This is a genomic window from Psychrobacter sp. UBA6291 (genome assembly GCF_002439405.1).
Lineage (GTDB): Bacteria > Pseudomonadota > Gammaproteobacteria > Pseudomonadales > Moraxellaceae > Psychrobacter > Psychrobacter faecalis.
In genome coordinates this window covers 1-50,149 of record NZ_DJUD01000050.1, presented here as the reverse complement: position 1 = coordinate 50,149, position 50,149 = coordinate 1, and the positions used below count along the sequence as shown (strand labels likewise).

The 50,149-nt window shown below is 42.8% G+C and carries 40 protein-coding genes, 1 tRNA gene and 2 pseudogenes; 30 read left to right on the top strand and 13 right to left on the bottom strand.

Annotation, left to right across the window (positions count from 1 at the left end):
* Window positions 1–35 precede the first annotated feature (35 nt).
* Window positions 36–1,280, top strand: coding sequence for a toxic anion resistance protein (locus B3R91_RS08970; protein WP_068408298.1), 1,245 nt, complete (start codon window positions 36–38; stop codon window positions 1,278–1,280).
* Window positions 1,281–1,429: 149 nt separating this feature from the next.
* On the top strand, window positions 1,430–3,739 hold the full coding sequence (rnr, locus tag B3R91_RS08965) for a ribonuclease R (RefSeq protein WP_286797288.1): 2,310 nt from the start codon (window positions 1,430–1,432) through the stop codon (window positions 3,737–3,739).
* A gap of 154 nt (window positions 3,740–3,893) precedes the next feature.
* Here the strand turns inward: rnr and B3R91_RS08960 are convergent, their stop codons facing one another.
* The 3 genes from B3R91_RS08960 to hisA form a co-directional block, all read right to left on the bottom strand.
* Complete coding sequence (locus B3R91_RS08960; protein ID WP_191692432.1) at window positions 3,894–4,178, bottom strand: hypothetical protein; 285 nt, start codon at window positions 4,176–4,178, stop codon at window positions 3,894–3,896.
* Between the two features lie 119 nt (window positions 4,179–4,297).
* The gene (locus B3R91_RS08955) at window positions 4,298–5,935 is read right to left on the bottom strand and encodes a mechanosensitive ion channel domain-containing protein (RefSeq protein WP_286797286.1); all 1,638 of its coding nucleotides are present in this window, start codon (window positions 5,933–5,935) and stop codon (window positions 4,298–4,300) included.
* Between the two features lie 202 nt (window positions 5,936–6,137).
* Complete coding sequence (gene hisA / locus B3R91_RS08950) at window positions 6,138–6,878, bottom strand: 1-(5-phosphoribosyl)-5-[(5-phosphoribosylamino)methylideneamino]imidazole-4-carboxamide isomerase (RefSeq protein ID WP_286797284.1); 741 nt, start codon at window positions 6,876–6,878, stop codon at window positions 6,138–6,140.
* 964 nt (window positions 6,879–7,842) lie between these two features.
* Between hisA and B3R91_RS08945 the strand changes: the two genes are divergently transcribed.
* The 13 genes from B3R91_RS08945 to B3R91_RS08885 all read left to right on the top strand — a co-directional run bounded on the left by B3R91_RS08945 (window position 7,843) and on the right by B3R91_RS08885 (window position 22,479).
* Window positions 7,843–9,195 (top strand): Na(+)-translocating NADH-quinone reductase subunit A, encoded by a 1,353-nt coding sequence (locus B3R91_RS08945; RefSeq protein ID WP_286797282.1) that lies wholly within the window; start codon window positions 7,843–7,845, stop codon window positions 9,193–9,195.
* A 5-nt stretch (window positions 9,196–9,200) separates the two neighbouring features.
* Window positions 9,201–10,436, top strand: coding sequence for an NADH:ubiquinone reductase (Na(+)-transporting) subunit B (locus B3R91_RS08940; RefSeq protein WP_191692430.1), 1,236 nt, complete (start codon window positions 9,201–9,203; stop codon window positions 10,434–10,436).
* A complete protein-coding gene (locus tag B3R91_RS08935) occupies window positions 10,417–11,349 on the top strand; it encodes a Na(+)-translocating NADH-quinone reductase subunit C (RefSeq protein ID WP_286797281.1) in 933 nt (310 codons plus the stop codon). Before B3R91_RS08940 ends, B3R91_RS08935 begins: the two co-directional genes overlap by 20 nt.
* A gap of 1 nt (window position 11,350) precedes the next feature.
* Window positions 11,351–12,022, top strand: coding sequence for an NADH:ubiquinone reductase (Na(+)-transporting) subunit D (locus B3R91_RS08930; RefSeq protein WP_286797280.1), 672 nt, complete (start codon window positions 11,351–11,353; stop codon window positions 12,020–12,022).
* Window positions 12,022–12,630, top strand: a complete 609-nt coding sequence (nqrE, locus tag B3R91_RS08925; protein ID WP_068404382.1) for an NADH:ubiquinone reductase (Na(+)-transporting) subunit E — start codon at window positions 12,022–12,024, stop codon at window positions 12,628–12,630. The genes B3R91_RS08930 and nqrE overlap by 1 nt, the downstream gene beginning before the upstream one ends.
* Before the next feature lie 120 nt (window positions 12,631–12,750).
* Complete coding sequence (gene nqrF, locus B3R91_RS08920; RefSeq protein WP_144297945.1) at window positions 12,751–13,986, top strand: NADH:ubiquinone reductase (Na(+)-transporting) subunit F; 1,236 nt, start codon at window positions 12,751–12,753, stop codon at window positions 13,984–13,986.
* A gap of 140 nt (window positions 13,987–14,126) precedes the next feature.
* Window positions 14,127–14,927, top strand: a complete 801-nt coding sequence (locus B3R91_RS08915; RefSeq protein WP_286797278.1) for an SDR family NAD(P)-dependent oxidoreductase — start codon at window positions 14,127–14,129, stop codon at window positions 14,925–14,927.
* Window positions 14,928–15,107: 180 nt separating this feature from the next.
* Window positions 15,108–16,238 (top strand): FAD:protein FMN transferase, encoded by a 1,131-nt coding sequence (locus B3R91_RS08910; protein ID WP_286797277.1) that lies wholly within the window; start codon window positions 15,108–15,110, stop codon window positions 16,236–16,238.
* Between the two features lie 121 nt (window positions 16,239–16,359).
* Window positions 16,360–16,605 (top strand): (Na+)-NQR maturation NqrM, encoded by a 246-nt coding sequence (gene nqrM, locus B3R91_RS08905; protein WP_068404374.1) that lies wholly within the window; start codon window positions 16,360–16,362, stop codon window positions 16,603–16,605.
* Between the two features lie 336 nt (window positions 16,606–16,941).
* The gene (locus B3R91_RS08900; RefSeq protein ID WP_414707540.1) at window positions 16,942–18,252 is read left to right on the top strand and encodes a CynX/NimT family MFS transporter; all 1,311 of its coding nucleotides are present in this window, start codon (window positions 16,942–16,944) and stop codon (window positions 18,250–18,252) included.
* Window positions 18,253–18,363: 111 nt separating this feature from the next.
* Window positions 18,364–19,185: an arylesterase gene (locus B3R91_RS08895; protein WP_286797275.1), complete on the top strand. Its 822-nt coding sequence runs from the start codon at window positions 18,364–18,366 to the stop codon at window positions 19,183–19,185.
* Window positions 19,182–19,880 carry an ABC transporter ATP-binding protein gene (locus B3R91_RS08890; protein WP_286797274.1) on the top strand — a complete coding sequence of 233 codons (699 nt, stop codon included), beginning with the start codon at window positions 19,182–19,184 and terminating at the stop codon, window positions 19,878–19,880. Before B3R91_RS08895 ends, B3R91_RS08890 begins: the two co-directional genes overlap by 4 nt.
* Window positions 19,858–22,479, top strand: a complete 2,622-nt coding sequence (locus B3R91_RS08885; RefSeq protein ID WP_286797273.1) for an ABC transporter permease — start codon at window positions 19,858–19,860, stop codon at window positions 22,477–22,479. Before B3R91_RS08890 ends, B3R91_RS08885 begins: the two co-directional genes overlap by 23 nt.
* A gap of 93 nt (window positions 22,480–22,572) precedes the next feature.
* Here the strand turns inward: B3R91_RS08885 and B3R91_RS08880 are convergent, their stop codons facing one another.
* Both B3R91_RS08880 and B3R91_RS08875 read right to left on the bottom strand, forming a co-directional pair.
* Entirely contained in the window at window positions 22,573–22,797 is a 225-nt protein-coding gene (locus tag B3R91_RS08880; RefSeq protein ID WP_286797272.1) for a hypothetical protein, read from the bottom strand.
* 3 nt (window positions 22,798–22,800) lie between these two features.
* The gene (locus tag B3R91_RS08875; protein WP_286797271.1) at window positions 22,801–24,123 is read right to left on the bottom strand and encodes a hypothetical protein; all 1,323 of its coding nucleotides are present in this window, start codon (window positions 24,121–24,123) and stop codon (window positions 22,801–22,803) included.
* Window positions 24,124–24,658: 535 nt separating this feature from the next.
* On the opposite strand from B3R91_RS08875, the gene B3R91_RS08870 reads away from it, so the two are divergent.
* Window positions 24,659–25,990, top strand: a complete 1,332-nt coding sequence (locus B3R91_RS08870; protein ID WP_286797270.1) for a valine--pyruvate transaminase — start codon at window positions 24,659–24,661, stop codon at window positions 25,988–25,990.
* 90 nt (window positions 25,991–26,080) lie between these two features.
* Here B3R91_RS08870 and B3R91_RS08865 read toward each other — a convergent pair whose 3' ends face one another.
* From B3R91_RS08865 to hisB, 4 genes are all read right to left on the bottom strand, one after another.
* Window positions 26,081–27,043 carry a DJ-1/PfpI family protein gene (locus B3R91_RS08865; RefSeq protein ID WP_286797269.1) on the bottom strand — a complete coding sequence of 321 codons (963 nt, stop codon included), beginning with the start codon at window positions 27,041–27,043 and terminating at the stop codon, window positions 26,081–26,083.
* 249 nt (window positions 27,044–27,292) lie between these two features.
* Window positions 27,293–27,685: a hypothetical protein gene (locus tag B3R91_RS08860; RefSeq protein ID WP_286797268.1), complete on the bottom strand. Its 393-nt coding sequence runs from the start codon at window positions 27,683–27,685 to the stop codon at window positions 27,293–27,295.
* 138 nt (window positions 27,686–27,823) lie between these two features.
* Window positions 27,824–28,468 carry an imidazole glycerol phosphate synthase subunit HisH gene (gene hisH / locus B3R91_RS08855; protein ID WP_286797267.1) on the bottom strand — a complete coding sequence of 215 codons (645 nt, stop codon included), beginning with the start codon at window positions 28,466–28,468 and terminating at the stop codon, window positions 27,824–27,826.
* Window positions 28,469–29,116, bottom strand: a complete 648-nt coding sequence (hisB, locus tag B3R91_RS08850; RefSeq protein WP_068404355.1) for an imidazoleglycerol-phosphate dehydratase HisB — start codon at window positions 29,114–29,116, stop codon at window positions 28,469–28,471.
* Window positions 29,117–29,476: 360 nt separating this feature from the next.
* Here hisB and B3R91_RS08845 point away from each other — a divergent pair, with 360 nt between their 5' ends.
* From B3R91_RS08845 to B3R91_RS08830, 4 genes are all read left to right on the top strand, one after another.
* Window positions 29,477–29,899 (top strand): hypothetical protein, encoded by a 423-nt coding sequence (locus B3R91_RS08845; protein WP_144298073.1) that lies wholly within the window; start codon window positions 29,477–29,479, stop codon window positions 29,897–29,899.
* Window positions 29,900–30,021: 122 nt separating this feature from the next.
* Window positions 30,022–30,097: transfer RNA gene (locus B3R91_RS08840), tRNA-Phe, on the top strand.
* A gap of 195 nt (window positions 30,098–30,292) precedes the next feature.
* On the top strand, window positions 30,293–30,793 hold the full coding sequence (locus tag B3R91_RS08835) for a DUF4385 domain-containing protein (protein ID WP_286797266.1): 501 nt from the start codon (window positions 30,293–30,295) through the stop codon (window positions 30,791–30,793).
* A gap of 92 nt (window positions 30,794–30,885) precedes the next feature.
* The gene (locus tag B3R91_RS08830; protein ID WP_286797292.1) at window positions 30,886–31,605 is read left to right on the top strand and encodes a phosphoglycolate phosphatase; all 720 of its coding nucleotides are present in this window, start codon (window positions 30,886–30,888) and stop codon (window positions 31,603–31,605) included.
* A gap of 109 nt (window positions 31,606–31,714) precedes the next feature.
* Here B3R91_RS08830 and B3R91_RS08825 read toward each other — a convergent pair whose 3' ends face one another.
* Window positions 31,715–32,806: an NnrS family protein gene (locus tag B3R91_RS08825; protein ID WP_286797290.1), complete on the bottom strand. Its 1,092-nt coding sequence runs from the start codon at window positions 32,804–32,806 to the stop codon at window positions 31,715–31,717.
* Window positions 32,807–33,016: 210 nt separating this feature from the next.
* On the opposite strand from B3R91_RS08825, the gene ilvD reads away from it, so the two are divergent.
* Window positions 33,017–34,699 carry a dihydroxy-acid dehydratase gene (gene ilvD, locus B3R91_RS08820; RefSeq protein ID WP_286797265.1) on the top strand — a complete coding sequence of 561 codons (1,683 nt, stop codon included), beginning with the start codon at window positions 33,017–33,019 and terminating at the stop codon, window positions 34,697–34,699.
* Window positions 34,700–34,707: 8 nt separating this feature from the next.
* Here ilvD and B3R91_RS08815 read toward each other — a convergent pair.
* Window positions 34,708–35,361, bottom strand: a pseudogene (locus B3R91_RS08815) (ATP-binding protein); the annotation flags it as partial.
* Between the two features lie 130 nt (window positions 35,362–35,491).
* Here B3R91_RS08815 and B3R91_RS08810 point away from each other — a divergent pair.
* From B3R91_RS08810 to B3R91_RS08770, 9 genes are all read left to right on the top strand, one after another.
* Window positions 35,492–36,145, top strand: a complete 654-nt coding sequence (locus B3R91_RS08810) for a Tn7 transposase TnsA N-terminal domain-containing protein (protein WP_286797264.1) — start codon at window positions 35,492–35,494, stop codon at window positions 36,143–36,145.
* The gene (locus B3R91_RS08805; RefSeq protein WP_286797263.1) at window positions 36,138–38,117 is read left to right on the top strand and encodes a Mu transposase C-terminal domain-containing protein; all 1,980 of its coding nucleotides are present in this window, start codon (window positions 36,138–36,140) and stop codon (window positions 38,115–38,117) included. The genes B3R91_RS08810 and B3R91_RS08805 overlap by 8 nt, the downstream gene beginning before the upstream one ends.
* The gene (locus tag B3R91_RS08800; RefSeq protein ID WP_286797262.1) at window positions 38,117–39,010 is read left to right on the top strand and encodes a TniB family NTP-binding protein; all 894 of its coding nucleotides are present in this window, start codon (window positions 38,117–38,119) and stop codon (window positions 39,008–39,010) included. Before B3R91_RS08805 ends, B3R91_RS08800 begins: the two co-directional genes overlap by 1 nt.
* The gene (locus B3R91_RS08795) at window positions 38,974–40,146 is read left to right on the top strand and encodes a TniQ family protein (RefSeq protein ID WP_286797261.1); all 1,173 of its coding nucleotides are present in this window, start codon (window positions 38,974–38,976) and stop codon (window positions 40,144–40,146) included. The genes B3R91_RS08800 and B3R91_RS08795 overlap by 37 nt, the downstream gene beginning before the upstream one ends.
* A gap of 2 nt (window positions 40,147–40,148) precedes the next feature.
* Window positions 40,149–40,565 carry a hypothetical protein gene (locus B3R91_RS08790; protein WP_286797260.1) on the top strand — a complete coding sequence of 139 codons (417 nt, stop codon included), beginning with the start codon at window positions 40,149–40,151 and terminating at the stop codon, window positions 40,563–40,565.
* A 77-nt stretch (window positions 40,566–40,642) separates the two neighbouring features.
* Window positions 40,643–41,551 carry a hypothetical protein gene (locus B3R91_RS08785; RefSeq protein WP_286797259.1) on the top strand — a complete coding sequence of 303 codons (909 nt, stop codon included), beginning with the start codon at window positions 40,643–40,645 and terminating at the stop codon, window positions 41,549–41,551.
* Between the two features lie 197 nt (window positions 41,552–41,748).
* Window positions 41,749–42,723: a restriction endonuclease gene (locus B3R91_RS08780; protein ID WP_286797258.1), complete on the top strand. Its 975-nt coding sequence runs from the start codon at window positions 41,749–41,751 to the stop codon at window positions 42,721–42,723.
* A gap of 2 nt (window positions 42,724–42,725) precedes the next feature.
* Complete coding sequence (locus B3R91_RS08775; protein WP_286797257.1) at window positions 42,726–45,977, top strand: DEAD/DEAH box helicase family protein; 3,252 nt, start codon at window positions 42,726–42,728, stop codon at window positions 45,975–45,977.
* Complete coding sequence (locus tag B3R91_RS08770; RefSeq protein WP_286797256.1) at window positions 45,977–46,996, top strand: Eco57I restriction-modification methylase domain-containing protein; 1,020 nt, start codon at window positions 45,977–45,979, stop codon at window positions 46,994–46,996. The genes B3R91_RS08775 and B3R91_RS08770 overlap by 1 nt, the downstream gene beginning before the upstream one ends.
* Window positions 46,997–47,189: 193 nt before the next feature.
* Here the strand turns inward: B3R91_RS08770 and B3R91_RS08765 are convergent, their stop codons facing one another.
* Together B3R91_RS08765 and B3R91_RS08760 are read right to left on the bottom strand one after the other, a co-directional pair.
* Window positions 47,190–48,956: a hypothetical protein gene (locus tag B3R91_RS08765; protein WP_286797255.1), complete on the bottom strand. Its 1,767-nt coding sequence runs from the start codon at window positions 48,954–48,956 to the stop codon at window positions 47,190–47,192.
* A 128-nt stretch (window positions 48,957–49,084) separates the two neighbouring features.
* Window positions 49,085–49,984 (bottom strand): annotated as a pseudogene (locus B3R91_RS08760) (YifB family Mg chelatase-like AAA ATPase); the annotation flags it as partial.
* Window positions 49,985–50,149 lie beyond the last annotated feature (165 nt).

The following is a 50,149-nucleotide window of genomic DNA, read 5'->3' as shown; positions in this document are numbered from 1 at the left end:
CGAAGTTGAGAGTGGGGTATATTATAGGAAATTTTATGCAAGAATTGACCCCACCTGAAAACGCCTCAACGCCTAGCATCACCTTAACTGCTCCTGAACCGGTGAAAGAGATTCAAAAAAGCGAAGCGGATCAAATGGTGAAACTGGATGAAAGCCAGATTCCTGAACTTGATGCTAAGGTCGATGCCTTTGTCGATCACGTGATTAACAACTCAGTACACAGCGCTGAGTTTCAACAAAACGTGCAATCTATTCACAATTTGGGCAATAAAGAAATTCGTGAGTCGGCGCAAGTGTCGAACCGTATGCTCGATTTGCCAGCAAAAAGTCTCAATGACAGTTTGTTTGATAACTCACCTATTGCCAAATCATTGACTGAGCTGCGCGGTATTGTTGAAGATTTGGATCCGAGCAAAAAAGAGCTGACCAGCTCACGTAAGCTCTTCGGTCTGATTCCATTTGGTAACAAAGTGCAAGATTATTTCCGTCAATACGAGTCAGCGCAATCACATATCAACGCTGTAGTGACCAGCCTCTATAACGGTAAAGACGAGCTGCTCAAAGACAATGCTATGATTGAGCAAGAAAAAGTCAATATGTGGGAGCTGATGCAATCGATTCGCCAATATATTTATGTGGGTAAAAAAATCGATGAGCAGCTTGAACAAAAGGTTTATGCCGTTGAAGCTACTGACCCCGAAAAAGCGCGTATTATTAAAGAAGAAATGCTGTTTTATGTACGGCAAAAAAATACTGACTTTTTAACGCAATTGGCGGTAAACGTACAAGGCTACTTGGCTCTTGATACCATTCGCAAAAACAACCTAGAGCTGATTAAAGGTGTGGATCGCGCGACGACGACGACTATCTCGGCGTTACGTACCGCAGTGGTGGTTGCTCAGGCGATGACCAATCAAAAACTGGTACTCGATCAAATCACCGCGTTAAATAAAACCACCAGCAGCTTGATTGAATCGACCTCTGCGATGCTCAAACGTCAGTCACTTGAAATTCACGAGCAGGCAACCAGTAGCACGATTGAGCTTGATAAACTCCAAAACGCCTTCAATAACGTCTATGAGACGATGGATATGATTAGTAATTATAAAATCGAGGCGCTAGAGAATATGAAACAAACGGTCAATACTCTGACAGCCGAGGTTGATAAAGCGCAGAAATATCTCGATAAATCGAATCAAACGACTGTCCTTGAAGTGTCGAAAGAGTTAAATACTAAAAAGATAACCAATCAATCAAATACGGTCGATATTGATATTTGATTGAGCTCGCATGTCGAAGGCTCTTATCGATACAAGCTAGCAGCTACTTGCTATCTGATACACATAAGACAATTGACCGAAGATATTGCAGCGTCGTTCGTGTTAAGATAGCACTTATTAATAATTTTAAAAAATAGATACGGTAATTTATGAGTTGGAATGATCCAAACGCCTCGAGTGAGGCACAAAAATACGTCAATCCTATTCCTAGTCGCGAACTGATACTCAGTACGATTAATGAATACGGTGAAGTCACGCATCAACAATTGGCAAAAGCCTTTAATATTGATGACCCTGACCAATTTGACGCTTTAGGCAATCGTCTAAAGGCAATGGCGCGCGATGGGCAAGTAAACCGCGACGGGCGTCCTTATCGCTATCGTACTGTAACCGAACACGATATCGTCACTGGCACCGTGTCAGCTCACCCTAAAGGCTTTGGCTTCGTAATATTGAGTGATATGCCTGATTTGTTCTTGCATGAAAAGCAAATGCGCTGGGTATTTAATGGCGATACCGTACAAGCGGTTGGTACCTCTACAGATAATCGTGGTCGTACCGAAGGGCGTATTGTCGATATCGTTGAGCGTCGTCAAAACAACTTTATTGGTACATTGGCGCACGATGAAGAAGGTTATTGCGTTGAGCTTGGTAGCCCAAATAACCATCAGCCGATTACCGTCACTGAAGAAAACGTGCAAGCGTTAGATGCCAAACAAGGTGCGCCAGTCAAAGTCGATATTATCGATTGGCCAAACCAACACGAATTTGCCACTGGTAAAATCACTGAAGTGCTATCTGATGATAATGACCGTGAATTGATTATTGAGACGACTCTACTCAACTATGATATCCCGTCAGACTTTAGCGAAGCCGCGCTACAGCAGGCCAATAGCTATCAAGAGCCGACTGAAAAAGACTTGAAAGGTCGGACAGACTTACGTGATTTACCCTTAATTACTATTGATGGTGAAGACGCACGCGACTTTGATGATGCCGTATTCGCCGAAAAACGCTCGGGCGGTAACTATCGGGTGCTGGTGGCGATTGCTGATGTAAGCTATTACGTCACACCAAACTCGCCACTTGATAAAGATGCTTACGAGCGCGGTACGTCAGTGTATTTCCCGCATCGCGTGATTCCGATGCTGCCAGAAGTCCTGTCTAATGGTCTATGCTCATTGAATCCTAACCTTGACCGTCTCTGTATGGTTGCCGATATCAAGATATCGCGTGCTGGTAAAGTCACAGGCTACGAGTTTTATCCGGGTGTGATGCACTCGCAAGCGCGTCTGACCTATAATCAAGTGAATGCTTACCTTGCCAATCCAAAAGATAAGAGCGTTCCTGAATCATTAACGGGCAATAAAGACGTTAAAAAATCGGTCGATACCTTACATCAATTATATGAGCTGCTGCTAAAAAAACGTGAAGAGCGCCATGCCATGGAGTTTGAAACGGTTGAAACGTATATTAAGTTTAATGAAAAAGGTGGCATCGAAGCGATTTTACCGCGTACGCGCGGCGATGCACAAAAGCTTATCGAAGAGTGCATGCTGCTTGCCAATACCTGTGCAGCAAACTTTGCCCTAAAACATGAGTTGCCTGTCTTATATCGTAACCACGATAAGCCTGATAGCGAAAAGTCAATGCGCATTCATGAATATGCCAAAAACTTTGGCTTAAGCTTTCCAGAAGAAAGCCCAACGCAAGCAGATTATCAGCGGATTATCGAAGCGACTAAAGACCGTCCTGACGCGATTAGCATCCACAGCATGCTGCTACGCTCGATGATGCAAGCGAACTATGCACCTGACAACATCGGGCACTTTGGTTTGGCTTATGATGAATATAGCCACTTTACCTCGCCGATTCGCCGCTATCCTGATTTAATGCTGCATCGCGCGATTAAAGCGAAAGTGACTAATAGCCAGCAGCCAGTAATGGATTTCTCGCTTGAAGAGGCTGGCATGCAAACTTCAGATACCGAGCGCCGCGCCGAAAAAGCATCGCGTTACGTGGAATCTTGGCTCAAATGTCATTATATGAAAGATCATGTCGGCGAAGAGTTCGATGGCGTGGTAACGACTGTGACGAGCTTCGGTTTATTTGTGACTTTGACTGACTTATATATTGATGGTCTCGTGCATATCTCAAACGTTGGTGACGATTTCTTTGTCTATGATGAGCAGCAACAGCAGCTTATCGGTAAAGACAGAGGCACAGTGTTTGGGCTTGGCGATTTGGTGCGCGTAAAAGTAGCAGGCGTTAATATGGACCTGCTACAAATCGACTTTGATCTTAAAGCTAAGCTACAAGCAAGCCAAATGAATCAAACCAAACGAGATCAGCCAAAGAACAATTCGGCCAGCAAGAGTTCTGCTAACAAAACTTCGCCGAATAAAACTACTTCTAAAAGAAGCAGCAGCCGTGTTAAAGGCACCAGCAAAAAAAGCTAACGCTGCCTAAATGTTAAGATTAAAAAAAAAGACTAACGCTATCGTTAGTCTTTTTTTTGCTCATTAAAGGGTGATTAATTAGATGCTGTTATTAATATGCTGCTTATTTCAGCCTTAAAATTCTAAACAATAATAACTCCAAGGTTTAAAGCTCCTATTGCGTATTAGCGATTTGCTCACTACGTTGTTGACTGACCTGCTCCGCTTGTTCTATCTGCGTGCTTGCTTTATCAAGAATAGCTTTTGGCTGCTGCCCTAATGGCTGACTTACGATATCTGATGTCTTGCTGTCAGTTATAACTATGTCTGTGTTTTCTGTTTCACTGCTAGCGGCTAACGCTTCTCTATTTTTTTCACGTTGACTGCCGCTGATCATATTAAACCCTGCTAGAATAACGATACCAGCCAAAGCAAAAATAATCAGATGTTTGATTTGCATAAAAAATATCTCGTCTATGTCGATAAAAGGTAGATAGACATTTCATTGCATTTTTTATGCCGACTTTTATAGTTAGTAATCACCTTTTAATAGGTAATCTTCAACGCCACTCTTGTGGGCTATTCTTGCGGACTATTGTTACTTAGTAAGTCGGTTTCATCTGAATTTTCGGCAATTTCTTGCTCAACTTTTTCCATTAGTTTCTGGTCAGGACGCGCATCGAGTACTTCGTCGGCATTGCGACCTTGTAAGATATGCTTGGCTCGCGCCTTTGCTTGTTTCTTATCTTTATTTTCAATGCTAGTGCCAGTGGGAGAAGATTCATCAGACGCTTTATCAGTTGCAGAAATGTGCGGCATTACCGTCGTTTCCGCTGGGGATTTATCGTTCGTTTGACTGCTTTGGAAATGCTCAAAGGCTTTTTCTAGCTTATGGTTAAAGCGCAACTGATAAATGGGCTCGGGTAAAGTAAAACCTTCATCTTCTAAGGCATGCTTAGTTTCGCGAATGGCGATACTGCGGGCTTTGGAGAAATCTGCCTCCAATTGATTGAACCATACTTGGAACTGTAAAACGATGTTTGATTCACCGACTTCTTTGATAACCGCCGTGACTTTTGGCTTATCTAAGGCAAATCCCAACTGACAGATGGCATCGATACCTACCTTGATCGCAGCAAGCGGATCGTCGTTGGCATCAACCCCGAGCTCAAAGGTAAAACGGCGCTCGGGGTTTTTGGTGTAATTTAAAATCGTCGCTTTAAAGACTTCGGCGTTAGGAATACGTAACTGATTGCCGTCTAAGGTCATTAAAATCGTGGCGCGTGAGGTTAGGCGCACCACGATGCCTTCTTGATTGTTAATCAAAATATGGTCGCGGGCGCGAAACGGTTGGCGGATACTGAGCATGAGCGAGGCAATATAGTTCTCAATGGTGTCTTTGACGGCAAAACCAACGGCGATACCAATAACACCTGCCCCACCAAGCAGCGTGCCCAAGATAGTCTCAGCACCAATCAAACTTAACGCTAAGATAAGACCGAAAATGATAAAGATGACTTTAACGGTTTGGGCAAGTAACTCTGCGACAAAGGGATTTGGCGTAAGACGTTGCCACATTTTTTGTCGATTGGATAACCAACTGCCAAACCACGTCACTAAGGCAAATAAAACAATCCCTACGAGTAGTAGCGGCAACGCTTTGACTAGGTTTTTGGTTTGCGCTTTGAGACTCTGATAAACAGTCGAGACATTATCCTGCACATCAAGGGTGCGATTGATTCTATCTTCTACCGTCACCACGTCGGTTAAGCGATTGGTCAGATTAATCGCTTGCTGGGCTTTTTTCTCGTTAGGCGTCTCACCGGTTAAGGTTACAACCCCTTGGTTGACGCTGACACTTACTGCTTGCAAGCCGTCAATTTCTGAAAAAATGCCACTGATACGTTGCTGGATATCATTGTCTTTTAACGGCGTTGGCGTGGTTTCGATTTGGGCATTATTGGTGCTTTCACCGCTGATAACTGGCGGTTTTTCAACTGGCGCGGGCGCAGTGTCAGAAGTACTTGGCGTAGCAGGGGTAATAGTGATGGCACTATTTAGACTATTATTTGGCTCATTGGCAGGTGGGGCGTTTATAGCTGGGGCGTTAGCCGTCTGAGCGCTGGTCCCACTGTCAGCTGTACTATCTTCAGTAGCCTCATTATTGAGTATAATACTCTCACTTGTGCTGCTGTCTGTAGCCGCATAAGTTGGCATGCTTAAAAGAACGCTTAAAAAGATACTTAATAGCAATAACAGCTGAGCGTAGACGTTTATCGTTATACGCGACTGGCGCTGGCTTAACCTGTGTAGCCTACGTAATTGAGGCTGGTCAACATACGCTGCCATAAGTATCCCTTTATTATTCTAGCTTTATATCACATTTCCAATAACGCTCTCTGGACATGGCGACTAAAAACTATTTACCATCTAGATAAAGCTGCGCCTCACCCAAGTCTAAGGTGCCTTCGTAAATCGCGCGGCCAGTGATAATCCCTTCGATACAGTCACCATAAGGTTTGAGCAATTCGATGTCTTTCATATCGGTGACGCCGCCTGAGGCAATCACTGGCAAGCCGCCTTCACGTGCCAAATTGACGGTCTGCTCGACATTAACGCCTTGCATCATGCCATCACGAGCGATATCGGTATAAACGATTGACGATACCCCGACATCAGCGAAACGCTTGGCAAGATCGGTAGCTTTGGTATCGGTCACGTTTGCCCAACCGTGCGTGGCAACCATGCCATCTTTGGCATCGATACCGACAATAATGTGTCCAGCAAACTCGCGGCAAGCCTCGGTCACAAAGTCAGGATCCTCCACGGCTTTGGTACCAATAATAATGTAGGTCAAACCTGCGCTAATATACTGCTCGATGGTTTTCATATTGCGCACACCGCCGCCCAATTGAATCGGCAGCTTGGGGAAAGCTTTGGCAATGTCGTTGACCACTTGTTTGTGTACTGGGATGCCATCAAAAGCGCCATTTAAATCGACCAAATGTAAGCGACGCGCGCCCTCATTGACCCAACGCGCCGCCATAGCGACTGGATCATCAGAAAATACCGTATCGTCTTCCATACGACCTTGTTTTAAACGCACACATTTACCATCTTTTAAATCGATAGCGGGGATAATGACAGGGACAGCACACATACAGCATTCCTTATAAAGCGATATCAGCGATTAAAAATAGTTGAATAATAACAATATGAATAAGAAAAATTCAAAAGTAAAAAAAGTATCCAAGCCCATTAAAGGGCGACTACGTAAAATTTATTTAGCATAGCAAATTAAAAGCAGCTATTAGGGAAAATTGATTAAATATTAAAAATGGCAGTGGTAAATGAGAATACGAATTAAAGTTTGGTTAAAAAATGATAAAGAACCCATCACCGTAATCACAACCATAACCATAAGTTTTAGCTGAAGGAATCACTCGTAACATTAGGTAAATTCATTTACCAACTGGCAATTTTAGGTCAGTTTAGCGTATAATCCTAGGTAAATTTGTATTTGTATGATAAAACCTAATCGTCTGCTACCTATTGACGATTGCAATCAGCATAAGGTAAATATGAGCACCGCATTAGCACTAAATTAATGCTGAGCTTATCAAGACATTGAGTTTACCCTGTAATCATAGGTCATTAACCAGCACTTAGATAGCTTTCACAAAGACAGCTTTCATAAAGTATGAACAAATCATTGATGCCTCATTTATATTCACTCGAATGAATAGCGCTGCGTAAATTTTAATAACCCTATGATTCCTGATACGACAAATTTTAAGATTTTAATAAATCGTATGGTAAAACTGTATTTTATCTACTGTCATCCTCGTTGAGGACGCGGTTAGATTTGTGAGTTTTACGATACACCTTGGTAGCCAGTCGTCACTTTGGTCATTCGAATAAGACATTAACGTGTTGTTAAGGAGTCTAAGGTCAGCGTTAATACTCTTACTTGTAGTTATGATGATGTGTTATGTCTAGAGCACTTTTTTACGCCCTTTTTTGGGAGTGATAAAGCACTTTATTGATGACGCTGTTATCCATGCTGCCGATATACCAAACAGGACGTCTGGTATCGTTTTAGACTATGGACTAAGTTTTCGCTTATGATTACCATCAAAAAAGGTTTGGATTTACCCATCACTGGTGAACCCTCCCGCGAGATATCTGAGCACAGACCCGCCTATGTAGCACTTGTTGGCTATGATTATGTGGGCATGAAGCCCACGATGAATGTCAAAGAAGGCGACATCGTAGCTAAAGGTCAGCCCGTTTTTGAAGACAAAAAACGGGTCGGCGTTATCTATACTGCCCCTGCTGCTGGTAAGGTCGTCGCCGTTAATCGCGGTGAGCGTCGTGTTTTTGAAAGTCTTGTGATTGCGGTCGACCCAAACGGTGAAGAAGTAGAATTTCAGCGCTACGACTCCCAGCAACTCGCTGACCTAGATTCTGAAGTCGTTGAAACCCAACTGCTTGCCTCTGGCGAATGGACCGCATTTCGTACGCGTCCTTATAGCCGCTCCCCCGATATTGGTGCCCGTCCGCACGCTATCTTTGTCACCGCTATGGATACCAATCCATTAGCGCTTGACCCGATGTTGCTGATTAATGAGCAGCTTCAAGCGTTCAATGACGGACTTGCTGTATTATCAACCCTCAGTCCCAAGACCTTTGTCTGCCATCATGGCGATGCCCAGTTGACGCCAGTTGCCAAAACGGCGGCTAACAATGTCACTGAGTATCATAGCTTTGCTGGCAAACACCCTGCTGGTCTGGCTGGCACGCACATTCACTTTTTGCATCCAATTATGCGCGGCGTGACCGTGTGGACGATTGGTTATCAAGACGTGATTGCCATTGGTAAGCTGTTTACTACTGGTCGTTTATATACGCGCCGTATGCTTAGTCTTGCTGGCCCTGCGGTTAAAAACCCGCATTTGGTGGTCACCGAGCGCGGCGCAGATATCGCAGCATTGACCAAAGGTGAGCTTACAGCTGGCGAGAACCGTATCATCTCGGGTTCTGTGCTTTCAGGTCGCAAAGTGGCGGGCAATACTAATTATCTTGGTCGCTTTCATAATCAAATCAGTGCGCTAACCGAAGGTCGTGAACGTCCAGCGTTTCACTTCTTTACCGCTGGTGCCAATCGCTTCTCTAAATTGCCCATCTATATCTCGCAGTTTTTTGGTGGTAAAAAATATGACTTTACCACTTCGAGCAATGGCTCACCGCGGGCGATGGTGCCAATTGGTGTCTATGAAGAAGTCATGCCGCAAGACTATCTGCCAACGCAGCTACTGCGCGCTTTGATTGTCGAAGACATCGTTAGCGCTGTCGATTTGGGCGTACTTGAATTGGACGAAGAAGATTTGGCATTATGCACCTTTGTATCTCCTGGCAAATATGAATTCGGCGATATTTTGCGTGACAACTTAACGCGCATTGAGCTGGAGGGCTAACCACGATGAAATTTTTACACAATATGTTCGATCGTATGGAGCCGTCTTTCACCAAGGGTGGCAAACACGAAAAGTACTACGCCATCTTTGAGATGTTTGATACGTTTTTACGTCAACCAGGCTCAACGACATACGCATCCTCACACGTACGCGACGGTATCGACCTTAAGCGTATTATGATTACCGTTTGGTTATGTACTTTCCCTGCGATGTTTTGGGGTATGTATAACATCGGTCATCAAGCATTAACAGCGATTGCGCAGCTTGGCTTACAGCCTGAAGGCTGGCGTACCGTTATCACTAGTATGGCGGGCTACAATCCAGACAGTATCTGGGCAAGCTTTGTCTACGGAGCCATGCAGTTCTTACCGATTTATATCGTCACCTTTGCGGTCGGTATTCTCTGTGAGATTATCTTTGCTGTCGTGCGCGGGCATGAAGTTAACGAAGGTTTCTTTGTGACTTCTGTGCTATTTGCGCTGTGTCTCCCACCAGATATTCCTTTATGGCAAGTTGCCTTAGGTATTATCTTTGGTGTGGTCGTGGCAAAAGAAGTCTTTGGCGGTACGGGTAAAAACTTCCTGAACCCTGCCCTATCAGGTCGTGCGTTCTTATACTTTGCTTACCCTGCTTATATGTCAGGCGACTCAGTATGGACGGCGGTTGATGGTTTCTCAGGAGCCACGCCACTTGGACTTGCCGCGCTTGGCGTCGTCCCAGCAGACTTCGTTGATGTTTATGGCAATGCCATCACATGGACGGATGCTTTCTTAGGTAATATGCAAGGCAGTATCGGTGAAGTATCGACGCTGGCTATTTTGCTAGGTGCAGTGGTTCTACTTTGGACGCGCATTGCCTCATGGCGCATCATGGCAGGTTGTGTGGTGGGGCTAATTGCCACATCGCTAGTCTTTAATATGGTCGGTTCTGAAGACAATATGATGATGAGCCTGCCGTTTTATTGGCACTTAGTCATCGGCGGTTTTGCCTTTGGTGCAGTATTTATGGCAACCGACCCTGTATCAGCTGCTCACACCAATAAAGGCCGCTGGGCTTATGGTATTTTGATTGGTTTTATGACCGTACTCATTCGCGTCGTCAACCCAGCCTTCCCAGAAGGCATCATGCTTGCCATTTTATTCGCCAACTTATTTGCGCCATTATTTGATTACTTTGTGACGCAAGCCAATATCAAGCGCCAAACAGCACGGAGGGTTCGTTATGTCCAAGCCCAAAAGTAATAATGCAAAAACCATCAGCGTGGCGTTGACGCTATGCTTGGTGTGCTCTGTATTGGTCTCAGCGGCGGCTGTGGGTTTGAAACCAGCACAAGTTGAAAACGCGCGCTTAGACCGTAACAAAAATATCTTAGTCGCCGCTGGTATGTTTGACCCGGCGTCTGATACCAATGAAGATGTGGCCGAGCGTTTTAAAGACTTTGAGGTAAAAATTGTTGACCTTAATAAAGGCGATTACCTCGATGACGACGCGCTAAAAGCCGCTGGCATTCCTGATCGCAATGCATACGATGCCAGTCAAGCGACCAAAAATCAGGCGCTAAGCGAAGATTTGGGCGGTAATGACCCTGCTGGTATCGGCCGTGTTCCTAAATACGCCAAAGTCTATGTCAAAAGTGATGACGCTGGACAGCCTGAAATGGTGGTGCTGCCGATTCAAGGCTATGGTCTATGGGGTACGATTTATGGTTTCTTAACGCTTGAAAGTGACATGAATACCATCAAAGGTATCAGTTTTTATGAGCATAAAGAAACCCCAGGTCTAGGCGCTCGTATCGAGGAGCCTGAGTGGCGCGCCATGTGGAGCGGCATTCATTCTTATGACGAAAACGGCGCAGTAGCAACAGGTGTGACCAAAGCCGGTAATCCAAAAGACAACTGGGTAGATGGTATCAGTGGTGCTACTTTGACCAGTCGCGGCGTCAGTAACATGATTCAGTTTTGGCTCGGTGAGCAAGGTTATAAACCTTATCTAGATCATCTGCGTGAAGAGAGCGGTAAAACATTGGCAGATGCAGAAATCAAAGCCAGTCAAAGTCCGTATAAAAAACTGGGACAGAACTTACATCAACAGCAGACGCATCCCGCAACCGAACTGGTCGCAGTAGTGCCAGCAGCACACGGCAAGGAGGCATAACATGGCTGATACAAAAACGATTTTAACCTCGCCTATTTTTGACAATAACCCGATTGCTCTACAAATCTTAGGTATTTGTTCGGCGTTGGCGGTTACTACCAGTGTGGCGAATGCGCTGGTGATGAGTGTGGCGTTGACCTTGGTCACGGCATTCTCAAGCTTTTTTATCTCTATTATCCGTAAGCAAATCCCATCAAGCATTCGTATTATTGTGCAGATGACGATTATTGCGTCATTGGTTATTGTGGTTGACCAGATTTTAAAAGCGGTTGCTTATGACGTCAGTAAAGGCTTGTCGGTATTCGTTGGTTTGATTATCACCAACTGTATCGTGATGGGCCGTGCCGAAGCATTTGCCATGAGCAATCCACCAGTACCAAGCTTTTTAGACGGTATTGGTAACGGTCTTGGTTACTCGGCGGTACTGCTATTTGTCGCGAGTGTGCGTGAGATTTTGGGCGCAGGCAGCTGGTTCGGTATGACCATTTTGCAAACCGCTAACGATGGTGGTTGGTACGTACCAAATGGTCTATTACTATTGCCACCGTCAGCGTTCTTTATCATTGCTCTGTTCATTGTGATTATCCGTACTTGGAAACCTGAACAGGTCGAAGAAGCTGAATTTGTAATGAAGCCGCAATCTAAAGGCATGGCACAAGGAGGCGGTCACTAATGGGACACTATGTCAGTTTATTTATAACCTCGGTCTTTATCGAGAATATGGCGCTGGCCTACTTCTTAGGCATGTGTACCTTTTTGGCGGTATCAAAAAAGGTCTCCACCGCGATTGGTCTTGGAGTCGCTGTGGTCGTCGTGATGGCGATTACCGTACCGCTAAATAACCTTTTGTTTCAGTTCATCTTAAAAAATGGTGCGCTGGCATGGGCAGGTTTCCCTGATATCGACTTAAGCTTTTTGGGCCTACTCAGTTATATTGGTTTGATCGCCGCTGTGGTACAGATTTTAGAGATGTTCTTGGATAAGTTCGTCCCGAGTCTGTATAACGCCCTTGGGGTGTTTTTGCCACTGATTACCGTTAACTGCGCCATTTTAGGTGGCGTACTGTTTATGGTTGAGCGTGATTATAACTTTGGCGAATCGATGGTATACGGCGTCGGCGCAGGTTTTGGTTGGGCATTGGCGATTACCGCCTTGGCGGGTATCCGTGAAAAGCTAAAATACTCAGACATTCCAGCGCCGCTGCGTGGTCTTGGTATTACCTTTATCACGGTTGGTCTGATGTCACTTGGCTTTATGTCTTTCGGCGGTATGTCAATTTAAACCGCTAAGCTTAAACCCTATTTAGCACTTTGACCTATTTAATTCATTTATTCGGAAGGGGTTCAAAAAACGCAAAGACGTTTTTTCGCTCCCCTACTCCATAGATTAAGGATACCTACCATGGATTACGCTACGGCGATTGGTGGCGTTGCTATGTTTACCGTGATCATCATGGGTCTTGTTGCCATTATTTTGGCAGCGCGCTCAAGATTGGTCAGTTCAGGCGATGTTACTATCCATATCAACGATAATCCCGATAATGACGTCGTGACACCCGCGGGCGGAAAACTGCTACAAACATTGGCAAGCGAAGGTATTTTCTTATCTTCGGCCTGTGGTGGCGGTGGTACCTGTGCGCAGTGTCGTTGCCGCGTTATCGAAGGGGGCGGCTCTATCCTGCCCACCGAAACTGGGTATTTTACCCAAGGCGAAATCCGTAACCACATGCGTCTTGCCTGTCAGGTTGCGGTAAAGCAAGACATGAAAATTGAGATTGACCCTGAGTTTTTTGATGTACAAAAGTGGGAATGTGAAGTTGTCTCGAACGATAACGTTGCCACCTTTATTAAAGAATTGGTGCTTAAAATTCCAGAAGGCGAGGAAGTCAATTTCCGTGCGGGTGGTTATGTACAGTTAGAAGCGCCGCCGCATGAAGTGCATTATAAAGACTTTGTGATTGACGAAGAATACCGCGAAGATTGGGAAAAGTTCGACATTTTCAAATATGTGTCGAAAGTTGATGAGCCAGTGATTCGTGCTTACTCAATGGCCAACTACCCAGACGAAAAAGGCATTATTAAGTTTAATATCCGTATCGCCAGTCCACCGCCACGCGGTCCTGACGGTATACCACCGGGCAAAATGTCCTCTTGGGTATTTAGCCTCGTCCCTGGCGATAAAGTGACGGTTTCTGGTCCTTATGGTGAGTTTTTTGCCAAAGACACCGAAGCTGAAATGATTTTCGTCGGTGGTGGTGCGGGTATGGCACCGATGCGCTCGCACATTTTCGATCAGCTCAAACGCTTAGATACCAAGCGTAAGATTAGCTTTTGGTATGGCGCGCGCTCGATTCGTGAGATGTTCTACGTTGAAGATTATGATCAACTAGAAGAAGAGTTTGATAACTTTGAGTGGCATGTGGCCTTGTCTGACCCTCTCCCTGAAGACAATTGGGAAGGTCCAACCGGCTTTATCCATAACGTGCTGCTTGAAAACTATCTTAAAGACCATCCAAACCCAGAAGACTGTGAATACTACATGTGCGGGCCACCGATGATGAACGCGGCGGTAATCGACATGCTACACAGCTTGGGCGTGGAAGATGAAAACATCATGCTTGATGATTTTGGTGGTTAAGCGAGTTATTTAAATCGGTTGATAACACCTATTTATTCAACAAGTATCGTTAAGCTAAAAATATATGATAAATTAAGAGTCTCAATGGAGGCTCTTTTTTTATGCGCTAAATAAACCATTTTCAATCAGAAAGGATTCTTATGAAAACCAAAGCGAAAGATTTGACCATTTGGATTACCGGCGCGTCTAGCGGTATCGGCGAAGCATTATCAATTGCCTTTGCCAAACGTGGTGCCAGCATTATTTTAAGTGGCCGTGATAAAGCTAAATTAGAGACAGTCAAAAATCGCTGCAAAAACAGCAAAAAGCATATCGTCGTTCCCTTTGATATCGCCGATGCCGCGCAAGCAAAAGAAGCCTATGAAACAATCAAGGCTAAAACTGAAAAAGTGGATTGGTTGATTAATAATGCGGGCATCAGTCAACGCGCGCTTATCATGGAAACGACCGAGGAAGTTGAACGTAAGCTGATGGAGATAGATTATTTCGCGCAAACGCGGCTGACCAGACTGGTATTGCCCGATATGATTGCGCAAGGTGGCGGCAAAATTGTCATGATATCGAGCGTGGCAGGTTTACTGGGTACCCAATATCGCGGCGCTTATGGTGCTGCCAAAGCCGCTATCCATATGTGGGCAAACAGCTTGCGCGCAGAATTGCATGACCAAGGCATCGAGGTCGCGACCATATTCCCAGGGTTTATTCAAACCAATATTTCTATCAATGCCTTGACTGGTGATGGTAGTGCGCAAGGGACAATGGATGACGCCACCAATAAGGGTCTTACTGCGACCGCCTTTGCCAAGCAAGTCGTCAAAGCCCTGACTAAGGGTGAAGAATATGTCATCGTTGCTGGCAGTAAAGAAAAGCTTGCCACTAGAGTCAATCGTTTATCGCCGCCGAAGCTATATAAGCTTATTCGTGAGTCACAGGTTAAATAAAAACAGGCAGGTTCAATCGTATCTTCTCGAGTCGTAGTTATTTAAGTCGTACGTTAGTCGTAAATTGGCCTTATCGGTAACAAGGGGTGTAAAATAGGCGACGCTTAGCTTGCTTAGTTCATTACTTGCAAACTATCGCCCCCACTCACCCCTTCGCTTTATCAAGCTGTGATGACTTATATGACAAATTTAACCACGTTTTCTGCCGCTAACAAACCCCTAAAACCCGCCTCTTTAACCATCATTGCTATCAGCTCTGTACTCATGCTTAGCGCCTGCCAGCAAAAGCCTGATTACAACAATCTTAGCGGCGAGACCATGGGCACCAGCTACCACATCAGTTATCAATTACCCAAAGGCGCTGATGAAGCTGCCATACAAGCAGCAATCGATAAGCGCTTGCAAGATATAAACGACAGCATGTCGACCTATCAAGCCGACTCTACTATTTCTAAATTTAACCAATTAGGCAAAGATACGCCGATTGCTATCGACGCCGATTTTAGCCATGTGTTGCAAGCCTCAAGGCAAGTTTATGAGCTATCGGGCGGCGCTTTTGACCCAACGGTAATGCCTTTGATAGAAACTTGGGGCTTTGGCAGTACCATGACGGTTGAGCGCTTACAAAGTCCGCCAAGCGCGCTTGAGATTGCGCAAGCGAAAGCCTTGGTCGATTTTGACAGTGTCATTCAAAAAGATGACAGCATTTATAAAACCAAAGACGGCGTTGGCCTTGATTTTTCGGCGGTGGCTAAAGGTTATGGCGTCGACGTCATTGCCGATGTGCTTAAGAACACTTATCAAATTCGCAACTATATGGTTGAGATTGGCGGCGAAGTGGCGACTTCAGGCGTTAGCGCCCAGCAGCAGCCGTGGCAAATCGCTATTGATGCACCCATTGAGGGCAGTACGGTAAGTACTCGGCAAGCAATGGCGATGATTCGCCAGCCTATCAATAATGGCGCTAGCATGGCGCTTGCTACTTCTGGCAACTATCGCAACTCCGTTGTTTTCGATGGTAAGCACTATAGCCATACTATTGCCCCAACCACAGGTGAGCCAATCGTAGGCGGTGCGCCATCAGTAACGGTCGCTGCAGAAACGGTGGCGCTGGCAGATGCGTGGGCAACGGCTTTGACCGCCATGCCTTATGGAAAAGCGCTGGCTACGGCGAAAGAGCACAATATCGCAGCTTTATTTGTCATTTTGGCAAAAGGTGTTGTAGCAGACACGGCGACCGACAGCGTTGATGATTGGCAAGTGGTCGAAACGCCGGCGATGAAAACCTTACGCGCCGATAAAAAGTCTTAGTATCAAACATCTAGACTGTAATAACCTGCTAAGCACAAACGGGCGAGGCAAATTTTTGCTATACTATAAGTAAGTCATTGCTTAGATGGCTGCTTCATATTTTAAACGAGAGGTTATCTCTATGCTTAACCAATTGCTTCCCATGCTTGCTGTTACCTTTACCGTCTTTATGCTGTTTTTTATCTTTATGGGCATCGGTTATATGGTCAAAAAAAAGCCGCTTAGAGGCTCGTGCGGTGGTGTGGCAAAATTGATGGGTGATGAGTTTTGCTCATTTTGTGGTAACGACCCCAATAAATGCGAATCGCTGGTTGACCAGCAGCAAGAAACCGCGCTAAAGGCTGCGCAATTAGGCAAGTCGGTATAAACCTGCTATTTGTTACCATACGTTGGTAGTATTTAGCCGCCCTCTATTCTTATAATAGCGTCGAGTCCTTTGCAATTAACCTTGCAAACTAACGGTGACTGACGCTATTTTTGCTTTAGCGTTTATATAAAAGCCTTTTTATCATAAGCGCTATCAGCAAAGCCAAAACTTCACTATTCATATACTAACTTTACCCTGATAAATGGGGTAGCAAGTTCATATGACTTGCTTTCTGCAAGTGTTTTTATACTCTATATTCTAATATGTGGTCTTGAGCGCCGTCTTATAGACGGGCTTTGGGGTTATTTATAAGTGCTGCTGCGTCAGTGCTTATAAATGACGTGTCCTTTTTTTAATAGTCGTGCTGCTATGTCTACCTCTCCTAATTTGCAATCTGATATACCGTCCCAGTCTCAACCAGATGCGCCAGCAAACCTAAAGCTGCCCTCATCGCGCTTTATTTTTTGGCTGGTGCTATGTGCTATGGTTTTATTGGCGTCCAATATGCGCGCGCCGATTGTGGCGCTGGGTTCTATTGCGCCGGTAGTGCAAGGGGCGCTTGATATCTCCGAAACCCAAATTGGTTGGCTTGGTGCAGTGCCGATGCTGACCTTTGCGCTTGGGGCTTTTATTTCGCCTACGATTGGGAAGCGTTTTGGCCTTGAAAATACGCTGATCACGATGATTGCGTTATTAACCGCAGGTATGGTTATTCGTAGCGTCATTCCGACTTGGATTGGCTTTTTAAGCGGCACGTTATTGCTAACATTGGCAATTGGCTTTGCCAATACCCTTGCTGCCCCTGTCATCAAACAGCGCACACCGAACCATATTCCTCTGATTACCGGTTTATTTAGTCTCACCATGACAGTGTCGGCTGGGATTGTCGCAGGCGTGGTTTTGCCGTTATCTGAGCAATTTGGCTGGCAATGGGCGCTAGGTGGCTGGTCGATTTTAGGCTTGTTTGCCTTAATCATTTGGGTAGTGCTACGGCTGCGTTTGGGTTCATCAAATCATCAGCCCATCAAACCGCTTGCGGCAGGCGAGAAAGCGCCATCGCACATTTCGATGTGGCGCACGCCGTTTGCTTGGCAAATTGCGGTATTTATGGGCTTACAGTCCTTGCTTTTTTATACCGTTGCCAGTTTCTTACCGTCGATATGGCTAAGTAAAGGGTTGTCAGCGGTGAGCGCGGGGCAAATGGCTTCCGTCTTTCAATTTATGGCACCGGTCGCTATTTTAAGCTTAACGTGGCTCGTCAACCGCGGCCGTCCTATACAAGCGCTGGCCATCTTTGCGGCAACGCTAAACGTGCTCGGCGTCTTGGGTCTCACTTATCTGTCTGCCGATTATGCTTGGCTATGGTCAGGACTAATGGGCATGGGCTGCTCGGCGATTTTCACTTTAAGTATGATGCTGTTTTCGATGCGTACTTATACCGCCAATCAAGCAAGCGAGCTGTCGGGCATGGCGCAAGCCATTGGTTATCTGATTGCGTTTTTTGGTCCACTTGGCACCGGTTGGTTGCACGAAGCAACGGACAACTGGGATTTGCCGTTATTTATTATGCTGGTATTGATGATTATCAACGTGGGGTTTGCTTGGCTGGTTAGCCGCCCGCTAATGGTCGATGGTAAAAAGATTTAATTTTTATCTTCAATCAATTAACCTTCGGCGTCAATCAATTAACTTTTGTACCATATTGCAGCTTACCTGATTCTGCTAGACTGACTTTATTGTATTTAGGACAGCAGAATCATGATAAACATACCCTCTCGCCTACCGCAGCGTTTGCTTACGGTCGCCGCCTTGAGCCTCGCAATCGCTATTAGCGGTTGTCAACAGCAGCCTGACACTAAAACGGCTGATAACACTCAAAATAATAATCCGGCCGTCAATACGACAATGGCTGAACCTCAAACACCAGAATCTACTCCATCTAAGCATTCAGCTGAGCAGCAAGCACCTTTAACCATCTTGGCATTGGGTGACTCGTTGACTGAAGGGCTTGGCGTTGATAATAATGCCAATTACCCCGCGCAGCTAGAAGCTCGCTTACAAGAGCTTGGCTACAAGGATGTCAAAGTAATCAATTCAGGATTAAGTGGCGAAACCAGTACTGGATTGGTCAATCGACTGGATTGGGTTTTACAAACCAAACCTGATATTACTATTTTGACCATCGGTGCCAATGATGCCATCCGCGGTATTGATGTGGCAACGGTCGAAGCCAATATTCGCACCGCTATTAAACGCCTTCAAGATGGCGGTAGCGAAGTCATTTTGGGCGGTATGCAGATTTATGACAATCTTGGCGCTGACTACGTCGAATCGTTTGCTGCGATATATCCAAGGGTGGCAAAAGATATGAATGTGACGCTGATTCCATTCTTTTTAGAGGGGGTGGGCGGTGATGCTAAACTCAACCAAGCCGATGCCATTCATCCAACAAAGGAAGGCTATACTATAATCGTTAACGACAATATTTTGCCAATTCTGCAACCTGAAATCGAAAAGCTAGAAGCAGCCTATACCGATACGGCAACGAAACCTAGCACGCCTACTGAGACTAGCCAATGACCGCTACAGCCAATAACAAAGCGCTACTTACTGCCTCCAAGCTGAATAAAACCGTTCAAGTCGGTGAGCAATCATTATCCATCATTAAAGACGTCGATATCCATGTCGATGCGGGCGAGTTTGTGGTCATCATGGGTAAATCCGGCTCGGGCAAATCGACTTTGCTCGGACTACTGGCAGCGTTAGATTATCCTGATAGTGGAAGCGTTGAATTGGCAGGGCAAACCTTAAGTGCGCTTGATGAAGATGCTTTAGCCGTTATTCGTCAACGCGAGATGGGATTTGTTTTTCAGTCATTTCATCTATTACCGACATTAACCGTCGCTGAAAATATTGCCTTTCCGCTTGATATCGCCCGCCGTCCGAATAAAGCACGCGTCAATGAGTTGATTGCGGCGGTTGATTTAGGGCATCGGCGTGATAGCTTGCCCAACCAATTATCAGGCGGTGAGCAGCAACGAACAGCAGTTGCCCGTGCATTGGTATCGCAGCCAAAAATCGTCTTTGCCGATGAACCAACCGGTAACTTAGATGAACAAAATGCCAAGCAAGTGATGCAGCTGTTATTAGATTTACGCCAGCAAGTTGGCTCTGCACTGGTGGTCGTCACCCACGATGCCGCACTAGCGGAGATGGCAGATCGTGTCATTACCATGCATGACGGTATGATAGATGGATCAAAAATCAATGGATAACATGGATAATGAGTCGAATGATTCGCGTGGCATCATAAGCCAACTATTTAATCGTCTATTAATTTCAAAAAACTTGGGCGCGCAAGCCTTAAGTCGTAGCTGGTGGCAGCGCTGGATATACCCCGTCTTATTCTTAATCACGCTAGTTCTTTCGCTTGCCACTTACCTGACTTTAGATTCTATCCAGCAATCGGTTGATACTTATATCAATGATAATCAGCGCGCGCTCGTTGGCGGTGATTTGATTTTAAACAGTAAGCAAGATTGGCCAAGCGAGATATTAGCACAAGTAGAGACGGTCGCTGATACGCAAATCGTTTATGACTATCAGTTTAGTGCGATGGTGGTGACCGATGAGCAAACTTTACTTGCCAGCGTTAAAGCGGTTTCGCCAGCTTATCCATTATATGGAGAAGCTGAGCTTGCTTCGGGGCAACCATTATGGCAGCAATTAAGCGCTGCTAATGTCGTCGTCGCGCCCGAAGTACTGAACAGCTTAAACGCCAGTGTCGGTGACCAAATCACCATTGGTGATGCTGAGTTTATTATTAGCGACGTGCTGACCAAAGAGCCTGACCGTCCACTGACTGCCTTTGGTTTTGGTGGGCGGGTTTTAATGCATCAGGATGCGCTCGCGGCGACCAATTTATTAGGACAGCGTAGCCGTATTAACTATCGTATTGAGTTGGCCGGCGCGCCTGAATTAATGGCCGTGCAGCGAGATAAGCTGACGCAAATACTCAATAATTATCCTGATATTGAGCTCTCTGATGCAGAGTCGGCAGATACCTCTGTCTCGCGTATCTCTGACAACGTTTTGATGTTTTTAAAGCTGCTCGTGATTGCCGTGCTTTTATTGTCGGCTGTGGCGATGTATGGCGTCATCACCGCTTTCGTGACCAAGCAGCAGTCTAGTAATGCCATTCGCTTGGCATTAGGTGAGCCGCTTAAATCCTTAAAACGCAGCTACTATCAGCTATTGATTGTTACTACTATCATCGCCTGTGTGGCCGCGGTTATCGTGAGTTTTGGCTTACTTAAAGTCGGCCAGCCGTATCTCATTGCTATCTTGCCAGCGGATGTTGGTTTAGCTATTAACCCGATTAGCGCCATTAAAACCATTATTATCGCGCTAGTGCTGACCTTGCTTATCGCTCAGCGTGGTTTAAGCACGTTAAGTAGCACCAAGCCTGCGACTTTGCTTAATCAAGGTGCAAGCACAAACTCGCAAAATCTGCCTTGGTATCGGAGTCTGCCGTTACTTTGGTATGGATTGATGCTAGTTGGTCTCTATGTGTTTTTCGCTTATGAAGTCAATTCTCTGTTACTAGGTGCGCAGCTGTTAATAGGCTTAACTGCCTTCGTAGCGATATTTTGGCTATTGGCTCGCGGTTGGTTATGGCTGCTGACTAAGTTTGCCAAGCATTCTAATATCAGCTGGATGCAGCGTATTGCTATCCATAACCTTGCCCGTAAAGGCAATCAGTCAGCATTATTTTTTGTCACTTTATCGCTGTCAGTGGCGGTTTTAACTTTGATTACCACGCTCAATCATAGTATCAATGCCCAGTTTATTAATGCCTATCCTGAAGATGCGCCCAATTTATTTTTACTCGATATTCAAAGCGACCAGCATGACGAGATTAATAATATTATTGCTGCCCCTGTCAGCTATTATCCTGTCATTCGTGCGCGTGTCGTAACGGCTAATAATATACCCGTACAAGATATCGAACCTACTGACGGCTTCGATGACCCTGCGCGTGTGTTTAATTTAAGCTACGCCGATACGGTGATGGATACCGAATTCATCACTGATGCTGTAGAAAACGACAAGCTTTATGCGCCTATTGAGACTGCAGATAACGACTCAGCACAAACCGTTGCGCCATTATCAATTTTGGATACTGCTGCCAGCTTGCTAAATGTCGGCATGGGTGATCAGGTGCGTTTTAATATCCAAGGGATTGAAATCGTCGGGCAAATTACCAGTATCCGCTCGCGCTATGAGAAAGGACCCAGTCCCTATTTTTACTTTTTATTTGAGCCTGAAGTGTTAGCAGCTGCGCCGCAAATCCAATTTGCTACCGCCCACGTCGCAGCAGAAGAGATTCCAAAGCTCCAAGGTCAGTTAGTACGCGAGTTTCCTGCGGTAACGACCATCGACGGCACAGCAATCGCGCAGCAAGTCCAAGAGTTAGTGGTGCAAATGAGCCGTTTGGTTTATGTCTTCACCTTACTGGCATTATTGACGGGTATCATGGTTTTGATTAGCTCGCTACTCTCTACCTCGCAAGACCGCATGAAAGACAGCGCCTCATTCAGGCTGCTCGGTATGCAAAAGCGCGACCTCTATATGCTCAATATCTTAGAGCTTGGCATACTTGGTATTAGCGCTGCCTTATTTGCCGTGATTATCGCTAATATCGGTGCTTGGGCCGCTATTACCCAATGGTTTAATCTGCGCTTTAGCGTGCCGTGGACAAGCTTGGCTATTGGCGGTGTGGCGTTAATTGGTTTGCTATTTACTATTGCCGTTATTTATGTGCGTTTGGTGATTGGACGCGGGATTATGGCAAGGGTAAGGGCGATGATTTAGTTGTAGCTAATCCTGCTTTTGCTGCTATCTGAATTTATTAATTTTAATAAAAAAAAGAACCTCAACATGAGGTTCTTTTTTTTTATTAAATATTTAGTCTGATGTCTCTAAATCTTGTTCAGATTCTACATCTACCTGTAGTCCTTGACGGCTAAGTTGCTCTCTCAGTGACTCCAGTATATTGCTAGATATATGATTAGACAATGCTTCTGAATTCTTATAGACATTTTCTATATCTCCTTCAGTCTCATTATATCTTAAGCTATTTTTTAATTTACCTAAACTATTATTTTCGGTAAAAGAACTAAAGTTTAGCATACATTACTCCTTATTATAGTAGTTAGAAAAAAAATGTTGATTGAGATCCTTCTCAAAATAATGCTTCCTATTTTTCCAAATAAAGCCATCACCTTTACTAATAATAGCTACATCTATTGGGCCCCCAACATTTTCTTCGTTTGATGAAGTACGCTTTTTTAGAAATGTTAAGTAAATTAAGCTTTCAGCCATTTCTGCTAAATCTTCTTTAGATAAAATCTCTACGGTGTTAATTGTAGGTATAATTTGCCACCTTTGCTTAGCATCTATAATATCTTGTCTGAAGATATCCTTAAGAATATCTATATCAATATTAAGGATATCTTCCTTAGTCTTATTATCCTCAACAGCATTGGCTAGCATTAAATTATAACGTTTCATCACTTTTACAAACGCATCTTCAAATACTTGTTCTATATTTGGATCAATTCCTTCGATAAACATATGCATTACATCTTTTTGCGCAAAAGGTATAATAGCGCCTCTATTTTCTTCACATATTTGAGTCACTTGATTATCAGCATATCGAAGCTTCCCATCTAATACACAGTCTATATCAATAGAGCATAATGAAGGATAGATCTCAGAATCACCAAATCCAGCAAACACAATTCCAGTTGAACGAACTATAAAATTATTCCGAGTCAAATATTCAAACGTTATCTGTAATAGCTCTTCTTTTAACTCTGGAAAGGCATCTAAATCAATAAAGCTTTCGCCTACACAATTTTTAAACGCTTTACAAATGTCTTGCTGATATTTAGTACTAAATTCTTGAAACTCATAACCCTCAAACTCCTTTATCTTTTCTGGATTAGAAAAAAAATTATCTTTAATCTTCTTAATTTCCTCTGTTATAAGCTCGGCGTGCTTCTTAGTTAGATCTTTTCCTTCTAAGAGATCTAATTCGTTTCTTACTTCTATGTCTCTTGACAAGTTTTCATTAACTATTGATGTTACAAAAGACAAAATACTATTCATTATTGAAGGCAAATAGCTACTTTCCTTCTCAATAAAAGAAAAATGACTACTATTAACCATAAACCTTAAGAAATCATCACGATAATCGCTAACTGCTTTAAAACTTTCGTCTCCAATATGCTTTCTATACAACTTTATAATTAATTCCCAAGGCACTTGCATGAAGTCAGCAGAACTATAAACCATAATACCAATCGGATGATACTTAGATAGCATAAACAGCTTGTTTGCTGTGTTATAAATCTTACTTGAACTATAACCTCCTACCCCATTAGTAACTGTAACAGCACTATCTGCAGCTAAGGCAAGTCCTGTTTTATTCATAATAGCAACAACAGCTGTCATAGATATAATGCCTTTTAAATACAGAAGAAAGAAATACAGTTCAAACGATTACAATGAATGTATACATTCATTGTAATCGTTTGAACTGTATTTTAGCAAAATAAATTGTATCTTTTTTATTTGTTTGATATTTAGTAGTGGACTTTAGATATAAACTATGCTGATTTAGAAATAGTCGCCTTAAGACGCGGTTTAGCCCTGATTGCAGCGGTAGCTTTTTGGGCTGTGGCGCTTACAGCACCTTACACAGGAGTGGTCGCTCGGACGTTGGAACGCTACTGTGCCTAGGTGCTGTGCGCCGCAGACTGCCAACTACAAGCGTAAAGCAGGATTAGCTCCAAAACCCCAATTTCTAAAACCGCAAACCAAAACGCACACTATGGATATAGTGGGCGTTTTTTACTTACCGCACAATTATATAAACCAATATCAGCCGCGCAGATTACTTATTTTATACTTTTCATTTGCTATACTAACCCAACTTTATCGATTAAATTCCTTCTTACAACATCCTCTAAAACAGTACGGTAGCCTTATGAAATTCTCAAAGTTCGGTCAAAAATTTACCCAGCCAACTGGCATCTCACAATTGATGGATGATTTGGGTGATGCGCTAAAAAGCGATCAGCCGATCAATATGCTGGGTGGTGGTAATCCTGCCAAGATTAATGCGGTTAATGAGCTGTTTTTAGAGACTTATAAGGCCCTTGGTAATGATAACGATACTGATGAGGCCAATAGTAGCGCGATTATTAGTATGGCAAATTACTCTAATCCGCAAGGTGACGCTGCCTTTATCGATGCGTTGGTTGGCTTCTTTAATCGTCATTATGATTGGAATTTGAGCGCAGAAAATATCGCTTTGACCAATGGCTCACAGAATGCTTTTTTCTATTTGTTTAATTTATTTGGTGGTGCGTTCGTTGACGAACAGAGCAAATTGGTAGATAAATCTATTTTGCTACCATTAACCCCTGAGTATATTGGCTATAGCGATGTGCATGTCGAAGGTCAGCATTTTGCCGCCGTATTACCGCATATCGATGAAGTCACTCATGATGGCGAAGCAGGGTTTTTTAAATATCGCGTCGATTTTGACGCGTTAGAAAACTTGCCAGCGTTAAAAGAAGGACGTATCGGTACGATTTGCTGTTCGCGTCCGACCAATCCAACGGGCAATGTGTTGACCGATGAGGAAATGGCGCATTTATCCGAGCTTGCCAAACGTTATGATATACCGCTAATCATCGATAACGCCTACGGTATGCCCTTCCCGAATATCATCTACTCTGACGCACATTTGAACTGGGATAATAATACGATTTTGTGCTTTAGCCTGTCTAAAATTGGCTTGCCCGGTATGCGTACGGGTATTATCGTTGCCGATGCGAAAGTCATCGAAGCGGTCAGCGCGATGAATGCGGTGGTCAATTTGGCTCCGACACGTTTTGGGGCAGCGATTGCGACGCCATTGGTGAACGATGACCGTATCAAGCAGTTAGCGGATAATGAGATTAAACCCTTTTATCAGAAGCAAGCGACATTAGCGGTCAAGCTGTTAAAAGAAGCGTTGGGTGATTATCCATTGATGATTCATAAGCCGGAGGGCGCGATATTTTTATGGTTATGGTTTAAAGACTTGCCGATTAGCACCACTGAGCTGTATGAGATTCTCAAAGACAAAGGCACGATTATCGTACCAAGTGAGTATTTCTTCCCGAGTGTCGATGTGAGCGATTATCAGCATGCCCATGAATGTATTCGTATGAGTATCGCAGCCGATGAGCAAACGCTGATTGATGGTATTCGAGTGATTGGTGAAGTGGTGCGTGAGCTTTATGATAAGGCTAACAGTCAGAACGACTAAATCTTTTATTATAAAAATATTGAACCATAAAAACAAAAAACGGACTGATTAATAGTCCGTTTTTTTGTGCTATGACTGAATCCAAACGGTTTAGCTAAGCTCCTTTAATAAAGCTTCAGCACTCATCTTACCAAAGTCATTGGCCGCCAAGGGTCCATCGCCTGAGATTAGCTTTCTATCTTGATGTGTCTGCCCCGTCGCCAATTTATTATCAATGGTAACGCCCAACACCTTAAGCTTTTCGCCAAAATACCAAGGCATCGTACCGGGCAAATAACCAATTTTTGGCATTTGCTTGTCCATAGCTGTCGGGAACGCTACCATTTTATAACCTTTAAAAATAAAGTCATGATTGGCATTATTGTCTTTATCGGCGCTATTAGTATTGTCAGCGCTATCAGGCTTATCAGAGCGATCAGGACTTGCTAAATTGGCTGCCAATAAAGCCGCTGGTCCATGACAAATCGCTAAGGTAAATAAATCCTTGTCATAACCCCAACGTAGCAACTCGCCAAGGTTATAATCTTCAGGCAAGCCCAGCATTGCCCCATGCCCACCGGGGATAAAGATTGCTGCGTAATCCTCGCTATTTTCCATATCATTTTTGACAAAATCGGCGATACTTTTTGGACTGTTAAGCTTAGATTCATATTCAGCGTAGATTTTTTTGACGTCGTCATCGTCCTCTGGCATTGCCCACTGCTCGACTTTTACAGCCTCCCCGGTTGGGGTAAAAACATCTACCGTAAACCCTGCTTTTTTAAAATGCAGCAACGGCACCATCATCTCAACCGGATGATTGCCAGTCTTAAACTTCTTATCATTTGCCATGGTCATGTACTGCCGCTCGGTGCAGACCATCAGGATTTTTTTGTTGCCCCGATATGGCGCTTCGTACTCGCTATGATCGTAGTTGGTTTTGTTAGGCGCTGCCAATTTAAGCGAAGCTTTAGAAGGGGTATAAGCGCCATCTTCGGCTTCTTGCGGCTCTAAACCTAAGGTGTCTTTGGCTTTGTCTACTATGTCACTGATATTAAGGTCTGAGATATTCATAACTTTTCCTATTTTATTATTGCTTATATTAGATTGATAATTAGGAAAGATAGAATAATTGCCTGTCGCTACCTTTCTGATTGTAAGGTAGCAAACTCATAACACATTAAATAGACCAGAGTTTTTTGACTTTCGTAAGCTTTGTAAATGGTGAGTTGCTCAGCTTTGGCGTTTTAAAAAAGCATCAGAGTAAAAACTCTTAAAGTAAAAAGCGCAAAACAATGAGATTATAAACAATAAAAAACGGACTTAGCGATAGTCCGTTTTTTTCTGCTGTTTAATCATAGGTTTGACGGTATTGATTGACTGAAATGTCTTTGTCCATACGGTCAGGCCGTAGATTATGTAAGAAAGCAGACAGGTATTCACGATATCATGGATACTGGCTTTTATTTCTACCGCTTTTAACCCTACCACACCCAATTCGGTAATCGTCTGGCGATTGTCCAAATATTCACCCAATAGAGCGATGGCGGTCACCAAAATCAAAGCGACAAAGGCTCTAACGCTGTATTTTTTAAAAATTGGACGCAGCAAAAGTAAACTTAATAGGTAGACGCCAATGCCCACATAGATATGTAAGGCGTCTTTGTCTAAGCCAGTAGCATCGACGACACCGTTTTTAAAGAGATAAAAATCCACGATTTTATTCCGCGTAAAAGAGGTAAAAAGTAACTGAGTATAAATGAAAAACAGCCAATTATACATTGAGAATAAAAAAGGTAGATTAAGCATTTGCTAATCTACCTTCTTATTGAAGAAATATTTAAAGTATAGTTGTTAAATATCCCAATCGACAAAATTTTTTAATAGCTGCAGACCCGCGGTGTGGCTTTTTTCTGGATGGAACTGGGTCGCAAATAAATTATCTTGCAAAATACTGGCACAAAACGGCTGACCGTAATCACAAACGGCCGCCACTTGTGCATCGTCGCTAGGCGCGCAGTAATAGCTATGTACAAAGTAAAAATGCGCATTGTCTTCGATGCCATTCCACAGCGGATGAGCAAAATCCATGCCGCTGATGGTATTCCAGCCCATGTGCGGCACCTTAATGGTTGCCCCTTGCTCATCTTTCCAAGTAGGGTCAAACGCTTCTACGCTGCCATCTAGGATGCCCAAGCATGTTGTACCACCATTCTCAGCGGACTGTTCAAACAACGCTTGCATGCCCACACAGATGGCCATAACAGGCTTATTAAATATCGCCTGACGTATGACCTCATCAATCCCTGCCTCATGCATGCCAGCAATACAATCACGCATCGCACCGACACCTGGGAAGAAAATTTTATCAGCCGCCGCGACCACTTTTGGGTCATTGGTAATAGAAACCTCTGCCCCGACCGCTGCTAACGCCTTGCTGGCCGAGTGCAAATTACCCATGCCATAATCTAATAATGCAATCTTTGTGGTTCGACTCATCTAAAAAGCCTCTTTGGTCGATGGCAAGGTATTCAGCGCACGCTCATCATATTCGCAAGCCATACGTAGCGCACGAGCAAACGCCTTAAAGGTAGATTCAATTTGGTGATGGCTGTTTTTACCTTTGAGGTTATCTAAATGCACCGTCATCCATGAATGATTGACGAAGCCGTAGAAAAATTCGCTAAACAAATCGACATCGAAGTTACCAACATGCGAGCGGGTAAACGGAATGTCCATATGAAGTCCTGGACGACCAGACAAATCAACCACCGCGCGCGTCAGTGACTCATCGAGTGGCGCATAAAAATGCCCGTAACGACGGATGCCTTTTTTATCGCCCAATGCTTTATTGAACGCTTGTCCAAGCGTGATACCCGTATCTTCAACACTGTGGTGATCATCGATAAAGGTATCGCCAGTACATTTGATATCTAAGTCAAACAGACCATGACGCTTGATTTGGTCAATCATATGGTCTAGAAATGGTACGCCAGTATCGACAGTGCCTTGACCGGTACCATCAAGGTTTACCGTACAAGTGACTTGCGTTTCAGCAGTATTACGCGTAACGGTCGCCGTACGTGCGGCATGACCGAAAAGATTTTGAGCAGAATTTTGATTTTGTTCGGTAGAATTGGCTGTCATGGCTACTCTCTATAAATGAAAAGCGGTCAATAAAATAGGGCGAAAAAGCGCCCAAAGCATTCTTACTAGCGTTTAAAACAATGAATAAAAATATAGAAGATTAAGCTAAAAATAGGTTCAATATTTGCTTAAATAAATTATTTAAAAAGGTATAAATATTAGGTTTTTGGCGTATAAACCCTTGTCTATCTTCATCATAGCAAACCCTAGCATTTACTGCCACGACCAAGCAGTAATCCACGCACAAAATCGCCCTATTCTGCTAAAATAGTGCGTTCAGTATTATCAATCATCACCCGCGCTGATCCCTCAACGCTACATTCGATGTTACGACGCGGTAAACACTTATAGGAACCGATTATGCCTTTAGAAGCGATCGCCATCAATAGCTTAGATGCGCCCCTAATTAAAAACCCTGCCCGCGAGAACGAGTTATCAGAGCGTCTGCATGCCTTATATGACAGCGATGACAATCAGCCAAGTGGCGCAGAGGTATTAAACCTCGTTGAGCAAGGTTTTAAGCGTGGTCAGACTTTGTATGTCGGCATGTTTAATGATAAGCCTATCGCCGCGGTTGCTTGCTTTGATGACGGGCAAACCGATGCCAAGCGCTTGCAATATCTTACTGTTCATAGCCAAAATCGTGGGCGCGCTATCGATGCGAAATTTATCAAACTGGTTTATGATGCTGAAGTGAAAAAAGGCGTGCGCGAGTTTGTCCCTGTTGACGCTGACATTCACCGTATTATGAGCGAGTATGAGCTCCTGCGCGTTAAGGACTAAATACGAGGTTAAAAGCTTAGTTTTGGCTGATATTCGATTATTTATAGGCTTTTCTCACTTATTATGCAAAAATCACTTGACAGTAACGCCTATATTTAGTTTAATAGCGCCTCAACGAAGACGGCTCGATAGCTCAGTCGGTAGAGCAACGGATTGAAAATCCGTGTGTCGGCAGTTCGAACCTGCCTCGAGCCACCATTCGTTTAAGCATTCCAAAAAGCCCCAAACATTACTGTTTGGGGCTTTTTTTATGGTTAAAATTTAATAAAAATTATAAGGATAGCTATCTACTACAACTGATAGTCGCACTAATTCATAACACTTTTAGGCTGTTTTTAAAGGATAAACTCTCTCTATACTAAAACGATTAATGCAAAGTAAAAGGGTAAAACTATGAGAGAGTTTGATTATGATTTGGATTATAAAAACCTAGACTTGCGCGCGCACCCTGAGCTATATCGCGTCGGTCGCGGTGAGCAAGGCGTGCTATTGGTCGAACCTTATAAGTCGGAAATATTGCCGCATTGGCGCTTTGCAACCCCTGATATGGCAAAGGAAAGCAGCGAAACCATTTATCAAATGTTCTTAGATTATCTCGCTGCCGATGACTTCGTCGGTGCCGATATGGCACGTAAATTTATTCAAATGGGCTATACCCGCGCCCGCCGCTACGCCAACCACAAAGGTGGCAAGAAATACAAAGGACCCGTCCCTGACGATAAAAAGGGTCAAAGCGGCGCCCATGGCCGTGAAGAGCTACCACGGCAGGTTGAAGACCCTATCAAAGCAGAGTCAGCGCGTATTTTTAAGCAAACTTGGGATAAATGCCGCGAAAACGCAGACTATCTTAGAATGAAATCCGAACATCGCGCACGCTATAAAGACGTTAAATAATCGGTTATAAAAATGATAACCATGAATCACAATGACCTCAGGCGCTTGATTGTGCTACGCTTTATCCTAAATTAATAATAAGAGCTTTTATGATGTCCAATAACCTTGCCCCAGCGCCCATTACACCGCAACTTACTTCACAACAAAAACCGCTTCTCATCTTTGATTTTGATGGTACGCTGATCGATAGCGTTCCTGATTTGGCGGATGCCACCAATCTAATGCTTGAGCAACTAGGTCGATCTCCTTTCGCTCTTGATACCATTAAAGGTTGGATTGGTAATGGCGCGCGTGTATTGGTTGAGCGAGCGCTATTAGGTCAGGTGATTGTTGATGACAGCTTAGACAACGATGCGGTAGAGGAAGCGCTTCGTATCTTTTTTGCCGCTTATGGCGCCCTTGATTGTCAAAAAACCACGGCTTATCCTGATGTGAGCGACGGCTTGCATCAGCTTAAAAACGCGGGCTATACCTTGGCACTGGTGACCAATAAGCCAATTCGCTTTGTTCCTAAAATACTAGATCATATGGGCTGGACGCCGCTATTTAGCGAAGTGATTGGCGGCGATAGCTTACCGACTAAAAAACCTGATCCCGCGCCGTTATTACACGTTTGTGAGGCGCTGGGGTTTGCGCCTATTGACGCTTTTATGATTGGTGATTCGATCAATGATATTTTAGCGGGGAAAAATGCGGGCGTGGATACCATTGGGCTCTCATATGGTTATAATTATGGTGTCGATATTCGTGATAGTAAGCCAAACTTTGCGTTTGATAATTTTGCTGAATTATTAAAACTATTGGGCCTATAAAGTTTTTGATAGGGATTCAATATCGTTCTAAAAGTGACGCTATAACCTAACCCGCACCATCGGCATTAATAAACAGACTAATATGATAATTAACGCTTTATCTAAGCGCCTACTTATCCTGCATTAACTGTCGTTGCCGTTTAACTTTTTTCTCTATTTTGTTGAGCCACATTAACCAGACAAACAATCCTATAAAAGCAAAGCTCCAACAGCAGGACGCTAAAAAAATACTTTGAGAATATCCTAACCAAGTGGGATTAAGCCTCAATAATGCCGCAGCGGTTATCAATAACACTAAGATAAAGACAAAAGGCTTGGCGTTCGTGTCACGCAATACTCGGTGTGATCGAGTTCGCGACATCACTGTGAAGGTGAGCGTTCCCAGTGCCCCTATAGTACTGGCGTGCAACGCTTTGGTAATCGGAAAATTGGCTGTTATTAAGCTCAAAGCGATACCTAACCAGCCCACGATAATCCAACTATATCCCAAAAGCATGGCCAATAAATCGGCACACCCATAGCTCCACCATGGTCGCCAGCGCAGTACTCGAATCATACAGAGCAGCGCACCGAACAGTAAAAGAGCTGCCATCACGGGCTTAATCCAAGTAAAGGTCAGTAGATTTAATACCAATACTGAAAACAGCAGAATTAAAATACTGCCTTCAAACCTGGGCTGCACACGATCTTTTAAGAAGCGGTTTTGACTCTGAAAATGCCCTGCCAACGCTGGCGCTATTATTCGCCCGCCCATATAAAACGTCAACACGCTTAACAACAACACCGCTTCTAATAAGAACCTCAGACGCCAATCATCGGGTTGATTGCTTTGCATAGCCAAGTGAAAACCAAGCGCTGCAATACCTAAGCCTACCAGCACAAAGCCCGCCGATTTGTTTCGCCATTTCTTAGCTGTTCGCAGAAAAATAGGCGCAAACCAAAAACTCAACCTGGCCACTAGCCATAACCCCATCACAGTAAAGATATAGGATTTTGGTTGCGGGCCAGCCAGATAACCTGCAATGACAATCAAAGCAAATCCAAAAATCATTTCATGACCGTGACCCCAAGCGTACTGCAAGCCTACAGGGACCGTAAACCAGCCGAGCTGACCACCCACTGATAAAGGTAGCGTTAAAGCGGAATACAACGTGGCAAGCGGAAACCAATAAGTATGAGCAAAAGGGGGTTTGGCTTTCATTAACAAAAGAATCCTTTTATAAAACGTCAATTTGTCTAAACGAGCATTAAAGGTATGTTTGGGGTTAAGTATAATAAAGTGTCGAGAGTTATGGGTGAATAATCCAGTGTAAGTCTTGGAGTACTAGGTTTTTATAACCGGTTTAGCGTATGATTAAATAGCGCTTTGGCTTAAATAAGCCAATAAACCGTATGCTATTGGAGACAAAGAATGACTAAAAAAGACAATACCAACAGAAAACACTCTTCTATTTTGGTCGATGGTATTCAAAAAGCCCCAGCACGCTCTATGCTGCGTGCTGTCGGTTTTACCGATGAAGATTTTAAGCGACCGCAAGTGGGCATTGCCTCGACTTGGAGCCAAGTGACGCCCTGTAATATTCATCTTAACGGCTTGGCTGATGAAGTGGCCAAAGGCGTTTATTTTGCCCATGGCAAACCCATTATTTTCAACACCATCACCATCTCTGACGGTATCGCGAATGGTTACCAAGGTATGAAATACTCACTGGTATCGCGTGAAGTGATTGCCGACTCTATTGAAACCGTATCGGGCTGCCAAGGTCACGATGCGATCATCGCTATTGGTGGCTGCGATAAAAACATGCCGGGTTGTCTGATGGCCATGGCGCGCTTAAACCGTCCTTCGCTATTTATTTATGGCGGAACCATTCGACCAGGAAAAAACCACACCGATATCGTCTCGGTATTTGAAGCGGTTGGCGCCAATGCTCGCGGCGATATGAGCAAAGAGGAAGTCTTAGAAGTTGAAAGAACGGCTATCCCTGGCCCTGGTTCTTGCGGCGGCATGTATACTGCCAATACCATGGCATCAGCCATTGAAGCGCTTGGTATGAGCCTACCGGGCAGCTCGGCTCAAGAAGCTGTCTCTCCTGAAAAACGAGAAGATTGCCGAAAAGCCGGTGAAGCAATTCAGTGGCTCCTTGATAATGACATTAAGCCTAGCGACATTATGACGCGCAAAGCCTTTGAAAACGCCATTACTATGGTGATTGTATTAGGCGGCTCAACCAACGCGGTTCTGCATCTGCTCGCTATGGCCGATGCCATCGGTGTAGAGCTAAATATTGATGACTTTACCGAAATAGGAAAGCGCGTTCCTGTGTTGGCCGATTTACGCCCGTCAGGCCGTTACCTCATGTCAGAGCTTATCGAGATTGGTGGCATCGCCCCATTAATGAAGCGTTTACTGGAAAAAGGGTTACTGCACGGTGATTGCTTAACCGTTAATGGTAATACCATCGCTCAAAATTTAGCTAACGTAAAAGATTACCCTGAGGACCAAGATATTATCCGTCCGTTCGACAATCCCATTAAAGCTGACAGCCACTTACGCATATTACGCGGCAACATTGCACCAACCGGTGCGGTGGCAAAAATCAGTGGTCAAGAAGGTACGCAGTTTACCGGCACAGCACGGGTGTTTAACTCCGAAGAAGATTCCATGAGCGCTATTTTAGATGGCACTGTGGTGGCGGGTGACGTGGTTGTTATTCGTTACGAAGGTCCTAAAGGCGGCCCTGGTATGCGTGAAATGCTGTCGCCGACTTCTGCCATTATGGGTCGCGGATTGGGCAATGATGTGGCGCTGATTACTGATGGCCGCTTCTCTGGCGGTAGCCATGGCTTTGTCGTCGGGCACATCACCCCTGAAGCCATGGTTGGCGGTCCGATTGCTATTATTGAAAACGGCGACACCATCACCATTGATGCCGATAATAATGAAATCAATTTAAACATCAGCGAAGCAGATATTCAAAAGCGTTTAAGTGTATGGAAAGCCCCAGAGCCAAATATAAAGCGCGGTGTACTGGCCAAATACGCTAAAACCGTTGGCAGTGCCTCAGAAGGTGCCATTACTGATAAATTTTAATTGCTAAATCACTTACTTCGGTAACTTAGCGCCTCAGAGACATGGGCGCTGGTGATGCCTTCGCTATCTGCCAAATCAGCAATGGTGCGCGCGACACGTAATACCCGATGATAACCGCGAGCAGATAGATTTAGACGCTGCTGAGCAAGCTGTAATAATTGCTGCTCGCCCGCGCCTAAATGAATATATTTATCAATCTCGCTGGGACTCAGCTCATTATTAACCTTTTTTTGCCGTTCTAATTGTTGCTGATGGGCGGCAGCGACTCGCGTTCGCACTTGCTCAGAGGTTTCGCCAGCCTGCGCATTTTGTAAATCAGCGATCGGTAGCGCTGGCACGGTAATATGCAAATCAATCCGATCAAGTAACGGCCCAGATAATTTATCTTGATAGCGCTTAATCTGCTCAGGTCGACAGCGACATCGGCCTGAGCCATCACCATCATAGCCGCACGGGCAAGGATTCATCGCTGCTACCAGTTGAAAGTTTGCGGGGAAAGTAAGCTGCGAGTTGGCACGACTAATGGTGATTTGCTTGGCCTCTAACGGCTGACGCAATACTTCTAAAACCGTACGGTCGAACTCTGGTAACTCGTCTAAAAATAAAATTCCCTTGTTAGCAAGGGTGATCTCGCCAGGTTTGGGACGAGAACCACTGTCAATTTACCTAATAAATGTCAAAATACTATGCCATAATATGACCTACAGAGTAGGTTTATACCCAATAGATGTCATATATTTACCCAATAAGTGTCAAAATAATCTTAACTACACCCAATAGGTGTCATAAATTATGCAACAAGTTAGAGTTATTAAGCCTACTCGAAGAAGTATGTCTGGGTATTATTGTCATGAAGGCAATTCAATACCTTACGAATCTTCCTTAGAAAGAGATTTTGTCGTCTTTCAAACCTTTCGAAGTAATGTACTAGATGTAGTGGCCCAGCCCATATCTATCCCTTTCAAGAAAAATGGAAGGACTTATAACTATACGCCTGATTATTTCGTTCAGTTAGATAATGATGGAGATCGTTTTAATCCCCATACCAAATCTCTAATTGTAGAAGTAAAGCCTAGAGATGAATGGACGAGGCATTGGCGTGATTGGTCTGACAAATGGAAGGCTGCAAAGGAATACTGTAAAGAGCACGACTATCGCTTCAAAATATATGATGAATCAAGGATTCGTCATCAAGGTCTAGCTAATGTAGAGCACATAATGCGTTATGAGAGACTGAATTGCTCAAACAAAGACATTAGAACCATTTTAGAACAGGTAGAAATGATGGGCACAACTACCATTGAATATCTGCTTGAGATGTTTTTTATGGGCGATATATACCGCCCCCAAGGAAGACGTATTATCTATCATCTTATGGCAACTAAGAGGCTAGGATTTCATCTTTGGGATGAGTTGAATGAAAAAACGGAGGTTTGGTATGTCTAATGATATAACTGATACAGATGAGGCTTTAGAGATATCAGGCATTAAACTAAAGAGAGGTGCCTTACACCTTGGTATTGGCAAGATATACAATCATAAGACGACAGGCATTCAGTATGAAATGCTTGAACTCCTTGATTTGAATCAAGCGCTGTTTAAGAATTTATCCACTCTAAAGAACGAATTGATAAGTATCCACGGCTTAGAGAATGCTACAAGCGCGGATGACAATGAACTTCTCAACGTAGATGCCGAATACATTAGTGATGCTGACTGGGAAAAAGCCCAAAGTAAATACCTTGCGATTAAGCCATTGTTATCATCGGATAGTGAAGGCTCTGACTCTAAAGCTCTCGAAGCGAGAGCGGAGGAATGCAATATTTCAAGTAGAACCTTAAGACGGTGGATAAACTCTTATAGAACGACTGGTTCTATCGCTGCTTTACTGGAAAAAAAGAGAGGCTGGCATAAAGATAAAATAAGATTAGATCATGCAACGGACACGCTTATTAAAGAAGTGATTAATGATTTCTTCTTAACGCAACAACGCCCCACTATAGAAGCAACCGTCAGACGGGTTCATAAGCTATGTCATCAAAAAGGGTGTGCCAAACCTAGCGGTAAAGCTATCAGATATCGTATCAATCAATTGCCTGAGTCAATGGTAATGAAAAGGCGCGGCCAAAGAGAAAGGGCAAAAAACAAATTCACGCCTAAAGTGGGGCGCTTTCCCGAAGTATTTAACCCTTTAGATGTTGTTCAAATTGACCACACCCCTGCTGATATTATTCTGGTTGATGATAAGCACAGAAAGCCTATTGGCAGACCGTGGGTGACTGTCGCTATTGATGTCTATAGCCGAATGATAACGGGCTACTATATTTCCTTAGACGCACCATCAGTAACCTCTGTTGGCATGTGCCTCTCACGCAGTATTTTACCAAAAGACGACTTACTCATTCAAAACGGTATTACAGACGTTGAATGGAAGGTATATGGCTATCCTCGAAAAATCCATGTGGATAATGGGTCGGATTTCCGTTCAGATGATTTGAGAAAATCCTGTGCGCTACATGGTATTAATATTGAGTTCAGACCTCTAGCCAGACCTGAATATGGCGGTCATGTAGAACGCATGATTGGCAACTTGATGAAAAAGGTTCATGAGTTACCTGGAACGACTTTTTCTAATATTAAAGAGAAAGATGATTACGATGCAGAGAAAAACGCAGCTCTCACGCTTGATGAATTTGAAAAATGGTTCCTAACTTATATCACTAAGGTCTACCATTTAAGCATTCATTCAGGCATAGAACGAACACCCACTAAGCAGTGGGAAATTGGCATATTTGGCGACTCATTTAGTGATGGCATAGGCATACCGTCATTGCCTGTAGATGAAACCACTCTTAAGCTTGATTTTATGCCGAGTTTTGAGCGCACCATACAAAGCTCAGGCGTTCGTATTGATGGCTTGCATTACTACGATGCTTGTTTAAACAACTATGTAAATACGTCTGATGACAATAAGGTGAAAAACAAGTTTATATTCAGGCGCGACCCTAGAGACATCAGTAAGATATGGTTTTTCGATCCTGAACTAAAACAGTATTTTGTAGTTCCCTTTGCCAATCAAACATTGCCGCCAATGAGCTTGTGGGAATACCAACAAGTCAGAAGGCAGGTCAAGCTACAAAACGGTACAAGCAATGAGCATCTGATTTATAAAGCATGGGATGAAATGCAAACACTGGCTGAAAACGCTGAATCAACAACGAAAACGCAGCGTAGAAGGGATCAAAGGCGCAAAAGTCATGAAAAATCTCAAAAACATTACGAGGCTATAGATACTCAGCAAGATAACGTTGAATCTACGGTAGTAGCGGCATCCAGAACTAATGAGAATAAGGACGTAGAGCCTCCAATCACTCCCGATGACGACTACGGGATATACTTTTTTGAGGATATAGAATAATGAGTAGTGAAAAGCCATACGTCCACGTCCTCGATAGCTTTCAACATATAGTGCCATTATCAAATGAAGACAGAATCCGCTTCATTGATGAACCTCGTTGGATCGGTTATGAAAAGGCGAATAAGTCTCTCAAAATTATGCAGAAATTGCTGTCAAAATCTAAGCAGCACAGAATGCCTAATCTTATGATTATTGGAGACTCCAATAACGGTAAAACAACGCTGATAAACAGGTTTTATGAAAAGTTTGGTGAGGAGGGAGTTAATGACTTTAAGGAATCTGTCGTTCCAATAGTGTTAATTCAGGCCCCGCCCGTACCGAGTGAAAAGGAGCTTTATATTAGTTTGCTTGAGAAGCTGGCATTACCTTATCGTCATACTGATTCAACAGCCAAGCTTCGCTATCAAGTTGTTCATGCTTTTAAATGCTGCAACGTACAAGTGTTAATCATAGATGAAATTCATTCTTTATTAACAGGTACCCCAAGGCAACAAAGACAGATAATGAATGTCATTAAATATCTTTGCAATGAGCTTAAATTACCTATTATCGTAGCAGGTACAAACGATGCGATAAGAATACTTCATACCGATCCACAGCATATCAGTCGTTTTGATGTCATCGAACTAGAGAACTGGAACAATAACGAGGAATTTAGAAGGCTTGTAGGAAGCTTTGAGCTACTTATGCCATTAAGAAAACCATCCAAGCTTTTTCATCCCGATAAGACCCGACTCATACATAGTATCAGTGAGGGGAAGATTGGCAATGTAAGAAGACTCGTTTCCGAATGCGCCATAGAAGCTATAGAAACAGGGGCCGAGGAAATTACCGAAGAAGCATTGAAGAAAAGAATATGCAAAAACAAGAAAGCTTACAGAGTAATAGGATAAAACCCTTAACCATCAAAACACCCTTGTATTACGATGAAAGTATTAGTTCTTGGCTAATTAGAGCAGCATTGAACCAAGGCTGTGACATCTTAACTTTCACTCAGTTTTACTGGCCTGATTACAGGCTTTGGACTTATGATGTGGACAAGGGTTTCAATCATATTGATGGGCAAGTCCATAAAGATATGGCTATTTTAGCGGATATGCATTACCGAGCTTTTAACTCTAAGACGTTAATGAGTTTTGCTGAAAGAATGGGGCTATCGGATAGTAGTAAACAGATAAACATACCGTGGACTCAACCGCTGACTAAGCGTAACCGTAGGGCGTTATTGGGATACCAGTATTGTCCTCTTTGCATGCACTCAGATAAAGAAGCAAGGCTGAAATTATCTTGGCGCTTCACATGGACTTTATATTGTGTTCAACATCAAATAAGGCTGCAAAGCACTTGTACTCAATGTGAGCAGCCTTACCAACCTCAATTACTTGAAGCCAATATGAGGTATATAAATCACTGTCATAGTTGTAAGAGCAAGTTAGCCCAGGCCACCGACAACCAATCTTCCTACTTATTAGATGATTACTCTTATAAATTTCAAAGAATGGCTAGTCAGGTATATGTAGATGAGTTTGGCTATGCACTTGGAAAGAAAATTCCAATGCAAGATTGGTTTGAGCTTATGTCATTCTACGTCAACATAGCGAGACGCGCCATAAGCAAGCCTGACTATATGTTTGGTAAGTTATTAAACAGTTTTGGTATCAATACAGCCACCACAACCCCACCTAAGACTGGACTGAGATTAGATCAACTTCCTATTGATGAGCGTATTGAGTTACTAGGTTTCGCTATTCGGTTAAATGACATTGATGTCAGTACATGGATCAGGAGATGTGAGGAGATGCACGTTACACAGAATAGCTTTAATTGGAGTAAAGGAATGCTTATTCCAGAAGCTTTCAAACCTATTTATGAGCAACTTCCCTTTACGAAAGTTCAGGAACGTAAAAGCAATAAAAACTTGAACACACCAAGAGCGCCTGAGTCAGTGATGAAGCTCTGGGAAAGACTCAAAAGAAAGACTGAAATGAGAGAGCTTTATGACCAAGACCGACTCAACTACAAAGAATAAGTGTGATTGGTGCGGTAATTATCCAGTCAATATCAAAAGACGATATAAGGGTGAGGGTTACTGTGCAAACTGCTATAAGACATGGTTCACCAAACAACCTTGCAGTCGATGCAATACACTTAGCAGATTGCATAAGAAGGAACATGATCCAATATGCCGTGAATGTATCAAAAACCAGCCATGCAAACGGTGTGGCAATGATGCATCTATCAATGGCGCTAACACAGAGTATGGACGAGTCTGCCAAATTTGTTGGCAAGGCTATTTTAAGAAAAAGAAAACATGCCAAGAGTGCGGTGAGGATAAAGCAGGAGTATCTCGCTATACTGAACTTCCTCACGACAATGAGATTTGCGTATCCTGCTATCAGAGAGAAACAAGAGCAACCTGTTCTGCCTGTAGGCGCTTTAGAAAAGTAATAGAGACACCCACGGGGGTGTTATGTGAAAAATGCCATGAATTTGGTGAAGTGGATTGCCCTTGCTGTGGTGGGCAAATGCCAGCAGGGTTTGGTCAGAGATGTTGGGACTGTTACTGGAGTGGCAGATTACAGCGCGAGGTAGAGGTAAATCTATACTTATTTAAGTCCGATAAAATAAAAGCAGCCTATAAAGATTTTATTAACTGGTTTATTGACCGCACTTGCAACCAAAAAGTTGCTATGGAGCACTTAAAGTTCACTACCTTCTTTAAAACTTGTGATGAAATATGGCATGAAATACCGAGCTATAACTCTCTTGTTCAAGAGTTCAAGCCAGAAGGTTTACGTCATCATTTGACCGTTTTGAGATGGCTCATAGATACAGAACAAGTAATCGTTAACTTAGACATAAAAAACGAGGTAGCCGAGAAGGAGCGGATTTTAAATTTGCTCAATAAGCTTGAAGTTTTGCCTGAGTCCATAGAGACCTACTATGAATTTCTTAACGAAAAACTGGCTCTTAAAAAAACCTCTCTAAAATCCATTAGATTGGCTTTACAACCCGCTATAGGTATTTATGTAGAACTCAGTATCAATAGACATCAGAAGCCCTCACAGGAGCAACTAGACGCCTATTTGAGGCTTAAACAAGGACAACTAAGTGCGATAACTGGCTTTGTATCTCATATTAATCGAAAGTACGGAACTAATATTCAATGCAATCCACCTGATCCAGAGATTCTTAGGAAGGATAGGCGTAAAATCTTGGAGAGAGACTTAATTGCTATCAACCATCTCCGTAATCCTACAAGAAAAGACTATGAAAGATGGGTTATTATTAGCTTAGAGTATTTTCATGAACTTAAAATTAGTAGGAAAACTTTAGCAACTCTAAATATCGAGCAAAACCAAGACAAAGCAATAGTTAAATATAATAAGCAAGAATATGTCATACCCTGTTTAGATGGATTAAATGAAGTTTAGCCTGATCTATTGAAGCCTTTTGAAGCCTTATGTTGGCGATCTACAACGACATCTTTGTGGGCTGAAACAAGATTGTCAGCATTGAAGCGATAAAAATACCATAGCTGGTTAAGATACTTTGCACCCAAAAGTAGTATATTGAAACGGATTAGCAAAACATTATGAATCTAAGTATTAACAATGAGTATAGAAGACACATGACACATTTAGAAGGCGCTGGTCTTTTTGGTCAAAGCCTCTACAGTCCTAAAGCTAAAGATATGTATCAAAACAAAGAATCTAAATTACAATTTAGTTCTGCTGACATCTCTGAAAATGATATTCGTGAACAGATGCCAGCCATACTTGATACATTGTTGATTGATCGCACTACGTCAACATCAAAAAGGACAAGGAATATCATCTGGGCAAACGAGAATTATATACAATATGGTAGATACTATGGGGTCTCGCATCAAATCAAACCTAAGTTGATAACAGGTCACATGGGGCATATCATCATACCTCGTGCCTTAAAATCCCAATATGTGCAAAAAGAGCGTACCAAATCCAAGGCCGAGGTATTTACCCCTACATGGATCGTCAAAAAACAAAATGATGTGATTGATGCTGCCTATCGTGAGGATGATCTGCAAACCTATATAAACCGCAAGTGGCTAGAGATTACCTGTGGTGAAGCACCATATATGGCAACACGTTATGATATGGAAACAGGCGATATAGTACCCCTGTCAGAGCGTGTAGGCTTTGTTGACCGTAAATTATCTCGTATTAATGCTGAGGTGGATGAAAAATCTGAATGGCAACAATTGGTCGAGAAAGCCTATAAAGCCAGTTATGGTTTTGAATGGAACGGTGATTCACTGCTATTAGCACGAGAAAACCTACTCTATACTTACTACGATTATCATGTAGCTAAGTGGCAAGACAAACCAACGCCTGAGCACTTTGCAACTATAGCCAATATTATTAGCTATAATCTGTTTCAGATGGATGGCTTAAAATATATCATTCCGTTATCTGATATACGAAAAAGACCTGTTAAAAACCAGTTGAAACTTTTCGATGACAACGTTTCTGGTGACGAAAGCCTTAGAAAAGCGGGCAAACGTGTCAGAATAATGAACTGGGACAAAAATAAGATGGAACTCTTTGACAAAGGATTAAGGTAATAATGAACAACTCACCAAAAATAAAAACCACGAAAACTATTTATCCGCAAATCTATGCTTACACCTTACCAGGCGTTCCGACAAAGAAGGGCTGGGTAAAAATAGGTTACACAGAGCGAAACAATGCTGACGAGCGCATTAAAGAACAAACCTACACGGCTCGACTTGACTATGAAAAGCTATGGTGTGAACCTGCTAAGTTCCCTGAATCAGACGATTGGTTCACCGATAAAAATTTTCATAATTATCTAGTAAAACATAAAAAGGTAAATCGTTTAGATAAATCTGAATGGTTTTTCTATGAGCATAACCTGAAACAAAGATCTTATGCTGACTATAAGAGCTTTTTAGAAAACCCTTATGATCAAACTAAAGAAAAGGCTCAGTATCAACTTAGAGACGAACAAGCTGCCGCTGTGGCACAAACCCTGAATTATATAAAATCTTATCCCAAAGGTGAGTTTCTATGGAATGCTAAGCCAAGATTTGGGAAGACGCTAACGACCTATGACTTAGCTCGTCAGCTCAATGCGACCAAAGTGCTTATTGTGACAAACAGACCAAGTATTGCTAACTCTTGGTTTGATGATTTCGAGAAGTTCATTGCGTGGCAAACTGACTTTGCATTTGTCTCTACCAGTGACTCGTTAAGTGAACGTCCTGTCATGACAAGAGAGGAGTTTTTATCGCAGACAGCTACGGGCAAAAAAAGTATGATCGCCTTTATATCTCTACAGGACTTGAAGGGCGCGATTAGTTTTGGTGGTAACTACGATAAGCTTAGCTGGGTCAAGGACATGACATGGGATATGTTAGTCATTGATGAGGCCCATGAAGGAGTAGATACCCTTAAGACTGATCTGGCCTTTGAAAATATTAAACGTGATTTCACCCTACATTTATCTGGCACACCTTTTAAGGCCGTTGCCGCTGGCACATTTAGTGAAGATGAGATTTATAATTGGAGTTATGCAGACGAACAGCAAGCTAAAGCCAATTGGGATAATCCAGATGAACACAATCCTTATGAAAAACTGCCTCGTTTAAATCTATTTTCTTACCAAATGAGTCAAGCTATTACCGATGAGGTAAATAAAGGAGCAAAAATAGAGGGTGAAAGCATTGATTATGCTTTCGATCTTAATGAGTTTTTTGAAACAAAAGACAATGGTAGGTTTGTTCACGAGGAAGATGTAAAAAAATGGTTAGATTCATTATCTCGTAATGAGAAATACCCGTTCTCAACCAAAGCATTGCAGGATGAGCTTAAACACACCTTTTGGCTATTAAACCGTGTTGCCAGTGCCAAAGCCTTGCAAAAGCTGCTAAAAGAACATCCTGTCTTTAAGAGCTACGAGATCATACTTGCCGCAGGTGATGGTCAAAGTCATGATAGCGATGTGATCAATAATGATAACTCACTTGTTCGAGTAAAAGAGGCCGTTAAAACACATGATAAGACCATCACGTTATCTGTGGGTCAGCTAACCACTGGTATCACTGTTCCTGAGTGGACAGCGGTATTAATGTTATCAAATGTCAAATCACCCAGTCTTTACATGCAAGCCGCCTTCCGAGCACAAAATCCTTGGGAATATCAGGTCGATGGTCAGGTATACCAAAAAGACAATGCCTATGTGTTTGATTTTGCTCCTGAACGTACATTAATCATCTATGAAGAATTTGCTAATGATTTGTCTCGAAGGACGGTAAACGGTGGCGGTACAGGCGATGATCGCAAAGAAAATATTAAGCACCTTCTAAACTTCTTCCCAGTTATCGCAGAAGATAACGATGGTAAAATGGTTGAGCTTGATGCTACTCAAGTGTTGACCATACCAAAAGCTATTAAAGCTCAAGAGGTAGTACGCCGTGGCTTTATGTCAAACCTACTGTTTAAGAATGTATCAGGTATTTTTGCGTCACAAGAAGTGCGAGAAATTCTCGAAAATCTTAATCCAGTAGAGGTTGGCAAAACAGTTCCGCAAAAAGCTCAAACCCCTATTGATACGCAAGATGTTAAGGTTGACAACAAAGGCGAGGCTCAAGTCGATGAAGATATTGTGATATCGGAAACCGAAGCGCGATTTGGCGAAAAGACGTATGCCAATATCCAAAAAACAGTAGAAACTTTTAGTGAGCTATCCCAAGATAAACATGCAAAGGCAATTGAAGAAAGTTTTATAAAAAATGTAGAACAGGGAGTTAAGAAGGCCGCCAAAGATTACGATGTCACTCAAAGTTTTGCTGAAAATATTGTGAAAAACGCTGCTAAAGCAGTAGCTCGTGAAGTTGAAATCTCACAAAGGCAGACTGATATCAAACAAAAAGAGGCAGAAGTTGAGTATAAGAAAGAGATGACACAAGCTCATCTCAATGAAGCCGAAATATCTAAAACCAAAGCTGCCTATGAAATCAAGCAAAAACAAATCCAAGAGAGTTATCAAAAAGAAGTAGAAGCTAAGATTGCAGCTAAGACACAAGAGCTAGTAAAAGCGTCTAATGAGGCTATTTTACAAAAAGCCGAGGATAAAAAGAAAAACGTTGTTGAGGATGATGTTCGCGCCCGTTTGCGTGGATTCGCCCGTACAATACCTTCATTTTTAATGGCGTATGGTGATACTGACACCTTACTTGAAAATTTCGATAAGCGTATCAGCGACAATGTTTTCAAAGAAGTAACTGGCATTACATTAGATCAATTTAGAATGCTGCGTGATACTCATGATTTCTTTGATGAAACTGTATTCAACGAATCGGTTTTCGAATTTCTTAAGAAGCGTAAAGAGCTTGCAAACTACTTCGATGAAAGTCAGGAAGAAGATATCTTTGACTACATTCCACCGCAGCAAACCAATCAGATCTTTACGCCGAAATGGGTAGTAAAAATGATGGTTGATAAGCTTGAGGAGGAAAACCCAGGTATTTTTACCAATCCTGATAAGACGTTTGCTGATTTATATATGAAGTCTGGCTTATATATTACTGAGATTGTAAAACGACTATATCTTGGGTTAGAGGGTGAAATACCCGATCCTAATAAAAGGCTAAAGCATATCCTAGAAAATCAAGTATATGGCTTTGCACCAACTGAGATAATTTATAACATCGCCCATAATTTTATCTTTGGGTTTGATGAAAGAGCTGAAACGATCAATAAATCACATATCGTTTACTTAGACACTACCCCTTATGCTAAAGGTGAGGCTGATTTTTTGGATAAGCTTAATGAACTGTTTGGAGGATGTAAATAATGAAATTTGACGTTGCTGTAGGAAATCCTCCGTACCAAGAGAATAGAGATGGCGGAAAAGATTTACCAATTTACCCATGCTTCTATGAATTAGCAGAAAAAATTGCAAACAAATATATTTTGATTTCACCAGCACGTTTCTTGTTTGGTGCAGGAGCAACTAATAACGATTGGAATAATAAGATGTTGAATGATGAGCACCTAAAGGTTGTTTATTTCAATCAAAAATCCAGTGAAGTCTTTCAGAATACTGATATTAAAGGTGGCGTTGCAGTTGTTTACCGTGACTCCAGTAAGACTTACGGAGCTATAGAAACCTTCACTATTTTTGATGAGTTAAACACTATTCTAAAAAAAGTAGAGAGCCTAAGCTCTGACAATATTGGCAAAATACTGTATGGTGTGACAAGCTATACTTTTTCACCAAAAACCTATGAAGAATATCCAGAAATTCCAAGTAGAGTTGGTAAAGGTTCAGGTAACCAGTTAACATCTAGGATTTTTGATGCAGCACCAGAAGTGTTCCTGGATGACAAACAAAACGATGATCAAATCCAAATCTATGGTCGCCAAGATAATAATCGAATCTACAAATGGATCTCCCCTGACTATTTACAATTGCCTGAAAACTTAAATAGTTATAAAGTCTTTATTCCTGCGGCTAATGGCTCTGGTGCCATCGGTGAGACTCTTTCGTCACCAACCATTGGACAGCCTCTTATTGGACATACAGCTACTTTTATCTCAATAGGTAATTTTCGAACTGAGTTTGAAGCAAATGCACTTTTAAAATATCTAAAATCTAAATTGGCTCGTACAATGCTCGGTATCAAAAAAAATACTCAGCACAATAAGACTAAAGATGTTTGGTCCAAAGTCCCTCTCCAGGACTTTACATCTGAATCTGATATTGACTGGACAAAATCCATAAGTGAGATTGACCAACAGCTATATGCAAAATACGGTTTAGATCAATCTGAAATCGATTTTATCGAGAGTAAGGTTAAGACGATGGATTAAATCCAACTAGATATACAAGAAAATTACCGTTATATGTTCATTAAGTTATCTGATAACATAAACCATAAAATGTCATCATCTAAATTAGTTTAGTGGTGACATTTTTTTACTCTCTATACATAAGAGTTTTTGTGGGCTTGTATCATCACATGATAATGTAATGTGTATATTTTTACCTTTATTGATAGTAAAGTCAGTTATAAATCGCCTTATTAATCTTATCTATTGCAACTGAAATCCAGTTGTTGTCATCTTTGTCAGCAGTTTTATGCATAAACGTGGCTAATCGTCCATTGAATGCCCTTATAAATCCTTTAGATAAAGATCCTGATGGGAAGCTACTTATAGAGATAATAATCGAAAGTAAGCCTTCGTTATTATCTGCTTCTAAGAAATTCTTTTCATCATCAACAATAATAACAACTCCGCTCATTCCAGTGTCAGTGCCAGTTTTTTCATCACTATCTAGTACATAATACAGCTTACCATCGACAACAAGTCTAATGACTATAAGCTCCTTGGGGTAAGATGCTGAACTCTTATTTATATACCTGAGTGACATGAGCTTGAAGTCATCAGAGCTGTTAAATCCAAGCCTATAAGTAAACCATTCTGCTTTTTCATTTTGTCGGTAACCACTTAAGGCTTTAGCATGCTCCCATAGTTTTTGAAGCCGTGAATCTCTTGAATTTTCAGCCTCAACATCTTCAAAACAGAAGCCAGCATAACCTACATCGCCTCTACTATTAGATACATGACCAGCTGCATAACTAGAGGGTTCAGAGCTGTAAAGAGCTTGCTTGCTACCAGCCTGTGCTCCTTCCATTATTTGCTGATGAACCTTTATAGCTATTTTTTGTCCTAATATTTTTAACGACTCTCTAATTGTTGCTGTTTCAATATTATTAGCAGGATGATCAGGGTTAAGCTCAATGTCTTCTGTTTTCTCTCTCTTTCTTACAGGGTGAAAGAACCCGTCTTTTTCTTTCTCTACACCCTCAACTGGGTTCTGAAAACTAGGATTAGCGACAACATTAATTTCGTCACCTTCTATAAAGTCAGGCTCCGATATACCTTTAATACGGGTGCATAATATTGTGTCGTCATCTAACCGAGCACCCTCAAATAAGACTTGCACATAGTCCTCATGCCAAGGTTTTACTTCTAAGTAAATTCTATAGGGGCTATTGCGAGTCTGAGTGCGAATAGATTTATTAAGAGTTCTTAAGTTATTTCTAGCATAATCACTAACTTTCAAAAAATGTAGCAGCACACTATCTCTTAGTACGAATCTCTTGGGTAGATATACTAGATTATCTATGTGCTGATGATCGTTATTACGATAGTTCAACAAGCATTTATTTATGAAATCATCGCCATGATCGTAATGTGTTTTGTTCTCCATACCCCAATCAAGAGTAAGAAGAACCCTTTTAATTTCCATTGAGTAGCCGAAATGAGCTATGAAGAATAATACTGGATGAATGAGTATGGTATCGTTGCTTTCACCTACATCGCTTACTTTGATAATAGAATGCTTATTCTCCATTATTCTATAGGCAGGATAGACGCTTCTAATTTGCTCGTTTAAATCGTCTGCTTCATCCTCGCTACGATCATACTCAGCACCATCCCCTAAAGTGAACTCAAACTCATCCATTGCAAACTTTGAATTGCAGACACCGTTTTTCCATATTGAACCTATTGGCATTTTTGATATAGCGCTAAAAGGCACATTTAATTCTGGCTGAAAATAAGCATTCGGAACATCCATGTTAAAAAACACAACTTTTATGAGTAATTGTGAATTGTCTTTAAAGTTCCTAGACATCTCAGAATACCAAACGACAGCATACCTATCAGTCTCCCTTAACCTCTCGTTTTTCTCAAAATACCTAGTTAAATTTACCGAAGCCTTATAAGGTTCAATTTTGTTGTGTATAAAAGGAGGAAACGCCATAATATCAAATGCCTTTTTTCAAACAAAAAATGCCACTAAATACCCTTAAATAGAATGACCAGATAACAAGCTCAGCTTATTAAATGACATCTATTGGGTAAAAGTGACATGAATTGGGTAAATTGACAACCACCACCAACCAACGCCACTGCAGATATGGTGTGATGGACTTGGCGAAATGGCCGCGTACCATAATCATAGTCGCTATCTGCCACTGAATAGGTGCTAGCAACCTCTAATGCATCTTCATCACTCAAGTCTGGCAAGATAGTTGGTAGCCGTGATGCCATCAACGTCTTGCCCGAACCCGGCGGTCCGGTAAACAGTATCGAATGACCACCAGCGGCGGCAATCTCTAACGCCCGCCTAGCATGATGCTGACCTTTGACATCTGCCAAATCTACTTTGTAAGCAACTTTACTCTGCACGGCGGTTGCTTGCACAACTTCTAAGCGCTCATCTATCAAGCTAGAATCTGCGAGCGACTGCAAATGATTGCAAACGGCTTTTAAGTTTTGCGCAGCTAATATCGTCACCCCATCAACGCGGCTTGCCTCTGCTCCATTGTCACAAGGTACGATTAACTGACGTAGCGGCGAATCTTGTTCAGTATTTTTACATGCTGCTAGCATTTCTGCTTTTATCGCTCGTGCTACTGCCAAACTACCGCTCACCTGCCGAAGCTCACCATTAAGCGCCAGCTCGCCGATAAACTCAAACCTTGATAGCGCTTCTGGCTCAAGCTGCCCACTGGCAGCTAAAATCCCGATCGCAATTGGCAAATCCAATCTTGCACCATCTTTTGGCAAGTCTGCCGGTGCTAGATTAATCGTCAAACGCCGATTGGGGAACTGAAACCCCGAATTAATGATGGCGGAGCGCACCCTATCTTTACTTTCACGTACCGCAGCGGCAGGCAGGCCGACAATGGTTAGCGCTGGCAAGCCTTGTGATAAATGCACCTCAATAATGACTTGCGGGGCGTGCAGTCCGACGACTGAACGCGTATAAACTTGGGCGAACGACATCAGCGTTTCCTACTATAGAGATTTATCGATAATAGAGCATTATCAATCAGCGCGCAAATGTCGTGTTCTATTTTTATCAACCTGTTTAAACCTTATTATTTCTAGCCTATTTTTCAATAAAGAAAGCTAGTTTTTGACTAAATCTAACCCCAGTTCGGGATAAGC

Excerpts from the sequence above, each read along its gene's own strand:
- B3R91_RS08970 (WP_068408298.1), top strand. The coding sequence starts at position 36 with ATGCAAGAATTGACCCCACCTGAAAACGCCTCAACGCCTAGCATCACC.
- rnr (WP_286797288.1), top strand. The coding sequence starts at position 1,430 with ATGAGTTGGAATGATCCAAACGCCTCGAGTGAGGCACAAAAATACGTC.
- B3R91_RS08960 (WP_191692432.1), bottom strand. The coding sequence starts at position 4,178 with ATGCAAATCAAACATCTGATTATTTTTGCTTTGGCTGGTATCGTTATT.
- B3R91_RS08955 (WP_286797286.1), bottom strand. The coding sequence starts at position 5,935 with ATGCCAACTTATGCGGCTACAGACAGCAGCACAAGTGAGAGTATTATA.
- hisA (WP_286797284.1), bottom strand. The coding sequence starts at position 6,878 with ATGTGTGCTGTCCCTGTCATTATCCCCGCTATCGATTTAAAAGATGGT.
- B3R91_RS08945 (WP_286797282.1), top strand. The coding sequence starts at position 7,843 with ATGATTACCATCAAAAAAGGTTTGGATTTACCCATCACTGGTGAACCC.
- B3R91_RS08940 (WP_191692430.1), top strand. The coding sequence starts at position 9,201 with ATGAAATTTTTACACAATATGTTCGATCGTATGGAGCCGTCTTTCACC.
- B3R91_RS08935 (WP_286797281.1), top strand. The coding sequence starts at position 10,417 with ATGTCCAAGCCCAAAAGTAATAATGCAAAAACCATCAGCGTGGCGTTG.
- B3R91_RS08930 (WP_286797280.1), top strand. The coding sequence starts at position 11,351 with ATGGCTGATACAAAAACGATTTTAACCTCGCCTATTTTTGACAATAAC.
- nqrE (WP_068404382.1), top strand. The coding sequence starts at position 12,022 with ATGGGACACTATGTCAGTTTATTTATAACCTCGGTCTTTATCGAGAAT.
- nqrF (WP_144297945.1), top strand. The coding sequence starts at position 12,751 with ATGGATTACGCTACGGCGATTGGTGGCGTTGCTATGTTTACCGTGATC.
- B3R91_RS08915 (WP_286797278.1), top strand. The coding sequence starts at position 14,127 with ATGAAAACCAAAGCGAAAGATTTGACCATTTGGATTACCGGCGCGTCT.
- B3R91_RS08910 (WP_286797277.1), top strand. The coding sequence starts at position 15,108 with ATGACAAATTTAACCACGTTTTCTGCCGCTAACAAACCCCTAAAACCC.
- nqrM (WP_068404374.1), top strand. The coding sequence starts at position 16,360 with ATGCTTAACCAATTGCTTCCCATGCTTGCTGTTACCTTTACCGTCTTT.
- B3R91_RS08900 (WP_414707540.1), top strand. The coding sequence starts at position 16,942 with ATGACGTGTCCTTTTTTTAATAGTCGTGCTGCTATGTCTACCTCTCCT.
- B3R91_RS08895 (WP_286797275.1), top strand. The coding sequence starts at position 18,364 with ATGATAAACATACCCTCTCGCCTACCGCAGCGTTTGCTTACGGTCGCC.
- B3R91_RS08890 (WP_286797274.1), top strand. The coding sequence starts at position 19,182 with ATGACCGCTACAGCCAATAACAAAGCGCTACTTACTGCCTCCAAGCTG.
- B3R91_RS08885 (WP_286797273.1), top strand. The coding sequence starts at position 19,858 with ATGGATCAAAAATCAATGGATAACATGGATAATGAGTCGAATGATTCG.
- B3R91_RS08880 (WP_286797272.1), bottom strand. The coding sequence starts at position 22,797 with ATGCTAAACTTTAGTTCTTTTACCGAAAATAATAGTTTAGGTAAATTA.
- B3R91_RS08875 (WP_286797271.1), bottom strand. The coding sequence starts at position 24,123 with ATGACAGCTGTTGTTGCTATTATGAATAAAACAGGACTTGCCTTAGCT.
- B3R91_RS08870 (WP_286797270.1), top strand. The coding sequence starts at position 24,659 with ATGAAATTCTCAAAGTTCGGTCAAAAATTTACCCAGCCAACTGGCATC.
- B3R91_RS08865 (WP_286797269.1), bottom strand. The coding sequence starts at position 27,043 with ATGAATATCTCAGACCTTAATATCAGTGACATAGTAGACAAAGCCAAA.
- hisH (WP_286797267.1), bottom strand. The coding sequence starts at position 28,468 with ATGAGTCGAACCACAAAGATTGCATTATTAGATTATGGCATGGGTAAT.
- hisB (WP_068404355.1), bottom strand. The coding sequence starts at position 29,116 with ATGACAGCCAATTCTACCGAACAAAATCAAAATTCTGCTCAAAATCTT.
- B3R91_RS08845 (WP_144298073.1), top strand. The coding sequence starts at position 29,477 with ATGCCTTTAGAAGCGATCGCCATCAATAGCTTAGATGCGCCCCTAATT.
- B3R91_RS08835 (WP_286797266.1), top strand. The coding sequence starts at position 30,293 with ATGAGAGAGTTTGATTATGATTTGGATTATAAAAACCTAGACTTGCGC.
- B3R91_RS08830 (WP_286797292.1), top strand. The coding sequence starts at position 30,886 with ATGTCCAATAACCTTGCCCCAGCGCCCATTACACCGCAACTTACTTCA.
- B3R91_RS08825 (WP_286797290.1), bottom strand. The coding sequence starts at position 32,806 with ATGAAAGCCAAACCCCCTTTTGCTCATACTTATTGGTTTCCGCTTGCC.
- ilvD (WP_286797265.1), top strand. The coding sequence starts at position 33,017 with ATGACTAAAAAAGACAATACCAACAGAAAACACTCTTCTATTTTGGTC.
- B3R91_RS08810 (WP_286797264.1), top strand. The coding sequence starts at position 35,492 with ATGCAACAAGTTAGAGTTATTAAGCCTACTCGAAGAAGTATGTCTGGG.
- B3R91_RS08805 (WP_286797263.1), top strand. The coding sequence starts at position 36,138 with ATGTCTAATGATATAACTGATACAGATGAGGCTTTAGAGATATCAGGC.
- B3R91_RS08800 (WP_286797262.1), top strand. The coding sequence starts at position 38,117 with ATGAGTAGTGAAAAGCCATACGTCCACGTCCTCGATAGCTTTCAACAT.
- B3R91_RS08795 (WP_286797261.1), top strand. The coding sequence starts at position 38,974 with ATGCAAAAACAAGAAAGCTTACAGAGTAATAGGATAAAACCCTTAACC.
- B3R91_RS08785 (WP_286797259.1), top strand. The coding sequence starts at position 40,643 with ATGCCAGCAGGGTTTGGTCAGAGATGTTGGGACTGTTACTGGAGTGGC.
- B3R91_RS08780 (WP_286797258.1), top strand. The coding sequence starts at position 41,749 with ATGACACATTTAGAAGGCGCTGGTCTTTTTGGTCAAAGCCTCTACAGT.
- B3R91_RS08775 (WP_286797257.1), top strand. The coding sequence starts at position 42,726 with ATGAACAACTCACCAAAAATAAAAACCACGAAAACTATTTATCCGCAA.
- B3R91_RS08770 (WP_286797256.1), top strand. The coding sequence starts at position 45,977 with ATGAAATTTGACGTTGCTGTAGGAAATCCTCCGTACCAAGAGAATAGA.
- B3R91_RS08765 (WP_286797255.1), bottom strand. The coding sequence starts at position 48,956 with ATGGCGTTTCCTCCTTTTATACACAACAAAATTGAACCTTATAAGGCT.